The organism is Coprococcus sp. HPP0074 (genome assembly GCF_964238105.1).
Taxonomy (GTDB): domain Bacteria; phylum Bacillota; class Clostridia; order Lachnospirales; family Lachnospiraceae; genus Faecalimonas; species Faecalimonas umbilicata.
On the sequence record NZ_CAXSKS010000002.1, the window covers coordinates 196676 to 254346 of the forward strand.

A 57671-nucleotide genomic window follows, 5' to 3' on the forward strand; every position below is an offset into this window, starting at 1 on the left:
AGTTCACTGTCCTGGTACATCGTCTCTGACTTCGCCTTCACAGAAATCACTGCCAGTCCACTCTTTTCAGAAGCCGCTGCCGTACTGAAAAGTATGACCGACAGCAGGCAAAGAACTACGATGCTGATCAGTTTCTTTTTAACGCGTTCCCGCTTGCGCGCGCGCTTTATCTGCCTCATAAATTTTGTACCCCCTAAACTTTTGTAACACTTTTTCTCTTTTCAGTATACACAATTTCCCACCAGACTGCAATCGTATTTCCCGCACATTTCATACGCCTTTTCGAAGCAAAAAATACCTTCCATTCCAGACAGCTTTCCGTCCAAAATGAAAGGTATTCTAATTATTCTTCGTTTACTTTTTCTACTTGAATAATTGCAGATTTCTGCATTGGGATACGACAGTTTCTGTTATTTCCAAACTCTACGATCACATCATCGTCTGTGATATCGATCAGTACACCGTAAAATCCACTTGTTGTCAATACTGTATCTCCTACTTCCATAGAAGCAACCATCGCCTGAATTCTCTTCTGCTCTTTTCTCTGCGGGCGGAACAGAAAGAACCACATACCTCCGATCAGTACTGCATACACTAAGATAATGGAAAACATTCCACCAGCTCCACCTGACGCTAATAAACCATTCATACTAAATTCCTCCTACTTCTCAATTAAGCACTATTGCTATGATACACAATTTCTGCTGAGACATCAAGTTATTTTTAGAAATTTTATGATTTGTTTATATCTGTCCGCGTGTGAATCCTTCCAGTTTCTGCTTCTTGTACTCCTTATATCTTCCTTCCTCGATCGCTGTGCGGATTTCTTCCATCATATTGTTATAGAAATACAGATTATGCAGCACGCACAGACGCATACCAAGCATCTCTTTTGCTTTCAGCAAATGGCGGATATAGGCTCTGCTGTATTTGCGGCAGGCCGGACACTGACAACCTTCCTCGATCGGTCTGTCATCCAGCTCATATTTTGCATTGAACAGATTCATCTTTCCATGATTCGTGTAAACATGCCCATGTCTTCCATTTCTACTTGGGTAAACACAATCAAAGAAATCAACACCTCTGTCAACCGCCTCAAGAATATTTGCCGGCGTTCCAACTCCCATCAGATAAGTCGGCTTGTCCTGTGGAAGATATGGAACTGTCGCGTCAATGATCCGATACATGTCTTCATGGGATTCTCCCACTGCCAGTCCTCCGAGCGCATAACCATCCAGATCAAGTTCCGCAATCCGTTTCGCATGTTCGATGCGGATATCTTCATAAATACCACCTTGATTGATTCCAAACAGCATCTGCTGCTTGTTGATCGTATCTTCCAGGCTATTCAGCCTTGCCATCTCTTTTTTACAGCGCTCCAACCAGCGCACCGTGCGATCTACCGAGTGCTGGATATAGTTGCGGTCTGCCACACTGGACGGACATTCATCAAACGCCATCGCAATCGTAGATGCTAAATTGGACTGGATCTGCATACTCTCCTCTGGTCCCATGAAAATTTTCTTTCCATCGATGTGGGAGTGGAAGTATACGCCTTCCTCTTTGATCTTTCGCAATCCTGCAAGAGAAAAGACCTGAAATCCACCTGAATCTGTCAGAATCGGCTTATCCCACACCATAAATTTATGCAGTCCCCCAAGTTTTTTTACTACTTCATCTCCCGGACGCACATGTAGATGATAGGTATTAGAAAGCTCTACCTGCGTCTTAATTCCTTGAAGATCTTCTGTGGAGACAGCACCTTTGATCGCTGCTGCTGTTCCCACATTCATAAATACCGGCGTCTCGATCACACCATGTACTGTTTTCAGTCTTCCTCTTTTGGCAAGACCATCTCTTTTTATTAATTGATACATTCTTTTTCTCCTCTGACTTAATAATGACAAATAACCGGAACTCCTGCACTGATCAAGTTCAGCAGCTGCCCTGCCTTATCAATCGGCATATTGATACATCCATGAGAACCGGCACTCTGATACAGACTGCCCCCAAATGCCGGCTGCCAGTCCGCATCGTGGAATCCGACTCCACTCCAGGTAAACTGCATCCAGTATCTTACTTCTTGTTTATAGATTGGTTCTCCTGTCTCCGGATCGTTCTCTCCGACAAGAATAGACGGACTTTCTTTATAAAGTACATCGTAGACCCCTTCTGGTGTTATCCTGTCCGGCGTCGGAAGTCCTGATACGATATCTGTCTCCAACACTACATTTCCATTCTGGATATACCACATATGCTGAGTAGATAAATCCACTTCTGCATACGTATTGCCCCAGTCTGTCGCACCAAATGACGCAGCACGTTTTTCATAGATAGGCTCTCTCTGTACCGGCTTTCCTCCGGCAATATCTGCCTTCAACTGCTCAATCTCTGCCGGCTCATCAATACTCCATCCGTATGTACCGCCAGATACAGTCGCAGCTTTGCCGGTTGGTGTCGTAAAACTTCTCGTCTTTCCTACTGTATCATATCTGGATGCGAGATCTCTTACATATGCAGAAATCCCATCCGTCGTAAATGTGACATTCATATTCTCGTCGACTGTAATCCACTCTGCAAGCTTTGCCTTGTCAATTCCTTCCGGAGTCGCTCCCATCTGATAAGTGACCGTTCCTCCGAGGTACGAATTCATCTTATCTCTCGCCGCCACAACTTCAGGTGAATCTTCAGTAAATTTTGGCTTAAGGTAGCACCCTTCCTTTTCCAGATCCACCTCATGCTGGAATCCACTGATCTTCTCCTTGATCTTCTGGCGGAAGATTTCCTGATCCAACTGTGTGCCCTCTACCTCTTTTGTAATCACGAATGTATTCCCGTCAAATGTCGGCTTCGCAGATACTGACGGTGTCTGATTCTCCGGCTTCATGCACTGAAGTCCACTGATCAATGCATCTAATGCCGCCTCATCGTACTGGACATCCACTTTCGCCTCTGCGCTTCCCTTTTGGAACAATGCCCGAATCCACAGAAACGCATTCTGATCTTTTACAATCTTCTCCAGTTCTTTCCCAGGAAGATATTCCAGAGAAATATCCTCTCCACTGATCACTTCTGTTCCGCCATCATTTTCCTTCAAGGTAAGTGTATAACCTTGTACCTGCTTCTCCATATAAGACTCTGCTTCTTTTACCGTCTTACCTGAAAAATCATTTCCGTTGATGGTTGTATTAAAATAAAAATGCTTTGTAAAATAGAAAGCAAATCCAAGGTAAACAAGCACTGCCGCTCCAAGAATCCCTCCTGCGATAAACAATACCTTCTTCTTCATCTGCTCTTTCTTCTCGCTGCTTTTGCCATTTTTCTGATGATTCTGCTTTGCTGAATGGCTTCCTGATGAGTTCTTCGCGTTCTGTTTCAGCTGCATCTCAGAAGATCTTCTGCTCTCCTCCCTGTGTTGGGAATTCTTTTTGACAGATTCTTCCTGATGATTTTTCTTCTGCTCATGCTGCTTCTGTCCATGCTGCTTCTGTAGTTCTTTCCGCGCAAGATTCTTTGCCTTTTGTGTCCGTAACTCTTTTGGAAGTTCAGCCGTAAACTGCGCCTTCTGAAGATCAGATCTTTGGGCACGCGGCCGCGGATTCTTTCTTTTCTTTTCTTTCTTCTCTATCTCTTCTATATTCTCCTCATCCGGACCATCATCCAGACGATAGGAGAAGTATTCGATGTCATCTACACGCCCGTCTGCATGTCTGTTCCCAGATCCCTGGCGTCTTCTCTTATCATTCGTGCCGCCCATATAGTATCTATTTCCTTTCTCTAAACAATATCTAGTAAACATTATAATACGTCCCTTTCTAAAAGTACAGTATAAAATAAGCATTGCCACTTTTTTTAACTTCCTATATAATAATGACAAAAGTTTGTAATATTTTTGTCACGAAAGGAGTTTTTATATATGGCTGGTTCCTATTTTGGAAATTCATTCCGCATCACAACCTGGGGAGAATCCCACGGTCCGGCAATCGGTGTCGTCATCGATGGATGTCCTGCCGGACTTGCACTCTCCGCGAAAGAAATCCAGTGCTTTCTCGACCGCAGAAAGCCTGGTCAAAGCCGCTACACGACACAGCGAAACGAATCGGATCAAGTAGAAATCCTCTCCGGTGTATTTGAAGGACGTACGACCGGAACACCAATTTCATTAATTGTTCGCAATCAAGATCAACGCTCCAAAGATTACGGAAATATCGTTTCCTGCTACCGTCCCGGACATGCCGACTTTACTTTTGACAGCAAGTATGGATTCCGTGACTATCGCGGAGGTGGTCGTTCTTCCGGGCGTGAGACGATCGGCCGTGTCGCTGCCGGTGCTATTGCCTCCAAACTGCTCGCAGAAATGGGGATTACTATCATGGCTTACACCAAGTCGATCGGACCTGTTACCGTTCCTACATCTGAATATCATCTGACTGAGATTATGGAAAATGCTCTGTATATGCCTAATAATACATATGCCGGACAGGCAAAAATATACTTAAAAGAATGTATGGAAAAACAGGATTCTTCCGGAGGAGTCGTTGAATGTACCGTTCACGGAATGCCTGCCGGAATCGGTGAGCCTGTTTTTGAAAAGCTCGATGCCGCTCTCGCCAAAGCCGTTATGTCCATCGGTGCTGTCAAAGGTGTGGAGATTGGTGACGGTTTTCAGGCAGCCACTTCTCATGGAAGTATCAACAACGATGCCTTCACCTGCGAAAACGGCTCCATCTCAAAGCTGACAAATCATTCCGGCGGAATCCTCGGAGGAATGAGCGACGGCTCAGACATTGTCCTGCGCGCTGCGTTTAAACCGACACCTTCTATTTCACAAGTACAGCAGACTGTGACAACTACATCTGAGAATATCGATCTTTCCATTCACGGACGCCATGATCCGATCATCGTTCCGCGTGCAGTCGTTGTCGTAGAGTCCATGGTGGCACTCACACTGATCGATCTGTTATTTGCCAACATGAGTTCCAGACTGGATAAGATTCTTTCCTTTTACAAAAGATAAGATCCAAAAGAATCTATAAGCCATTTTTAATAATATTTTTCGTTCGCGTATGATATTCTTTCAGACAATATTATACGCGAACGTTTTGTCTGTCTTTAGTTTAACAAATTTTTTTTACTTTTCTTTTCATTCTTTCTTAATCTTTTCTGAAATTCTTTTCTAAGCCCTATCACCTGCATAACCTATCAAGGCGGATAACCTTCAACAAAGTCTGTTTTTCTTCATTTTCTGATTGACTATTACCTGAAATAGAGTATAATAATATAGGCACATTTGTTTAGAAATAGTAAACTTTTTGTTTATTTATAATAGTACTTATACGTATGGAAAGGATGTCCGTATATATGAATATAGGCAATAAACTCAGGGAATTGCGCATGGAGAAAGGACTTACGCAGGAAGAACTTGCCGATCGGGCAGAACTTTCGAAGGGATTTATCTCCCAGATAGAAAGAGATCTTACCTCCCCTTCGATTGCAACGCTGGTCGATCTACTGCAATGTCTCGGGACAAATCTGAAAGATTTCTTCTCCGATGACTCCGATGATCAGATCGTATTTCCTAAAGAAGATTTCTTTGAAAAAACAGACGCGGAACTTCTCAACACCATCGAATGGATCATCCCGAATGCACAGAAGAATATGATGGAACCAATCCGTGTCACCTTACTCCCCGGAGGCTCCACTTACCCAGACAGACCCCACGAGGGAGAGGAATTCGGATATGTCCTTCAAGGAGTGATCCATATCCATCTCGGGCAGCGGGTATACACGGCCAAAAAGGGAGAGACTTTCTATTTTACCCCGAACTGTGAACATTCGATCAGTGCAGGAAAAAAGACTGGTGCAAAATTTATCTGGGTAAGCACACCACCCAGTTTTTAATTATTTCTAATTGTTTTCATGTACAAAACATCTATTTAACAAAACGAAGGAGGAGTGAGCATATGGCTAACAAATTAATTGATATTGTAAATGTATCAAAATCCTACGGGGACAATCTCGTCCTCGATGAACTCAACTTATATATCAGGGAGAATGAATTTCTGACACTGCTCGGACCGAGCGGATGCGGGAAGACAACTCTACTCCGCATCCTGGGCGGATTTGAGAGCTGTGATTCCGGACACATTATTTTCGACGGAAAAAATATCAATAATGTCCCGCCAAATAAGCGACAGCTAAACACAGTCTTCCAGAAATATGCTCTGTTTTCCCACATGTCCATTGCAGAAAATATTGCATTTGGACTGAAGATCAAAGGGAAATCAAAAGCATATATCAATGACAAAATCCGCTATGCGCTAAAGCTTGTCAACCTCGATGGTTACGAGAACCGTACTCCGGACTCTTTAAGCGGCGGACAGCAGCAGCGGATCGCTATCGCCCGCGCGATCGTCAATGAGCCAAAAGTGCTCCTGCTCGACGAACCTTTAGGCGCTCTCGACTTGAAATTGAGACAGGATATGCAGTATGAGCTGATCCGTCTGAAAAACGAACTCGGAATTACATTTATCTATGTTACCCACGACCAGGAGGAAGCGCTCACAATGTCCGACACCATCGTCGTGATGAATCAGGGATATATCCAGCAGATCGGTACGCCGGAAGATATCTACAACGAACCGGAAAATGCATTTGTCGCTGACTTCATTGGGGAAAGCAATATTCTTCCGGCTGTCATGGTCGAAGATAAACTGGTAAAAATTCTCGGCGTCAATTTCCCATGTGTTGATGTGGGATTTGGAAAAAACAAACCTGTCGATGCTGTGATCCGCCCGGAAGATATTGATCTTGTAAAACCAGAAGAAGGACTTCTCGAGGGAGTCGTGACACACCTGATCTTTAAAGGCGTTCACTATGAGATGGAAGTTTCCGCAAATAACTTTGACTGGCTTGTACATAGTACAGACATGGTTCCGGTCGGCACGACTGTTGGAATCAAAGTAGACCCATTTGATATCCAGATTATGAAAAAGCCAGAATCTGAAGATGAGGAGGCGGTTCCAGTTGAAGAGTAAAAAATTACTTGCCGGACCGTACTTATTCTGGTCGGTATCTTTTATCATCATCCCGCTTCTGATGATCTTCTATTATGGGCTGACAGATCAGGATGGTGCCTTTACCTTTGCAAACCTTGCAAAGATTACAACACCGGAGAACTTAAAAGCGCTCGGACTTGCGCTTCTTTTGTCTCTGATCAGTACTTTAATCTGCCTTGTCATGGCATATCCACTGGCGATGATCCTCGCCTCCATGAATGTCAACCAGACAAGCTTTATTGTATTGATCTTCATCCTTCCGATGTGGATGAATTTTTTGCTCCGCACGCTCGCATGGCAGACTTTATTAGAAAAGAATGGTGTGATCAACAGTATTCTGTCGTTTTTCCACCTGCCGCAGCTTGCGATCATCAACACACCTTATGCGATCATTCTTGGTATGGTCTATAACTTTTTGCCATTTATGGTACTTCCGATCTACAACGTGCTCGTAAAGATTGACAAAGATGTGATCAATGCCGCACGAGATCTCGGCGCAAACAACCGTCAGACCTTCTTTAAAATCATACTGCCATTGACCGTTCCGGGAATCATCAGCGGAATTACCATGGTATTTGTTCCGGCGCTCACAACCTTCGTCATCTCCGATCTTCTTGGTGGAAGTAAAATCCTTCTGATTGGAAATGTCATCGAGCAGGAATTTAAACAAGGAAGCAACTGGCATGTCGGCTCCGGACTTTCACTCGTGCTGATGATCTTCATTATTTTAAGTATGGCTCTCATCGCCAAATATGATAAAGACGGGGAGGGAACTGCATTTTGATTAAAAATACATTACAGAAAATCTACCTGGGGCTTATTTTCATTTTACTTTATGCCCCAATCATTACCCTTGTCGTGCTGTCTTTCAACAATTCCAAGACACGCGCCAAATGGGGGGGCTTTACCGGAAAATGGTACGTTGCCCTTTTTCAGAATGAGCAGATTATGAATGCGCTCTACACAACATTGATCATCGCCCTTCTTTCGGCGCTGATTGCCACACTCATCGGAACCGCCGCCGCGATCGGCATTCAGGCAATGCGAAAAAGAGTCCGTACAGCGATGATGGCTGTCACCAATATCCCGATGCTAAATGCAGATATCGTGACTGGAATTTCCTTAATGCTCTTATTTATCGCATTCCGCTTTTCACTTGGATTTGCAACGATCCTCATGGCACACATTACGTTCAACATTCCTTATGTCATCTTAAGTGTCATGCCAAAATTAAAGCAGACAAACCGTCGGACTTATGAAGCTGCACTGGATCTTGGAGCCTCTCCAATCTATGCATTTTTCAAAGTAGTTTTCCCGGATATCCTTCCGGGTGTCTTCTCGGGATTTCTGCTTGCCTTTACGATGTCCCTTGATGATTTTGTCATCACTCACTTTACAAAAGGACCAGGCGTGGACACACTGTCCACAAAAATTTACAGTGAAGTTCGAAAAGGGATCAAACCGGAGATGTATGCGCTTTCGACCTTGTTGTTTGTATCCGTGCTAATCTTGCTGATTCTCGTCAATGTTTCTCCTTCTTCCAAAGAAGGTAGCACCAGAAAATATGTCAGCAAAAAAAGTAAAGCTGCCCGCTTTGTATTCCGGCGCCTCGTTCCTGCAGTTATGGCAATCGTGATCATCGCCGGAGGATTTTTCTACGGTTCAAAGAGATCCGTCAGTGGTGATAATCAGGTAATTGTCTACAACTGGGGAGAATACCTTGACCCGGAAGTAATCACTATGTTTGAGGAAGAAACCGGCATCTCGGTTGTCTATGAAGAATACGAAACAAACGAAATCATGTATCCAAAAGTGCAGTCCGGCGCCATCGCCTACGATGTTGTCTGCCCATCCGACTATATGATCCAGCGCATGATCGAGAATGACTTGCTCGCAGAAATTAATTTTGATCATATTCCAAATATAAAAAACATTGGCACACAGTATATGGAGCAATCCCGCCAGTTTGATGCAGAAAATAAATATTCTGTTCCGTACTGCTGGGGTACTGTCGGAATCCTCTATAACAAAAAAATGGTTAAGGAACCGATCGACAGCTGGTCTGTCCTCTGGGACGAAACATACAAAGACAATATTTTGATGCAGGACAGTGTCCGCGATGCATTTGCTGTTGCTCTGAAATACCTTGGATATTCTTTAAACTCCACAGACCTAGATGAGCTTGAAGCTGCAAAAGCACTGTTGATCGAACAGAAACCGCTTGTGCAGGCATATGTAATTGACCAGGTCCGCGATAAGATGATCGGAAATGAAGCCGCCATTGGTGTTATCTATTCCGGAGAGGCTATTTATACCCAGCTGGAAAATCCGGATCTGGAATATGTGATTCCAAAAGAGGGCTCCAACGTATGGATCGACTCCTGGGTCATTCCAAAAAATGCAAAGCACAAAGAAAATGCAGAGGCATTTATCAACTTCCTCTGCCGTCCAGACATCGCCAAGATGAACTTTGACTACATCACTTACTCAACACCTAACATAGAAGCAAGAAAACTGATCAAAGATCCTGCAATCCGCAACAGCACTATCGCATTTCCGGATGCTTCTGAATTAGAACGGTGTGAGACATTCCAGTTCCTCGGCGACGAGAACGATGTGCTATACAATGAATTATGGAGGGAGATTAAATCAAAATAATGAAACGGACATTTACCTATCCGATCCATCATGAAATGGCCGGCATGACGATCCAGTCTTTCCTAAAGCAACAGCAGTATTCCAGTCAGGTGATCACGCATTTAAAGCGGACACCTGACGGCATCTGCCGAAACGGTGTCTGGGCACGGGTACACGAAGTGCTGCAAAGTGGAGATCTTCTTACGATTTCCATCGTGGAAGAAACTTCCTCAGAGCACATCGTTCCCGTGCCTCTTCCATTTCCAATCGTATACGAAGACAAAGATCTGCTTGTGATCAATAAACCTTCCGGCATGCCGATTCATCCTTCTCAGGGAAATTATGAGAATACGCTCGCCAATGCTGCTGCTTACTACTTTGCTTCTCAGAACATTCCTTTCACCTACCGCTGTATCAACCGCTTAGACCGGGATACTACCGGGCTTCTGATCATTGCCAAACATATGTACAGCGCTTCTCTTTTGTCCAATATGGTCGCCAGACGAGAGATTCATCGAGAATATCTTGCCGCTGCCACCGGTCTTGTCGAAGAGTCTGGGATGATTGAAGCACCGATTGGGCGGGCAAACGGTTCTACCATCGAGCGCTGTGTCGACTTTGCGCACGGTGATTATGCCTGCACCCATTTTCACCGGCTTGCTTATCAAAATGGGTATTCTCTCGTTTCTCTCAAACTAGAGACCGGGCGCACCCACCAGATCCGTGTTCATATGAAATATATTGGGCATCCGCTTCCGGGAGATTTTCTCTACCATCCAGAGGATCACTGTATAGACCGTCAGGCACTGCACTCTTACCGACTCTCCTTTATCCATCCAATCACAAAACAGTCACTGACCTTCACAGCACCTCTGCCAGAAGATATGCAGGCAATTTTTCAAAAGACCACAACGTAAAAATGAGCGTGACGTAAAATAGATTTCTTATGAAATCCCTTATTTTACGCCACGCTCATTTGCTATAGTTCTATCTTTTTTACATATTCCATCTAAGTGGAAAGATCGTCCGTCGTCAGAAAATCAATCTCCTGATTGGTCCACTCTTGCTTTTCCCAGCTTTCATTGTATGTCCAGACGTTGATACTGATTCCCTTGTCTTTTGCATAGGCTACCATATCGCTGCTGATTCTGGATGCTGCAATCCCACTGTGGGACAATTCTGCCATTTGGTCGATTGTTTCCTGCGTCCCTTCCTCCACCAGATATTTGATACGGATAATCTCAGAACATTCCCGGATCTTCTTTAGCTGATCCAGACTGCCGCTTAGACATACCACGGAATCTTCCATCCCAAGTTCCTGTATTTTTTGCACAAGCGAAATAATATCTTCTACAGAGGTAAACTTAAGATCTAATACAGCATTTGCACCACTTTGTTGACATACTTCCAAAAATTCCTCCATGGTCGGCACCCTTGCATATGGATATGCCCAACTGTTGCTGCCACTGTCAATTGTCAACATCTGGATCTCATCTAAGGTCATCTCCGCAATCACTCCGGTTCCATCGGTCATGCGATCTACAGTTGGATCGTGCATACATACAAATGCCCCATCTGCAGTCCGGTGAATATCTGCCTCAATTCCCCATGCACCACTCTGCGCTGCCAGTTCATAGGCAGGAAGCGTATTTTCCGGTGCCTCAGAACTGTACCCACGATGTGCAATGACCTTTGTTCCACTATTTTTTACTGCAAGTTCTGTCGTCTGTTCCAATGCCTGTTCTATATTCCCTCCAAGCAGCGGTACTGCTTTTTCCACTGTAGTTTCCGGAAGTATCCTTGCCTTCAAGTCTAACGTATAGCTTCTACTATACACAAAGATCCCTGCAGCCACACAGAGGATTGCCCCGGCGGTACATCCGAGAAATATCTTCTGCCTCCGCACCTTTCTGCGCCGCAGTTCCTTCATTCGTTTGAGCTTCTGCTCTCTCAATGTATATTCTGACATGACTGTCACCTGCTATACTTGAAAACATCCGCCGCCGACAAATTCTCGAAGAAGCGAGTTTTTCGGAATATTTTCGCTTCCGACACCGACAAAATACTCGAGGAACTTCAGAAGTCTTTTTGCTTCTGTATACTCTTCACACTCTTTGTCGATACCAAATAAAATCGGCTCTGCATACTGCTTTAACACTGCCAGTTCATAAATCAGCGCAGAGTTAAACATAACATCTGCATCTTCCTGATAAGGGAAAATATTTTCCTCCTCCCCGCGTCTGACAGAAGGCCACATCCGGATTGTCTGTTGGGCAGAAGTTCCCCGCGTTCTCGCATCTCTTACCAGTCTGCGGATCAGACGACCGTCTGTCGTAGGAATCCGGTTGTGCTCATCGATATTTAACTGTGTCAATGCACTGATGTAAATTTTAAATTTATTTTCTGCTGCCAGCTTATAAGTCATCGCATCATTCAGACAGTGGATTCCTTCGATGACAAGGACATCATTTGCCCCAAGCTTTTTCGGCTTTGAAATATATTCTCGCTTTCCAGTCTTAAAATTAAATGTCGGAAGCTGTACTTCCTTTCCTTCCAGAAGATCTGTCATGTCTTGATTAAATTTCTCTAGATCAATCGCCTCCAGACATTCAAAATTGTAGTTACCGTTCTCATCCTTCGGCGTCAGTTCCCGGTCTACAAAATAATTGTCAACCGCGATCGGATGCGGCACAAGCCCATTGACTCTGAGCTGTACAGACAGTCTGTGGGAAAAAGTAGTCTTTCCCGAAGAGGACGGCCCTGCGATCAAAATAAAACGCACTTCCGGTCTGGCTGCGATCTGCGCTGCAATCGAGGCAATCTTACTTTCCTGAAGCGCCTCCTGCACAAGCATCTCCTCAAGGATATCCCCCTTTGTGATAATGTCATTCAGCTCTCCGACCGTCTCAATTCCCTGCATATCTCCCCATCTTGTAGATTCCTTCAACACCTGGAATAATTTATTCTGAGGTACAAACGGCGGCACCTCTTTTGGCGCTGACGCTACCGGCATTTGGATAACAAATCCTTCATCATATAAATGCAGTTCAAAATATTTCAAGTATCTTGTGCTCGGAAGCATATACCCATAGTAGTAATCTTCGAACTCATTCAAACTGTACAGATTCACTTTCGATCCTCTCCGATACTCAAAAAGCTTCTCTTTATCCACCATCCCGTACTGGTGAAAAAGCGCTGTGGCATCCGGTGTCGATACACTTCTCTTTTTAATCGGTATGTCTGCTTCTACGATATCCCGCATACGGATTGTCACCCGGTTTAAGAAATCCTGATTGACGACAACATTCCCCTCTACTTTGCAATAATACCCTTTGCTTACAGAATAGAGGATTCTCACTTTATCTATATTTTCATGCCCTGCCACGTTATAAACAGCCTTCACAAGCAAAAGGCTCATACTCCTTCTGTAAGTCTGGTTTCCAATTGCCTCACCGGTTGTGACAAACTTTAATACACAGTCTTTCTTTAACTTTTTCCCAAGCTCCTGAAGACGGTTGTCTACAAAAACAAGCACAATATCATTTTCATACTCTGCCTGAAAATCTTCTGAAATCTTCTCATAAGTTGTCCCCGCTTCATACTGGCGGAGTACCTTCCCAACCTGAACGGTATATCTCTGTTGTTCCACCTGTTTCCCTTCTTTCTTCTCTGTCATCTTACATTCTATGCTACACAACAGAAAACGGATGACTGATCGGAGCACACTTGATATCCAGTTTTTCAAATCTTTCTTCCAAAAACTTTCTCATGTCCTCTATAAAAATATGTTCCATTCCATAATGCCCGGCATCCATGATCGTAAGTCCCTTCGCCTCAGCATCTATTCCAGAATGATGATCAATATCTCCGGTAATCAGCACCTCTGCTTTCTTTCTGATCGCCTCCCCGATTACACTCTTCCCAGATCCTGGGCAGACCGCCACTCTCTGAATTTTTCTGTCCAAATCCCCAAACACTTTTATGTTCGAAAGGGCAAACCGCTCTTTGACAAGTTCACAGCATTCCCTCACAGTCATCGCACTTGCAAACTGCCCGGATTTGCCGATTCCTTTCTCCGGTTCTTTTGGCTCAGTCTGTTCCAACACCTCTATGGACTGTAAGCCTAGACGGTTGGCCGCAAGATCTGCCATCCGCAGTACATCATAGTTCGTATGCATCGCATAATAGGAAATATCGTGCTGCAGCAATTGTACAACACGATTTCCAATAAAATCCTGATCTGAAATTTTCTTTAACCCCTTAAAAATCAATGGATGATGCGTAATGAGTAAATCTGCCTTCACCCGAACCGCTTCCTGGATTACTTCCTCGGTCACATCCAGCGCAAGATAAACGCTTTTCACCTCTTTGTTGGCTCGTCCGACAAGAAGCCCTACATTATCCCACTCACATGCATACGAAACCGGATATACTTCTTCGATTTTCTCTGTCAATTCCTTACAAAGCATCGCTCTTTCCTCCCGTTTCTTCTATTTCTTTTGCTTTCCCCCAGATTCCCACTGTCCTAAGATTCCTTCTACACATGCAGTCTCCTTCTGCAGTGCTTCTCTTCTCTGGCAAATATGATCACCACTTTTATCGTCCAATTCTCTTAATACCTTTCGCTTCATATCCAGCTCTCTATGAAGAAAGCTTTGGAGTACCGGATGCCTCTGAGAAAGAAGTTCTTTTCCATAACATGCCTCTTCTTTCGTCAGTGTATACGGACTTCCCGGACACACTTTCATGATCGGATAAAATTTGCCTTCCTCCAGCACCATGTCTTCAGCAAGTATTTCATACCCCTGCTCTGCCAAATATTCCCGGACTTTATAAAGTTCCGACTGGGGCTGTAAGATCAGCGCTTTCAAACTTCTTGCTGTCGCACTGCTCTCCTCCAAGATCTTGATCGTCAATGCTCCGCCCATTCCGGCAATAATCGCACAATCTGCCTCTTCTGCCTTTAGCTCTTTCATCCCGTCAGACCTTCTTGTATCGATCTTTTCAGAAAGCTCTGCCGCCTGAATATGTGCTCTTGCGCGGTCAAGCGGTCCGATATTGATATCCATCGCAACTGCTCTCGGACATCTTCCCTCCTGCACAAGTGCGATTGGAATATACCCGTGGTCTGTTCCGATGTCTGCTACAACCATCCCATCATCCACGAGATCTGCCACAGCACGCAGCCGTTCTGATAATTCTGTCATCACTTTTCCTTCCTCTCTAGTCAAGATAATCTCTCAACTTCCGGCTTCTGCTTGGATGACGAAGCTTTCTCAGCGCTTTTGCCTCAATCTGACGAATTCTCTCTCTTGTGACATCAAATTCTTTTCCAACTTCTTCCAGTGTTCTTGCACGTCCATCATTCATACCAAAACGAAGTCTTAACACTTTCTGCTCTCTGTCTGTCAGTGTACTGAGCACTTCATCCAGCTGTTCCTTCAAAAGGGTTGCTGCGGCAGCCTCTGCCGGAACCGGAACATTATCATCCTGAATGAAATCGCCAAGATGACTGTCTTCTTCCTCACCAATCGGTGTTTCCAAAGATACCGGCTCCTGGGAAATCTTAAGAATTTCTCTGACTCTGTCCACCGGCATATCAAGTTCTTTTGCAATCTCCTCCGGAAGCGGTTCTCTTCCAAGTTCCTGAAGCAGTTGTCTGGATACACGGATCAGTTTATTGATCGTCTCTACCATGTGCACCGGGATACGAATCGTTCTCGCCTGATCTGCAATGGCTCTTGTGATTGCCTGACGGATCCACCATGTCGCATAAGTACTGAATTTAAATCCTTTATTGTAGTCAAATTTCTCTACTGCCTTGATCAGACCGAGATTTCCTTCCTGAATCAAATCCAGGAACAGCATTCCTCTTCCAACGTATCTCTTTGCAATGCTGACAACAAGACGGAGGTTTGCCTCTGCAAGACGCTTTTTCGCATCTTCATCGCCTTCTTCCATTCTTCTTGCAAGTTCGATTTCTTCCTCTGCACTTAACAGCGGTACTTTTCCGATTTCTTTCAGATACATCCGGACCGGATCTTCAATGCTGATTCCATCCGGCACTGAGAGGTCGATTTTCTCCATATCCACCTCATCTTCCTCTGTGAGCATGATCTCGATATCATCGTCGTCCTCATCGCCCTCTCCGATTCTAAGCACATCGATATTGCTCGCCTCAAGCGCCTCAAACACCTTATCCATCTGCTCAGAATCCAGTTCCATATCTGAAAAGAAATCATTGATCTCCTGTAATTCCAGAATGCTTTTCTTCTTTTTCCCAAGTGCAATGAGTTCTTTTACTTTCTCAATCAGTTTTAATGTATTTTCTTCCATTCGTGTCTATCCTCCATAATCTGTTTCTATTTTATCCTTAATTGATGGAAATATGCAGTTTTTGCAGATCCTGCACCGCTCTTTTACTCTCCATCAACCGCTGTAATCCCACAATATCGGTCGGTTCTAAATTTCTTGTCGCCGTCTCGATGCTGTTCTCTTTCACACGGATGATTGTCTCTTTGAGTGCTTTCTCCTGCTCACTTTTGGTCGTCAGTTCCCTGATCTTCGTATGGAACAAAGCTGCCACCTCCCGGTGCTCCTCCTCATCTGTGAAGTGGTTCATAATTTTTGCCGGATTGACTTCTCCTTTCTCATACTGCTCATAGAGCAGTAAAGCAACGGTCCGGTAAAGCTCCGTAGTAAAATCTTCCGGCATAATGTATTTCCGGATCATTCCAAACAGAGATTCATCTTCGATCATCCATGTAAGCAGAATCTTTTGCGACTGAAGCATGCCATCTTCTTTTTGCTGTTCTTTTGCATGTGTCGTCCGCGGTCTTGCCACCGGTGACGCCATCCCCGACTGCACCGCCGCTTTCGCCACTAATTTCCGCAGACTATCATATCCGATATGGTAAGCTTCTGCCACGGCATCGATATAGTTGTTGCGTTCAATTTCCTCTTCGAACTGCGCCAGCCTCTTTGCCGCCTCATAGTAGAACTCTGTCTTTCCTTCCGGAGTATGCATATCATACTGTCGCTCCAAAATCTCCAGGCTGAACATAAATCCATTGCGTGCCTTTCCAATCCGCTGTTCAAATGCTTCTGCACCAAGATTTTTAATAAATTCATCGGGATCTTTATATGGGTCCATACGGATCACTTTTGCACTGATCCCGGCTTCCTTTAAGATCGGCACTGCCCTAAGAGCTGCTTTCGTACCAGCCTCATCACTGTCGTAAGTCAGATAGACTTCACTGACATACCGCTTGATCAGAGAGGCATGTCCCGCTGTCAGCGCTGTTCCAAGCGAGGCAACCGCATTGGTAAATCCTGCCTGGTGAAGTGAGATCACATCCATATAGCCCTCGCAGATCAGAAAATATGGTTTTCGCGATGTGCGCGCCCGATGCAATCCATAAAGATTCCGGCTCTTATCAAAGATCAGTGTCTCCGGCGAGTTGAGATATTTCGGTTTCCCATCCCCCATGACTCTCCCGCCAAAACCGATGACACGGTTGTTCGCATCCATGATTGGAAACATGACACGGTTCCAAAATTTATCATAGATTCCGTGTTTCTCATCCGTATTGATCAGTCCCGCCTGCCGGATCAGATCGTCTGAATATCCCTTTTCCCTGAGAAATTTATACAGATCATCGCTGTATTTATTGGAATATCCAAGTCCGAACTGTGTGATCGTTGTATCGGTAAGCCCTCTGTCTGTCAGATAACGGTAAGCATGTTCTCCGTTTTTCCCTTTTAACTGTGAGTAAAAATACCGTGCCGCAAGCTTATTCATCTCCAGAAGTGTATTCTTTAGGTTCGCTTTCTCTTTTGCTTCCTTAGAGTATTCCATTTCCGGAAGTTCCACTCCCGCGCGCTCCGCAAGCATTTTTAATGCTTCCACAAACGAGTAATTCTCATATTCCATAATAAATGTAAAGACATTGCCCCCTGCCCCACAGCCGAAGCAGTAGTACATCTGTTTATCCCTGCTCACAGAAAACGACGGGGACTTCTCACTGTGAAATGGACAAAGTCCAAAATAAGAACTTCCCTTTTTCTGCAATTTCACATAGCTGGAAATCACATCTACAATATCATTTTTCATGCGGACTTCTTCCACGATGTCTTCTGAATAATACATGATTTCCCCCTTTCCAAAACTGTCTCAAAATCCTTACGTTATAAATATTCGACAAAACTTTCTCATTTCCTTTAAATTTTCCAAGATTCTGGAATAAAAATTTCCTGATACTGCTTTACGGCATATAAATCAGTCATACCCGCAATAAAATCACAGACATTTTGCTCTTTCTTGCCTTCTCCTCGTTCGATTCTGTCTCTATATTTTTCCGGTAGTTCTGAAATATGCTCTATGTAATACATATAGAGCTGCTCCACAAGGTGTACTGCTTTCTTCTCCTCTGCTTTTGCTCTGGAATTCTGATAGACTTCCGCAAACATAAACTTCCGAAGCTCCGCAGTTGCCTCCCCAATCTCCGGCGACATCCTAATCTCCGGGCAGTCCATACTCTGCGTGATCACGTCATGGATCATTGCATTCATCCTCTGTCTCGGTGAGGCTCCGAGTGTCTTGCGAAGCTCCTTTGGGATTCTCTCCTCTGTCAGAATTCCTCCGCGGATCGCATCGTCTGTATCGTGTGCAATGTAGGCTATTTTATCTGACAATCTGACAATCTGGCCCTCCAGAGTGGATGGTCGTCCTGCAGTCTTATGATTTAAGATGCCATCCCTCACTTCCTTTGTAAGATTAAGGCCTTGTCCCTGATTTTCCAACACTTCCACGACCCGGACACTCTGCTCATTGTGTCGGAATCCGTTCGGGCACACGCGGTTCAGCGCCCGCTCTCCGGCATGTCCATACGGCGTGTGTCCAAGATCATGTCCAAGCGCGATCGCCTCCGTCAGGTCTTCATTGAGCCGCAGTGCCTTGGCGATCGTCCGGGCATTCTGTGATACTTCCAACGTATGTGTCAGCCTCGTCCGGTAATGATCTCCTTTCGGCATCAAAAATACCTGCGTTTTCTGCTTTAGTCGCCGAAACGCCTTACAATGTAAGATCCGATCCCGGTCTCTTTGATATACTGGACGGATATCGCATGGAATCTCCTCTCTGTCACGGCCTTTGGAGTTTACACTCATCGCTGCATAAGGACTTAAATATTCTAGTTCTCTTTGTTCCATCTGCTCCCTGATCGTCATCTGTCCACCTTCTTATCTGCTTTCTAATCTTTTCTCGATTGCTTCGATCACTGCCTCCAGCACTTTGATCCTCGCATAGTATTTACAGTTTCCTTCCACGATCACCCAAGGTGCTTCCGGCGTAGATGTACGGATCAGCATCTCATTAACCGCCTCCTCATAGGCATCCCATTTGTCTCTGTTGCGCCAGTCTTCCTCTGTGATCTTCCACTGTTTTTCCGGATTTTTCTGCCGCTCTTCAAACCGCTTTCTCTGTTCCTCTTTGTCAATCTGCATCCAAAACTTCAGTACGATCGCACCGGACTGTACAAACTGTGCCTCCATGTCATTGATCTCTTTGAATGCTCTCTGCCACTCCTTCTTCGTACAGAACCCTTCAATCCGCTCTACCATCACCCTTCCATACCATGTCCGATCATATACCGCCACATGTCCTTTCTTCGGCACATTCTTCCAGAACCGCCAGAGATAATGGTGCGCCTTCTCATAGTCATTTGGTGCAGCGGTCGTATTCACTGTAAATCCTCTCGGATCCATTTTTTCCGTCAGGCGTTTGATCGCCCCTCCTTTTCCTCCGGCATCCCATCCTTCAAATCCGATGATCACTGGAATCTGTCTACGGTACAGTTCCCCGTGCAACTTCTTGATTTTCTTTTGCAGTTTCTTTTTCTTCTTATGGTATTCTTTCTCCGTATAGCTTTTTGTCAGATCCACTTTCGCAAGCACCGATTCCTCTAACTCTCGGTTTTCCCACGTTTCTGTCTCTTCCGTCTCTTGTGAAATTTCTCGCCCGGCTTCCGCCTTCTTCTCGGCAACCGCTTCCTTGAGCGCTTCGATCACAGTCGTGTAGATCTTAACCGTTGCGAATCTGCGGTCTGTCGCCTCCACGATCGTCCACGGTGCGTAGTCTGTATCCGTTCTCTGCAGCGCCTCCTCGATCATTCGGACATAGCTATCGTACTTTTCATTTTTCTCCCAATCTTCCCGTGACACCCTCCATGCAGTCTCCTTTGACTCCAGAAGTTTCTCAAACCGCTTTTTCTGTTCTTTCTGATCGATTGCGAGAAACAATTTAATCATCACAGTTCCACTGGCGGTCAGCTGTTCTTCAAAAGAACAGATTGCCGCATAGGAATCTTCCACCTCCTCCTTCTCTGTGTTTCCCGAAAAACGATCCGCAAGTACTCTCCGGTACCAACTCGTATCGTAAATCGCAATCTTTCCATTTTCCGGTGTCTTGATCCAGAACCTTCGAAGGAATGGATATTTCTGTTCTTCCTCTGTCTCTCCAGTGATTGCATGAACACGGAACCCTCTTGGATCCAGCGCCTGTATGAGTTTTCCAATCTGGACGCCCTTCCCCGACGCTCCGAATCCTTCCAGTACGATCATCACAGGAATCTTATATGCATGGCATTCCCTCTGTAACCTGCCAAGTTCCAGTTCCAGTGCTTCCATCTTCTCGCGGTAGGATTGTTTTTCCAGTTTCTTTGTCAAATCAATTTTCTCCAACATACAAGCTTCCTCCTCATACTGTTATTTATTTGTACTGTGCAGACAGATTATTCAGAAAAAGAAGCGAAAAGGAACTATACATCTCTGTACAATTCCTTTCTCTTTCACTCCTCTCTTCCCATCATCTGCCACGAGCCTTTATCACAGTTTTTTGTTCTGTAATATGATAAAAAGGCATTTACAGCTACCTGTAAATGCCTGACATGCAGGAGATGGGACTTGAACCCACACGATCGCATTGATCACAAGATCCTTAGTCTTGCTCGTCTGCCAGTTCCGACACTCCTGCATCTCGCATATGTATTCACTTTTGAGCAATCTCATACGCTCCGAACGTACCCCGGTCACTTGAAACAGCAATGCAGGAGATGGGACTTGAACCCACACGATCGCATTGATCACAAGATCCTTAGTCTTGCTCGTCTGCCAATTCCGACACTCCTGCATGTCAACTTCTCTATGTCCGTCGTACAAACGATATATTACCATCCATCAGAACAAATGTCAACACTTTTTTCAATTTTTTATTCAATTTAAGTAATTTCTCCTTTTCCTCTGATGTACATCCAGCTTTCCCTCCTTTTTGCAGACTTTGCTCCAAACACTCGATTACGAAAATAGTCGCAAAAATTTTTTTATTTTTCATCCTCCTCTTTACAACAAAACAATGTTATGTTAATATCTACTCATAGCAAAACAATGTTTTATTAAAATCTTTTTAGTAACACATTATTTTATTAAAATTTTGATATAACTGATTCTAACAGGAGGTGCTATATGGACATTTCTCAAAAAGAGCTTTCAAAAAAAGACCTTTTAAAAACAACCGGAATTTCCTACGGACAGCTCTATCGCTGGAAACGGGAAGGCCTGATTCCAGAAGAATGGTTCGTGAAAAGACCCAGTCCGACCGGTCAGGAGACTTTCTTTCCAAAAGAACAGATTTTAAAACGAGTGCAGGCAATCCAGACTTTGAAAGACCGCTACTCTCTCGAGGAACTTGCAAAGCTTCTCTCCCCGGAAATTACAAACCGTGTTTTCACAGAAGAGGAACTAGAATGTTTCACAGAGATTGATATCCGTGTTGCAGCAGATTTCATGGACGTTCTTAACAAAGATACCTTTACCTTTATCGAAGTACTCGTGATGATCACCCTTTGCAGGTGGAAGGAACAAAATCTGATCCAGGAACATGAACTATACGATCTGATTCCAAATGTAGCCACGACTGCCGCAAATATCACAGAGATTAAGACCTTTTTTCTGCTTCTTGCGGTAAATGAAGCACATTATGGTCTGTTTCTTCTCAATCCTTCCCCGGAAGGATCACTCTTGCTTGACGAGCGGATCAAAGTCGTCTGCCAGATTTCTCTCCAGGAACTCTGCCATGAGATCAAACTCAAATACAAAGACACCTTTTCTTTTACATTCGATGAAGAGACTGTCAAAAACAGTTAAATTTTTTATCACTTTTCAACAGCATTTTTCAAGCAGTATTTAACGCTGCTCAAAGAAGGAGGAAATTTTTATGAAGACGGATACTAAAATCAGCGGTTCCGGAAAAATCGGACAGGGAGAATATAACTTGATCAAGATCAGCGGCAGCGGCGCAATTGAAGGTCCAGTAACCTTTGAAACTTTCAAAGTCAGCGGCTCCTGTAAAGTATGTCCGGATGCGACACTGGAAGGAAATGAGATGCACATCAGCGGATCCATTCATTCTCAAAGTGAAATTAAGGTAAATACACTGCATGTCAGCGGTTCTCTTCATTCTGAAAACGATATGAAAGTCCGTTCTCTCAAAGCCAGTGGTTCCTGCCACCTGCAGGGGAAAATTTATGCAGATGAAATTTATGTTTCTGGTTCTTTGAAAAACTCAGAAGAAGTCAATGCTGATATCGTCGAGATTCGTGGCATGGCAACTTTAAATGACTTGTTCGGAGAACAGATTACTTTTATTCCCGAAAACTGCAACAGCTTTAACTTCTTTCGTTTTGCAAAACATCGGAAACTCAGCAACGTAAAAAATATTGAGTGTACAACCCTGGAAGCCGGATGTCTGCAGTGTGACACGATCAGCGCTGAAAATATTCTCCTGACAGACGGCTGTGTCGTAAATCATATCCAGTGCGATGGTACGCTTTCCTATGACAGCACTTGTCAGATTGGCACTGTGGAAGGAAACTGTGCACAGAAATTATTATCCTAATCCAGTATCACACCCGCTATCTCTACAGAAAAACTTTTTATCCCAACGCTTGACAAAAGCCAAAACAAGCCTTACAGGAAAGCAATTTCTTCCTCTGCAAGGCTTGTTTTTACTTACTTTTCTCTACAATGTATTCAATTCTTCTGCTACCTGATGCAGATTTTCCCGGATTGAAATTTTCTGTGGACAGACTTTCTCACATTTTCCGCATCGGATACAATGATCTGCCTTCGCTTTTTCATCCATTCCAGACCATTTTTTCTTCGTCTGTTCTGTATTTTGGTATACTGCCTGATCGTTCCAGATTCTGAAATTTCCCGGAATATCTACTCCCGCCGGACATGGCATACAGTAAGCACAACCGGTGCATCCGTTCTTCACACGCGATTTCAAAGTATCCGCTGTGTTCTCGATCAACTTCTGTTCCTTCTCTGATAACGGCTCAAATGTCTCAAAAATACTAAGATTATCTTCCACTTGTCCCATCGTACTCATACCGCTTAAGATGACTTTTACATTTGGAAGTGTTCCGACAAATCGAAGCGCCCACGATGCAATACTCGCCTGTGCCCGCTCCTTTGTCAACTGTTCTTCAATCTCTGTCGGAAGAGATGCAAGCATTCCTCCTTTGACCGGTTCCATAACAATGACCGGAATGCCTTTCTCCTCTGCCAAATGATATCCTTTCATTCCAGCCTGGATTTCTGTATCCATATAATTGAGCTGAATCTGACAAAAATCCCATGGATAATAATTTAGAATCTCCTCAAATACTTCATAATCATCATGGAAGGAAAATCCAAGATAACGGATCTTTCCTGCCGCACGCATTTCTTCCAGATATGGTACGATCCCAAGCGCTTTTACCTTCTCAAATTTTGCACGGTCAAGCGCATGAAGCAGATAAAAATCTACATAATCTTTGTGCAGACGTTCCATCTGTTCCTCAAAAACCTTTTTCGCATCCTCCAGTGTATCCAGCTTCCAGATTGGCAGCTTTGTCGCAAGATAGTAAGAATCACGGTCATATTTTTCCAGCACTCTCCCCACGAAAGGTTCACTGTCCCCATTGTGATACGGATATGCTGTATCAATGTAATTGACACCCGCTGCGATTGCCCGGTCGATCATGTTCTCTGCTTCTGCCTCGTCAATCTTCTGATCCGCTGTCAATGGAAATCTCATACATCCAAATCCAAGAAGTGACGTTTGGATCCCCAATTTTTCAAATGCTCTTTTTTCCATAAAAATCCCTTCCTTTTCTACTGCTGTATATCATTACTGTTACTCTTTTGCCCTGACTGCCCAGCGCATTTTAGTAGAACGAGCGCGGCTGTTCCTTGTGCACTCCTCCGCTGAAGGACGGATGACATCCTGAGCGATCTCGCTGTAAATCCCTGCTCGCTTCAGCTCTTTGAAAGCCTTCTTTACGATCCGGTCTTCCCCTGAATGAAATGTAAGGATCGCCACCCTTCCGCCCGGTGCCAGTGCCGCCGGCAATTTCTCCATAAATGCATAGAGTACCTCAAACTCACTGTTCACATCAATCCGAAGCGCCTGAAATGTTCTCTGGCACGATTTCTTTACCGCTTCTTTCTGCTCCCGCTCCGGCAGGAAAGATAACGCCTCTTCAATCGCTTTCTGAAGTTGGATCGTCGTCTCCACCGGCTCTCCTTTTCTTAACTTTTCCATCACTGTGGCCGCAATCTCCTCTGCATAAGGCTCATCGGAATTTTCCCACAACATTCCTGCCAGTTCTTCTTCTGTCACCTCTTTGAGACGCTCCGCAGCCGATACCCCTTTCTGTGGATTCAGCCGAAGGTCAAGCGGTCCTTCCTTCTTATAGGTAAATCCTCTCTCCGGATTGTCAATCTGCATAGAAGACACTCCAAGATCTGCGAGGACGAAATCAAACGGACCTGCTTCTCTGGCAATCTGATCAATGTCCGCAAAATTCATCTGCCGGATGGTCAAAATCTCTTCTCCATATCCCGCTTTCTCCAATCGCTCTTTTGTCTTGACTGACTCAATCGGATCTACATCAAGCGCATATAGATGCCCCTGTCCCTGCAGACACTTTAACATTTCCTTTGTATGTCCACCATATCCCAGTGTGGCATCCAGTCCTTTCTGCCCCGGCTGGATCTGGAGAAAATCCAAGATCTCCTTCACACAGATAGAAATGTGCATCCCGACCGGAGTCCCTCCTTTTTGAATGACTTTCTCGATCGTCTCCGGATATTTCTCCGGCTGAAGCTCCTTATATTTCTCCTGATAGCTGCGCGGATGTGTCCCTTTATATCGAACGCGGCGCTTATGTTGCTTTTGTTCTGTCTGATTCTTCGGCACAGTAGTCTCTGCCTGAATCTCCTCCAGAGATTCTCTGTCATTTCTATCCTGGTCTTTCATATCCTACCTTCTCTTCCTTTTTTGTTTTTCCAATAGCAGCTGCAACGCAATCTTTTTACTGGATTTCTAACACCTGATAATCTTTCGCTTCGACAGCCTCTTTTAAAATATCAGACGACACATCTCCACTCAAAGTCACAACTGCAGTCCCTGTTTCATGACTTACAACCGCTTCCTCTACTCCCTGGATCGCCTCCAGCGTCTTTTTCACTGTCGCCTCACAATGTCCGCACATCATTCCTTCGATTTTCATTGTTTTCTGCATGGTCAATTCCTCCTCTTTTCTCTGTTTTTTATGTCTGTTTCTCTTTTTATCTTTTCTGGCATCTTCCAAATGGAACAAATTCAGCCGGAGCGCATTCGTCACGACGCAGAAGCTGGAAAGACTCATTGCCGCCGCTCCGAACATCGGATTTAGCTTCCATCCAAACAGCGGATACCATACACCTGCTGCGAGAGGAATTCCGATCACATTATAGAAAAATGCCCAGAATAGATTCTCATGAATATTTCTCAATGTGGATCTGCTAAGCCGGATTGCTGCCGGAACATCACTCAGTCTGCTCTTCATCAGCACCACATCTGCTGCATCAATCGCCACATCTGTTCCTGCACCGATCGCCATTCCGATATCCGCTCTCGTAAGCGCCGGAGCATCATTGATCCCATCTCCTACCATAGCAACTTTTCCATTCTTTTTCAATGCCCGAATGGTACTTTCTTTTCCTTCCGGCAAAACTCCTGCAATGACTTCATCCACACCGGCCTGTTTCCCGATCGCCTTGGCAGTCCGTTCATTGTCTCCAGTCAGCATGACAACATGGATTCCCATGTTCTGTAATTCCCGAATTGCCTGCGGGCTGTCTTCCTTGATTACATCTGCTACCGCGATCACTCCTGCTAACTTTCCTTCTTTTGCAAAGAATAACGGCGTTTTTCCTTCCTCTGCAAACGCTTCTGCCGTCTGTTTTATCTGTACCGGCACGTCTGCCTGCTCTCGGATAAAATTCAGATTCCCTCCGGCAAGGGGCACTCCTTCCCATATTCCAGTCAATCCATTCCCCGGCACTGCCTGAAATTCTTTGACCGAAACCGTTTCCACTGTACCCTCTTCCTGTGCTCTCTGCACGATCGCATGTGCCAGTGGATGTTCGCTTTTTTGTTCCAGTGCATAGGCAATCTGAAGAAGTTCTTTCTCTGTCATCCCATCTGCCGGAAGAAGATCTGTCACCTCTGGTTTTCCACTTGTGATTGTTCCAGTCTTGTCCAGTGCGACAATTTCTGTTTTCCCGGTCTCTTCCAGAGAAACTGCCGTTTTAAACAAAATTCCATGTTTTGCACCCATTCCGTTTCCGACCATGATCGCCACCGGAGTCGCAAGGCCAAGCGCACATGGGCAGCTGATGACAAGCACTGCGATTCCTCTTGCCAGTGCAAAGCCAACACTCTGTCCTGCCAAAAGCCATACAACGACAGTGATCGCCGCAACCGCCATGACGATCGGGACAAACACGCCCGACACTTTATCTGCTACTTTGGCGATTGGAGCCTTTGTCGCTGCCGCATCACTGACCATCTGAATGATCTGGGAAAGCGTCGTATCTTCGCCGACTCTTGTGGCCTCACATTTCAGGAAACCAGACTGATTCATCGTCGCAGCAGACACCAAATCTCCTTCTTTTTTATCTGCCGGGATGCTTTCTCCTGTGAGCGCTGCCTCATTCACCGCACTGTTCCCTTCAAGCACGATCCCATCTACCGGTATATTTTCACCGGGTCTTACAAGAAATACATCTCCCTTTTTTACTTGTTCAATGGAAACCGTTTCTTCTGTTCCGTTGCGCAGCACAACTGCATGTTTCGGTGCAAGGCGCATCAACCCTTTGAGTGCGTCTGTAGTCTTCCCTTTGGATCTGGCCTCAAGCATCTTTCCGACTGTGATGAGCGCCAGGATCATTGTTGCTGACTCAAAGTAAAATTCATGCATGTACCCCATCACCTGCTCCATATCTCCACGAAGCTGTGCTTCTGTCATCGCAAAGAGTGCATAGGTACTATACACAAATGAAGCACCGGAGCCGAGTGCCACAAGTGTGTCCATATTCGGAGCCAGATGCCACAATCCTTTGAATCCACTGACAAAAAACTTCTGATTGACAATCATGACCGCAATCGTAAGCAGCATCTGGAGCAATCCCATCGCCACATGATTCTCTGCCAGTATTTTCGGAACCGGCCATCCCCACATCATATGCCCCATCGAAAAGTACATCAGCACTACAAGAAATCCTAAGGATGCAATCAACCTTCTCTTTAAAACAGGAGTTTCCCTGTCTTTCAGCAGTTCTTCCTCCTTGTTTTTCGCTATCCCATTTGCTCCCTCTTTGCCATCTTGCTGTTTCCCGTTCTTTGTTGCTGCGCCATATCCTGCTGTCTCCACCGCCGCAATCACAGCAGCCGGATCTGCACTTCCTTCCACTCCCATGGAGTTTGTCAAAAGACTCACCGAACACGCTGTTACTCCGGGTACGTTCGCCACTGCCTTCTCTACCCGCGCACTGCACGCTGCACAGCTCATTCCTGTGACCGTGTATTGTTCCATTCTCTGCCCTCCTACTTCATAAGCTTCTGCAGTACCCCTACAAGCTCATCAATCGTCTCTTCTTTTCCTTCTCTGATATCTTCCGCCACACAACTGCGGATATGATTTGCAAGAAGCACTTTATTGAAACTATTCAGCGCTGCGTTGACTGCCGATACTTGAATCAAAATATCTGTACAGTAGACATCTTCCTCTACCATTCGCTTGATTCCCCGTACCTGTCCTTCAATTCTGCTTAACCGATTGACCAGGTCACGATATTCCTTCTCTGCACGTTCTTTCTTTTTATGACAACATTGTTTTTGTTCTTCCATCATCATCTCTCCTTTTCCAATCAAATATACACTTCTATCCGCTGTATTTTTCACTTTTCCTATCATTTTCTTTTATTGACTAAGAATGGTTAGAAGTATCTTTACACTCGCATTATATACCCTTGCCGGGTATATTGCAAGTATTTTTTTGATTTCTTGTCTGAAAGAATTTAATGCCCATTTTCTCTGCTGATACAACAGCTGAGGTACAACAAAAAGAGCGATTGCTTTTCACATTCTCATGCTTTGCAATCGCTCATAATACTTTTCTATTTTGCTTTTTCATTACCGCTTAATTGTTTTCTTACAACAAATATAACGAGGAAAAATCCTGCCATCGAAATTATAACAGTAACTCTGAAAATATTGTTCACACCTGCTTGTACATTATTTGCACTCATTCCATAAACAACTCCGTTGATTGCTGCCGCAAATAAAGTGGAGAGTGAATTTACAAAAGTAACCAATGCCGTTCCGACTCCAAGATCTTTTTGCGGAAGTACTGATTGCGCTACCGGTGTCACAGACACAGAGCGGAAACTTTCTGCGATTCCGGTAATTCCAATGCAAATCAGATACACAATAAATGGTGTGGACGCAGTTGTAAAACCAAGCGGAATAAACGGAAGTGCTGCAAGTCCTGTGGCAATCGCCATCGCTTTCCAGTTATTTGCCGCTTTCTTTCCAATCCACACACCGGCAATTGTTGGAAGTACCATCGTCAGAATTGTTCTCGGAAGCTGAAGAGAACCTGCTGCCGCAGCAGACACTCCCATAACATCCTATACAGCCAACGGCACATAAGCGCTCATCGCTGTCTGATAAAAATAGCATACAAATCCAACCGCCAAAAGTGTTGTAAATTTTCTGTTTTTAAATAAATACATTGGTACGATCGGTTCTGCTGCCTTATTTTCCATTTTTACAAAAATAATTCCTGCAACGACTGTGACTGCAAACCCTGCCAAAACTTTCAGATTTCCCCATCCGATCAGCGGACCATAATTCATTGCCAGACAGAATCCGCTAAGTAAAACGGCCAGACAAACAATTCCCGAAAAGTCAATCTCAACTTTATCTTTCTTCTTGTTTGGCAGAGAAGTTCCAATCAATACAACCCCAATTAAAAGCGGAATCGCCGGAACCATCAAGGCAAATCTTAAAAAACCTGCATCTGCAAGTCCCCCTAATAAGATTCCCCCTCCAAAACTTCCTACCGCAATAGCGCTTGCGAGATATCCCATTGCTTTTGGAACATCTTTTGACTCATTGATCTCCCGCATCAGAATATACGGTGCTGCGGTAAATGCTCCCTGTGCAGCTCCAAGCAGCAGACGGAAGATTGCAAATGGAAGAATCGAGTGTACAAGACTCATGCCGATTCCGCATGCAGCACAAATGATTCCTGAAATCACTACAATATTTCTTCTCCCGAATAAATCACCAAGTTTTCCTCCGATCGGCGTCATAATCGCCAACCCCAGCGATGCAAAAATTGTCAACAGAGAATAATACTGTGATGCATGCATTTCTGCCAATATTGGTCCCTGAATGACAAAAAAAACAACTCCAAAAACAGTAACCGAAAACATCAGACACACGCATCCAATGATTACCGCATTTTTCTTTCCCTTCGTAAGAGGGATCATTACCTTTTCTTCCGACATGCGTTTTTTCTCCTTTACTGATTGTTCTTCAACCACTCACTTGCACAATATGCAAACGCACCTGCTCCAAACAGAAGTGCCTCTTCATTAAATTGTACTTCCGGACTATGGCTTACTCCTGCTTCGCGATCTGCAAATCCTCCTGCCAGGAACATATAAACACCCGGTACACGCTCTGTAATCTCTGCAAAATCGTCAGAAGCACTTGATTTTACTCCTGGAACAGAATATTTATTCGGTACCGGTACCTGATCTAAATATCCCAGCATTTCATCTGCCAATTTCTGATTACAGATTAGCGGAGGAACTTCTGACAGCATTTCTATTTCCGCTTCTACATGGAACATTTCCGCAGTTTTATTCACAATTTCTTTCATTCTTGTCACCAGAAGCTTTCTCATCTCTCTGGACATTGTGCGAATGCTTCCTTCCATCACTGCCGTATCCGGAATAATATTAAAAACAGTTCCTGCCTGCATATGACCAATTGTCAATGTACACGTTTCTGCCGGATCACACTCCAGCGCCACAACTTCCTGAAGAGCCTCATAAATCTTCACTGCAGCATTCAAAGGATCTTTTGCCAGATGTGGATATGCACCGTGTGCCCCTGCACCGGCAATCTTAATTCGGAATCCATCACAGGATGCCATTGTCGCACCATCTTTATTGAAGAAATACCCTCCCGGAGGTCCCCCCGGTCCAATGTGGAAGGACAATGCAGCGTCCACTTCTGGATTTTGCAAAACGCCTGCGGCAATCATATCTTTTCCGCCTTTAAAAATTTCTTCCGCAGGTTCAAACACAATTTTTACTCTTCCTTCCAACTCCTCTTCCTGCTCTTTTAACATTCGTGCAGCTGTCAACAGCATCGCCGAATTAAGATCATGTCCGCAAGTATGTGCTTCTGTCCCTGTCGGACAAGCAAACGGAAGTCCACTCCGTTCTTCCATCGGCAATGCATCCATGTCCGCTTTCAAAAGAATGACTTTCCCTTTTGTCTTTTTGCCAACCATCGCCACAACACCATGTCCACATTCCTGCGGTTCCATTCCATATTCTCTTAATTTCTCCATGATGTACTTCTTTGTTCTTGGCAACTCCAGCCCCACTTCGGCATTTTGATGAAGATACCTTCGGTTTTCCACCGTTTCTTCCTGTAATTCTGCTGCTCTCTTAAAAAAATCCATATCCTGACCTCCTCATTTTTATTATATCTTTTTAGAAGATATAAAGAATATTTATAGAATACTTATGGAATACTTTGTATGTTGAATTGTATCAGTATTTTCTATATAAGTCAATATTTTTTGTTGATTTTTACATCTGTATTCTTCTCTCATTTTTCAAAACAGTCTTGCACTCCAATTTCCTATCTTGTAAAATAAAGCATAGGACATTTCCTTTTCTAGGAGATGTAACTTTTTACATCACCTCATTTTTACACTTCAAAAACGAAAGGATTTCCATGATGAACAAGCGAAAAATTATTATTATCACAAGTAAGTTTCTGCACGTTTTCGTACAGCACATAATTGATGAACTTCCTCTCGACTGCGATGTGGAAATCGTAGAATACAAGTGCTTTCAAGATATCAAACAGATCTATCAACAATATGAATCTACCTCTGATGGTTTTATGTTAAGCGGAAAAGCAGCGCTTGCCGCTTTGGAAAAAGCACTTCCTGATCATAGGAAACCCGCGGTTTCTTTCGGTTCCGATCTGGTTTCTATGTATCGACTGCTGTTAAAACATTTTGTGGAACAAAGAACTCTCCGCACAGACCGGGTAATTTTTGATTTTCTTCTCCCAATTCAGGAAAACGCTACCGTTTCATATTTTCTCCATGATATGGATTTTCCAAGTACCAATACTGCAGTAGACAACTGGCTTGCAACTCTGGACATTGGCAGGCTCTCCTCCATCGAAGAAGAAACTTCCCAGAAAATAATCCGACTATGGGAACAAAATCAGTTTGATCTTCTAATCTGCCAATACAGCAGCATTATTCCGGTTCTAGAACAGCATAACATCCCTTATATCTATTGCTATCCGGAAAAAGAAGTCTTTCAATCACTGGTAGAAACACTTCTTGCACAAATTGAACTGTCTTTCTTCCGCGAAAACCTCCCTGCTGCAATTACCATCTCTGGAACTTCCTCAGAGATTGGTGAAAAAGACCGCGCTCAGTTAAAGACTGCGTTGTATGCTTTAAAAGCTGAACTTGCGCTGGATATGATTTTTCAGGAAACACCAACCGGCTTCCAGTTATTTACAAGTGCCAAATATATTAACTACTTAACTGACCACTTTCAGACTTCCTTTCTGAGCGTCCGATTAAAAGAGGACTACGGCTTCCCGGTATCAGTCGGATATGGAATCGGGAAAAATATCACAGAAGCCCGCAGTCACGCGGAGGCCGCCTTAAAGGAATCGTTCTATGCCAAAGGCAGTTTTGTCATTGATGAAAATGGGAATCTAATCGGCCCCCTTAACCGCAGCCACTGCGTTACAATCCAGAAAACCATGTCCGAGCAGCTATACCGGATTGCCGAACAATGTAAATTATCTACTCTGACCATTCAAAAATTAAATACCATCCTTCAAATTACCGGGACAAATAAGATGACCTCTCAGGATCTCTCAGAACACCTCGGTGTCACCTTAAGAAATGCCAACCGTATTTTAAATCAGTTGGAAAAAGGAGGTGCTGCCACTATGGTATACAGTCATTCTTCCACCTCCAAAGGACGACCTGTAAAAGTTTATGAACTTCATTTTAACTCTGAAACATTATGATTTCATACAAAAATAAGGACACCTAATGGTGTCCTTACATTTTTATCGTATTCATTCATTTTTGAATCCTGACCGGTTCTTTTTTGAAAGACTTAAAACAGTTTATTTCCCTGCTTCCTTATCTTTCGGCAAGATCACATTCAGCAAGATTGCAGCAATCGTTGTCACAACAACCGGAGATTTTCCAAATACTGTTGTGACCCATGCTGGAAGCTGTGCCAGCGCATCCGAACACTGTGTGATTCCCATACCGAGTGCAACCGAAAGTCCTACGATCGAAGTATTGCGATAGGTCAGCGGCTGCTGTACCACTAACTTGATTCCGGTCATGGCGATGGACGCAAATACCGAAATGGTCGCTCCTCCAAGTACACACTGCGGAATCGTTGTAAGAAGCGCCGAGAACTTTGGAACAAATCCTGCCAGCAGGATAATCCCTGCTGCAAGTCCTAACACTACACGGTTTACTACCTTCGTTGTTGCCACGATTCCAACATTCTGGCTGAACGTCGCAGTTGGCAACCCTCCAAAGAAAGAACCTAAAATATTCGTAATTCCATATCCAATGATTCCCCCTGAAAGCTCCTTGTCTGTAGGTTCTCTGTCCAATCCTCCCCCACTTGTGGCAGAAAGATCTCCGATGGCCTGCACTGAGTTAATAATGAAAAGAATCACCAGAGTCATAACTGCCGACGTTTCAAATTTCATTCCAAAATACATCGGTCTTGGAATCTGAAAAATCCCTGCACCCTGCACTGCTGAAAAATCAATCATACCAAAAAATCCAGATATGATATATCCGACAATCATTCCGATCAGAATGGATGCCAGCTTCAGGATTCCTTTTGCAAAATGATTAAGTGCTACAACCACAGCCAGTGTAAGAAATGCCACAAGCCAGTTCTGCCATGCCCCATAGTTTGGGGAAGACTGTCCGCCCGCCATGTATTTCACTGCAGTCGGATAGAGCGACAGACCGATTGTAAAGACAACCGTTCCGGTGATCAAAGGCGGGAACAACTTCCTTAATTTTGTCACAAAGATTCCAACAAAGATCGCCACAACTCCTCCGATCAACTGTGCTCCAAGAATCGTAGCAATATCAAAATTACCAACGATCGCCTGCATACTTGGCAGATAAGCAAAACTCACCCCCATAATCACCGGAAGTCCTGAACCGATTCTGCCTCCAAGCGGGAACAGCTGAATCAGTGTGGAAACCGCCGCGATGAACAATGCTGCCTGGACAAAGATTACTTTGTCACCCTCATTTAGCCCTGCCATCTCTGCAATCACGATGGCTGGTGTCACACACCCTACGATCATCGCTACTACGTGCTGAAGTGCAAGCGGAAACGCCTGTGTCAATTTAGGAACACCGTTCAGCTCAAATACAGATGCGTACTTCTTTTCTGTTTTCATTTGTAGTTTTCTCCTTCCATTCGCTTACAAACGTGCTTTTCAAACCTTCTTACGACAGGTTTTGACAGGCAAAATAGCTCTGATTTTTTCACCCATACAGCAACTTAGAGCGTACCCGGATATCCGGACGCGCTCCGTAAGCATGAATGCTGTTTCTTTTTTATCTTCATTATAAAAAATACGCCATGCAGTTGTCAATGTTCCTTTTTCATATTTTACATATTTTCAGATCCATTATCCTTTGGATCTTTCATCTGTATTTTTCTGTTTTGCATTCTGAAGTGCGCTAAGTAGTTCCTCATACACTTTGGCAAACAACTCCGGACTATCTTTGTATGTATAATTATTTGTAAAAACGCTTCCCAGCAGTCTGTCATGAGCTGTTTCATCCACTTTCCTTAACATCTGCCACAATGCAGCATCTTCTGCACCACGCCGCTGTGCCTCCAGACGCATTCCCATCCTTGGTCCTTCCTCCCCAGGATAGATGAGGAAAGAATCTCCACACGGAAAATTCGTGCCGATTCCCGTATGGTTCGGGCAACTCGTTCCCTCATAGGGATTCATCTCCCCTGGAAATTGATTCAGTCCCCAGTGAAGGAATCCGGAAATCCGATTTTTTGCGCATCCCCAGAACAGCATTCTGCCTTTGAGCAATGCAAAATCGAGAAATCTGTTCAGCCAATGTCCTTCCGGTCCACAGCAGACATACGTCCATACAGTTTCTCCAAGACGGATCAATGTGTCAAACTCTTCCTTTTTCTTCTCATATCCGGCAGTACCCGGAACCCAGATATCAATTCCACCTCTGAATTCTGCCGAATCCACTGCTTCAATGATCCGGATCCCCGGAATATATTTTCTTAAAATTCCGGCTGCAAGATAATACTGTCTCTTGCGTGCTTCCAATACTTCCTGCGTCTGATAATGAATGTCTGGTTCATCGTGGATATGGAACAATACTCGTTTCTCCCATCCATGTTTTGTCAGATAGTTTGCAAGACTTTTTACAAAGGTCACAGTCAGTTCATACCCTTCCAGTGTCTCAAATGGAACCTCTTTCGCCATCGCACATGTAAAATGTTCTGTATACATATCCGGCATGCCATCCGACTTTTTCCCTCGATCAAGCAGCACTCCAAGTTCCATATACTGCATTCCCGCTTCAAAAAATGCTTCAATCTCTGATGTCAGATATTCAAAATCAAACTGATACGGCTTTCTTGCAGTCACACACTTCTCATTCAACTGAATAAAAAACACATTCTGGTGCATCCGCCGCATCGTCTGAATATATTTTCGAAGCATTTGCAAATACTCTTCCGAGCCTTTTTCCACCCCATGGAAACGGCAGATTGCCTCCTCGGAAAACCAGTTCGTGACCCAAAATGTATTTTCCGGTATCCTCACATCATAGATCTGCACAGTGACTCGAAGCTGATAGATTCCTTCTGCCATCTTTGCCGTCATCACAACAGAATATTCTCCTGCTTCCAGCTCTTTCTCCGGACAGATGCAAAAGTAAACTGCCGCTCTTCTGTCATTTTCACTTTTCCTCGCCGGAATCTTCCCGGTCTGCTGTTCTTTCAGGCAATCATAGACGAAAAACGGCGCCTTTCTTGTCGCGTATGCCGGTGTTTCTTTCTGCTCCTCCACAAGTACCATCGCTCCGCCTTGATTTTCTCCATCTCCGGTATTGTATTCCACCGGCACTGCAATCATTTCATACCACTCTGCATAAAATCCATCACCTTCGAAATCCATCTGGATCTCATCACCTGTCGTATCCAGCAAAAGCTGAATTCCCTGCTTTCCATTTTTCGGCATTACCACCCGGATAGACTCCGGCAGTGTCTCTGAAACACTGTCCGGATATAAAAATTCTTCCTTTTCTGTCAGGACACCCTGATATTTCTTACCCATGTTTTTCCCTTTCCTGTTCCTTATCTGTCTCAATTTTTTGCCTTTTACTGAACAGGCACAAACGTCCACTCATCGTTTGCATCCTCGTTTTTCTCATAACTCCACTGGACAATCGGTGCACCTTCTTCCAAAGAAGCATTTTCTACACACAATGCTTTTCCACTAAGCGCCGACATCAGTTTCCATGTCCCGCTCTCTGTTGGAACCAGATACCATCTCTGATTAGTTCCTCCATGATAAGGATATGCCACGACCGGATTCCCATTTGATGTCACTCCGGAATCCGCAGTCAGATCCACATAGGTTCCATCTGCCATATTCTGTATACTCCATGTCTGATCTGCATTCTGTGTCAACGTCCACTTGGTACTGTCACTTCCACTCTCTGCCGAAGATTGTCTCAACTGAATTCCTTTCTGATCGCCGGAAAGATCCAGCACTTTTTTGCTTTCCTGATTGACGATCTGATAGGTTCCACTTTCCGGAAGCCCTGCAAAATCACTGTCATAGTAAGTTCTTACATAATCTACGAGAAATTCTCCCGGAAGATACTGTTCCTCTGGCGCACCTAGATGTCCCTCCAGACTGAGCACCATGTGGCGGGAAAGTTCTACAAAAGAATCCTCTCTGCTTGTCTTCTCCCATGCAAGCTGTCCGTCAAAATAGAACCGCATCTTTCCCTCTCTCCGCTCAAGTGCATAAGTATGATAGTCTGCACTGATATCTTCCAGGCCAGTCTTCCACCCATTTGTACCTCTCTGCAGATGGAGAGACGGACTCTGGTTCCACGTATGAATCGTACTTGTCATTTTTGTATAATCAAATGTTTCCATAATATCAATTTCCGGATTCGGATTCAGCTCAAAGCTCAATGGGGAAGACTGCATCCAGATTGCACTGAGTACATTCGCCTTTTTGTCTAATGCTTTCGCACGTACTTCTACATAGCTTGCAGTTCCCGGAACATCGAATTTTGATTCCACCGCTCCTGCCGTATAAGCCTTTCCGTTATAGTCCTGCTTTTTCGCTGTGAGTACAAGATTTCCATCTCGCACAGATACATTTTCCGGACAAAACGCAAGATCTGTTGTGACATCATACCAGATTCCGTTTGTCCATTTGTTCTCATCCAGACAGTCTCCATCAAACTCATCGGAAGAAGCCGGAAGCAACGTCCAGTTTCCTCCTTCCGGCGGCGCTGCCTGTACTTCTGCTCCTCCAAATCCATATGCAATTCCACAAGCTCCCACAGCGATCGCTGCAATTTTCTTGAATTCACTTCTTTTCTTATACATATGACGTCCCCTTTCTCATACGAAAATACTAGAACTATTATCCTTTCACACCAGATGCGACAATACTTTGTTTTAACTGTTTTGAGAACAAAATCGAAAGCAGGATCACTGGCGTTATCGTCACGACCGCAAGTCCCATCAGCGCATTTTGTTTTGTCGCCACGTTGTTAGAAATATTATACAGTGCCACGTTTAATGTCCAAAGTTTCTGATCTTCTGTGACCAGCCATGCCCAAAAGAAATCATTCCAGTTTCCAATAAAGGTCTGCAGCGCAATGAGCGAAATGATCGGCTTAGACAGTGGCATACAGATTCTTGTATAGAGGTAGAAGCTTCCCGCGCCGTCAAGCTCTGCCGCCTCAAAATAACTTCCCGGAATCTGATCAAAAAATCCTTTGTACAGGTACACATAAAATCCATACGGGTACAAGAACGGAAGGAGCAACGCTGCATAGTTGTTATAAGCTCCCATTTCTCTATACATGATCAACTGCGGAAGCATAATGCTTGCAAATGGCACCATCATTCCACCGAGGAAAAATAACAGTACGAACTGTCCTGCTCTCTTGGAAAGTTTCCTGCTGATGACAAATGCACATACCGAACACAGGATCACCTGCGAAACCATTGCGAATCCGATGACGATGATACTGTTGAATACAAATGTCATAAATCCAAAGTTTTGTACTGCTTCACTTTCTGGATAAATATATGCCGGCATCTGTAAGTAGTATTTAAAGCTCTCCAGATTCAGAAAATTTTTCACTTTGTCTCCAACGCTTACAAGCTCTCCGGTTGTCTGATATTTTTCGTCCATAATCTTTGCGACTTTCTCAGAGAACTTTGTCCCAAATCCTTCCGGTGCTTTTTCAGACACTCCGTTCATATCAAATTCATAGCCAATGGAATCACATGCCCGGATGTAGCGATCCCCGTGGAGAAGTACTTTTGTCTTGATCGCAGTTCCTTTATAAATTCCATAATCCTTTTCCATCTGCAGTTTCATCTGGTGTGCTCTCGAGTAAAATACCGTCTCTCCGTCTTTCACTCCGTACACTTTAATTTCCATAATAGAATCTTCCTGCATCTTCTGGCTGACTCCAAACATGGTCACAATATTATCCTGCAGCATTTTGTCCTTTAATTCCTTCTCGTCTCCTTTGACCTCAGAATAATCTAACACGACCGATAAGCTATTTGCTGCATCCGGAAGCAGTTTCGGCGGTATCTCGTATATTTTTTTGTTATCTTTCATCGCGCTGGAAACTGCAAAAATCATCGGATACAACATCGCTGCCGCAAAGATCAGTGACACGACTACTGCAACAATTTTCAGCCCGCGCTCAGATTTTCCAAGCTTCATTTTTGTTCTATGCTTTGTTTTCTTCATCTTCTCTGCCTCCTACTCCTTCTCCATTTTTTCAAAACGCATCTGGATCATCGTCATTGCTGCGATCACGAGCAACAGGATCACAGAAGCCGCAGAACCTCTGCCATAATTCAGATCTTGATTGAATGCATTGTAAATGAAGATTCCCTGTGTAGTCGATGCCCCACTTGGACCTCCTGAAGCATACATATAAGGTACATCCAAAAGCTGCATCGTAGTGATCACACACATGATCAGCTGGATAAATACCATAAAGGAAATGTTCGGTAATATAATATGTATGATTCTTCCAAATCCGGTACATCCATCAAGCGCCGCCGACTCCATAATATCCGTGGAAACTCCCTGGATTGCTGACAGGTAAAGCAACACTGTCAATCCACCTCCGAGCACTCCCGGAAAGATGATACAAAATTTGACCAGATTTGGATCACTGAGCCATGTCTGCGGCTGACCTCCAAAAAACTTCACGATCTGGTTTGCCACACCGTAGTCCGGATGCCAGATCCATTTCCATATAATTACGTTTACAGAAGTCGGAATCAATGCCGGGAGAATATAAAGTGTCGTCAGACATTTCTTCAACCGCACCAACTCATTTAAAAGAAGCGCCTGGATCAGTGGGATCAAAAAGCACATACACAGCTGTAATGCGAGCAGAATAAATGTATTCTTCCAGGAATCCCAGTATCCCTGCATCTGGAAAATATCTACATAATTCTGGAAACCAACAAATTTCCCTGGCTGGTTGATTGGATCGTAGTTAAATAATGAAATGAAAAATGCACTGAAAATCGGATAATATTTCAGCCATACTGTGCACGCCATCGGAATGAACAAAATACACCAAGGCGTCACTTTTTTTCGAAACTGATAACTGCCTGCTCTGTTTTTTTTCTGCGGACTTTTTTTCATCAGTATTACCTCCCTTGTGTTTTCTCCCTAAAAGTATATCGTTATTTTGTCTAAAATAGAATGTCTGAACCTAACGACGATGTCACCGTTCTTAAAGTCTTCCCGCACCTTTTTTCCTGCCCGCTGTCAAATTCGTCCATATCTTAAAAAATGTGACGTTTTTCGTTAGTTCTGGTTCGTTTCTTTTTCCCTGCAAATCTGTTATGATAAATCCATCAACAAAACGAAGTCAAAGGAGGACTTGATTATGAAGAAGAAACTGATCGCTTCTGTTCTCTGCCTTTCTATGGCTGCCGCTTCTCTTGCAGGCTGCGGCGGATCTGATGGAAATAAAGCAGATACATCCGGAAGCAAAGACAAAGAAAGCAGCAAAGGGAAGGTTGAGCTTACTATCTGGGACACAAGCCGTAACAAAGATGACTGGTACACTTCTATGGAGAAAAAATTTCTTGAGGAACACCCGGATATCACTTTGAATAAAGTTGTCAAAGAAGGTGATCCTGGAAATGAATTTTATCAGGCAGTCGCATCTGGAACTGCACCGGATCTGGTAAACTGTTCCTTTACAATGATGGACTCCTATATGTCCGCCGGAATCTTAGAGCCTCTGAACAAATATACAGATGAGTGGGATGAATGGGGTGACTTTACAAAAGAATATGTCGATATGTTCACAAAAGACGGAAATGTCTACGGCATTCCTAACCTTGTAGCACCAATGCTTTTTGCTTATAATAAGACTTTATTTGAAGAAGCTGGAATCAACGAACCACCAAAAACATGGGATGAAGCTCTTGAGGCAGCTAAGAAGATCAACGATCCAGACAATCAGGTAACCGGATATGCAACACTTGCCGCTGAATGGACGGAATGGTTCTTCCAGTATTATGTATGGCAGGCAGGCGGAGATCTCACAAAGGAAAATGAAGACGGAACTGCCGAACTTACTTTCACAGATCCAGCTGTCATCCAGGCTGCTGAATATTATCAAAAATTAAAGAGTGAAGGAGTTCTCCAGAGCGATCTTACTTTAAAATTCAATGACCTTGTGAAAAACTTTGGTATGGGAAAAATCGGTATGATGCCGTTTGCAGGAGACTGGGTGTCTGAGGCGATCACAAATGGAATCGATCCAGATGATATCGGACTTTGCCTTCCACCAGTAGGACCTTCCGGCGAACAGACAACTGCAATCGCAGGAGACTGCTATGTGATCAATGCAAAAACAGATCAGGCAAAAAAAGATGCTGCATGGGAATACATCAGCTATATGACTGGAAAAGAATACCGCTCTTCTTACTTTGAAAACCTTGCAACTAAAGGTGCTCCAAACCCGGTGATCATTCCTAGAGATGACATGAGTATTACAGACTTCTATGAATTCCCGGAAGAATACGCAGAAGTGCTTGAATCTGCAAAATCCATCGGACGTCTGGAATTCTACGGAAAAGCAGACTTTGGAACTTATGTTGACAAAGCTGTACAAAAGATTCTGACAGATCCAAGTGCAGACCCGGAAAAAGAATTCTCAGAAGCACAGAGCCTCTGTGAAAAAGAAGCATTGGAAAAATTCAACGAAGCAAATAAAAAATAATCAAAAAAGTCCTGTCAAACAGTAACCACCGTTTGGCAGGACTTTTTTCTTTGGAAAAATCCACACACACTCTTTTTTCTGCAACTATGCTGTTTCTAGCGTTCTCTGCACTCTCTTGGTGTCATCCCGGTAAAGTGCTTAAATGCTTTGCTAAAAGACCTCGGATTGTCATATCCGACCATCCCGCATATCTCAATGATCTTATATTCCGAATCTCTCAACAATTCCTGCGCCTTCTGCATGCGCACCTCCGTCAAATATTCCACAAAATTTTCTCCAGTTTTTTCTTTGAACAGACGGCTCAAATAGTTTGGGTGCATATAAAACTGCTCTGCGAGCATATTCAGGCTGATATTTTCATTGTAATGCTGTCGGATAAAGCTCTGCATTTCAGAGATGACTCCGCCTCCTACATTTTGATGATCTGCCTGTCCGATACATTCCATGATCCATTCCAGATAAGATTCCATATAGCGAAGCACCTCCTGTCCCTCTGCACAGAGCAGTAACTGTTTTAGCGCCTCATTTAAGCGATCATGCAGACTGGACTCCTCCATCCCGATTTCCTTTAAATATCCATTGACTTCTATGACGATCCGGATACATATGGTCTGCAGTTTCAGCACATCCATCTGCTTTTCCTTCTCGAGCTCTTTTAACATCTTCTCCATCCATTTTGCCGCATCGCTGCGCTCTTCCGGTGTATGTAACTTCTGTAAAAAGGCTGTGATCAGTTTTGGCACCTCCACCGCCTCCTCCGCGTAGAGCGTCTCAATATTTTTATAGAAGATAATATTTTTCTTCGTGTCTGCCAGAAGGTATCTCATTGCGCTCTCTGTCTCTTTCCAGGCCTCTGAAAGTCCGTAAATCCCTTTCTTTTCCTTGCTGACCGCAAGCGCCCAGTGCTTTTCTTCACTGCATACCTGCTCTGACACTGACACAAAATAATTCAGCTGCTCTTTTGTTTGAAACGGAATCACTGCAAAAAGCGATCGGTTCCCACTATCTAGTACAATGGTCTCCGGGATCACCGCCAGAATCCGATCCTTCATCAATTTTTTCTGTACTTGAACCTCATCGGTATCTGCTGTCCTCTCTGTCATAAAAATGGATACCCCATACCAGTTTTCCAATTCTGGAAGTCCATATTTCTCTATATCAGCACTGGCATATCCTCTCGCGATTGACAACAGCAAACCTTCCATCTGTCTTGTATGATCAAGCCTTTCTTCCACTAGTTTATTGAGCTTTGTCCGCATCCTATCAAGGAACTGTTCGACTTCCCGCAGATTCACCGGTTTCGTCAGATACTCCACTGCGCCATAACGCATTGCTTCCTTTGCATAATCAAAATCACTGTATCCGCTTAAGATTACACACTGTGTATCAAACTTCTGTTCTCTGATTTCTCTTAACAGATCAATCCCCGACTTCTCCGGCATCCGGATATCCGTAAACACTACATCAATATGCATTTTTCTGAGGATCAAAAGCGCTTCGTCTACGCTTGTAGCAATTGCCGCCACTTCAAATCCATGTTCCTTCCACTTCACAAACTGTGCCATTCCGCGGCACACAATCTCTTCATCATCTACAATCAGAACCTGATAGATCATCTTCCTTCTCCTCTCCGGACAGATTTTTCATATTTTCAGAATATTTTCGGATCGGAAGGATGATTTCTACCTCTGTTCCCTCTCCCTGTCTGCTTTCCATCTGGATTCCATACTCTTCTCCATAGAACAGACGGATCCTCTGATTGACATTTGCCATTCCGATATTTTTACCAGACTGAATCTCCTCATCAATCTGTTTCTGCAATTGTTTCTGTTCTTCTTCTGTCATTCCTTTTCCGTTATCTTTCACTACAATTTTTAATTTTTCTTCCCAATTTGTCACAAGGATTTCAATCTGACATCCTTTTGCTGCATCATTAAATCCATGGACCACTGCATTTTCCATGATCGGCTGAAGCATAAACTGTGGAATATAACAATCTCTTACATCCGGTTCTATGCTGACACTTAATTCGATCTTATCCTGATGACGGAAATTGATTACTTCCAGATATACATTCGCATGTTCCAATCCTTCTGACAGCGGGATTGTATTTCCGCCTGTGCGCATTCCCATCCGGCAGAGTTTGCTAAACTGCTCAATCATCCTCGTCACTCTGCTCTCTCCGTTTGCCTCATACATCGCCTCCCAACGAATAATGTCAAGTGTATTGTACAAAAAATGGGGATTGATCTGCATCAGCATCGCATCTAACTGCGCATTTTTCCAGCTAAGCTGAAGCTTCTGCCGTCGGATCTCAGACAGGTATACCTGTTCGATCAACTGGTTTGTCCTGTCTGCCATATCATTAAACCGTTCTCCCAGCACAGTGATCTCATCATTTCCACTGATTGGATAACGCACCGTCCACTTTCCCTTTCCCGCTTTATCCATCACCTTGATCAATTGACGGATGGGATCAGAAATACTGCATGTGACATAATAAGAAACGGCAAAGCATGCAAGTACCACACAGATCAACACAAAAATACAGACATTTCTCGTCTGATAAGTCCCCTCCAGGAGTCTGTCCATATTTCCCAGATACACAACAGACATATCTGTCCCCGGTATGTTTTCATAGGCAAACAGGACATCTCTTTCCTCGATTCTTTTTCTCACGGAATCTTTCTGTTTCTCTTTCATATCCTCAAAAATCGTCTTATCCTTCGGAAAAGACGGCGCATAGATACTTGGGGCAAACCCCTGAACCACGCTGTCCTTTCCGGTAAGAAACATGTTGCCTTCCGGACCTCCCTCATATCCATCTGCTGCCGCTTCAAAAGCTTCTATATTGATATTAATAAAAAGAACCCCTAGAAATTCTCTCGTATATGGATCATAAACAGCAACCCCCAGTGTCACTATACTTCCAAATCCATACACACTCTGCTCGTTTTCATAAAACGTCTCACTTTGTCCTGCATCCTCAAACCAAACCGGATATCCATGTTTTTCCTGCGGCTCCTGATAATATGTCTTATTATAAAACTCTGTCAGATTCCTTATCGTTCCTCCCCTGCGATATCCATTTTCCTCCATCATATGATACTGTCTCCCGGGTGTCACAAACTGTACATTTTTGATATGTTTTCTCTGACGGCTCATAGTATACAACTTCTCCTCGATCAGCGCAATGTTGTCTTCTTTTCCCTTCTCACCGTTCTGATCCGCCTCGGCATTTTCCACAGCAGCCTGCAAGACTCTTGCATCATCATAAAACTGAAGCGCAACATCTTCATATTCCCGCATAATATCTTCCATCTTCAAACAGATGTTTTGCACCTGCATCGCCGCATTCTGCTTCAGATTCCAGATAATCTCTTTTGAATACTTGTCAAAACTAAAAAAAGTGATAAATGCCGCTGCCCCAAGCAACAATCCGAGAAAAGAAAGATTCAGCCGCTTAAAAATACTTTCCTTTCTCAAGATTCTTTTAATAAATTCATTCCATTTCAAGCAGATGTGCTTCCACTGTTTCATGGCATATCCTCTCTATTGATCCGCCCACCGGATAATCTGCTCCCGCTCCTCTTTGACAGAAGAACCGTGGATCGGAAGTCCTTCTTTGATCTCTGCCCCGGCTGCAAGCCGTTTGATATCTTTCTCACTTCTTCCCATCTTGCTTCCTTCATTTGTGCAGAATGGATAAATCGTCTTTCCTGTAAAATCATTGTTCTCCAAAAAAGTCCAGACTGGCATCGGCATTGTTCCGCACCAGTTTGGGTAGCCAATATATATTGTATCATAGGCAGAAATGGATTTTTCTTCCTTAAGCTTCGGTCTTGCATCCTCAGACAATTCCTTTTTGGAAACTTCTACACATGCTCTATACGCAAAAGGATATCCTGTCTCTGACTCAATTTCAAACAACTCTGCATGCTTATGTGCTGCGATCATCTCCGCTGCGATTTCAGTATTTCCCTTGTCCAGATTGACAATGCTCCCGTTAGAATAATTCTCTCCTTTATGTGAAAAATATGCAACCAGTATTTTTTGTTCTCTCATCTTTCTGCTTCCTCTCCTATTGTTGTATAAAAAATTATTTTCTTTTATCTATTTTACTACAAAACAGCAGGTGCGAGTCAATAGAGAAAGTAAAATTTATGAAATTTCCGTGAATCGGCCACTAACATCTTGTTTCTTTTTCATAAATTGTTATAATGAAAGAATAGTCTTTACTTTTCGAAAAAGGAGGAGTTCTCTATGAAAACAACTACAACCTGGGAAACGATTGTTGATACTTTGATTCAGGAACTTGAACATGACGGATATAAAAAAGGAGAAAAAATGCCAAGCGAAAGCAAGATGGCGGTCCGCTTTGATACAACCCGCACAGAAGTCCGGAAAGCATATCTTCACTTAGAAGAAAAAGGCTACATCCACTCTCTGCAAGGCTACGGAAGCTTTTTCTCTGGAAAGAAAGAAAAGATCCGACTGCTCTTAAATGACAGTCAGAGTTTTCTTGAAAAGATGGATTCCATCGGAATCCACTACCGCACAGAAAATGTCGGTTTTGAGCTGATCAAGGACAATCTGATTGTCTCTGAGATGTTTCAGCTTTCTGAAAAAGAAATGGATTTTCATGATATTTATAAACTGACTCTTCTTCGCTTCGTCGACGATGAACCGGTCGCAATCCGCGTCAGCTATCTTCCGGATTATGCATTTCCAGATCTGGCACAGCGGGGACTTTCCATCACATCCCTTCGCGATTACATGCACGAGTGTGGTTACAATGATTTCACCGACGAGAATTATGAATTTTCTGTCTCTGCTCTTGATAAAAAGGAGCGCGCCCTCTTTGATATCAAAGGCTTTGCCTCCTGCCTTGTCATGAGTTCTAAATGCGTAGATCAGTCAACCGGACGTATACTGGAGATTGCGAGGACTATCTACCGAAGCGATAAATTTGTATTTACTCTATAAAAATCTTTTCGCCACTATACATATTTTTCTATATACAAACAGTGCGTCTGCAAAATCAAACAAGATTTTACAGGCGCACTTAGCATTTTTTCACAATTTTTCATCTCTACGAAGCATGAAACCCTCCAAGAAGAATACTCTTTGAAATTTTCTTTCTTCTTATATTCTTACCAAGCTATGTGAGGAAACTCCATGCATTCTTTTGGAACCGCCAGCAATAGCACCACAAAGATTGCCAGTAATACAACACCATATATCCTCAGCCTTCTTCGTTCATACCGAAACCGCTGTCCTTCCTCATATCCGGAATACCAGAATAGAATCACAGCCATCACTCCTGCTCCCTGAAAAATCACCATCAGATCTCCGAGGCACCTCAATGTAAATGCAATTATGACCACAGCCGCAATTCCTAGAAGAAGCAGAATTTTCTTTCCACGGGACATCTCTTTCTTTGGATGGCGTTTCATGTACTTCTCTCTGATCCAACCTGAAAAAAATCCCCAAAAATATCCAATCCACAACAATACCCAAAAATAGAATGTGATACTTCTATGAAATGCATTTGCCATATCCACACTGAGAAACTTTGTCATATCTAAAAACAATGTCTCCAGAAACGAGGCACATGATAACCAAAATCCTGATAACATCCATCGTTTTGCCTCCATCATCCAAACCTCAAGCTGGTTGCATTTTCTCCGGTCTAATTTGTGTCTGCTTATTTGAATACACAAATACAAGAAATAGACTCCCGATACAAGAAGCGGTACTAAATACAGCAAACGGATACTATACACCGTCCATGCCAGCAATCTGTCTGTAAAAAACATTCCAATTCCGACAAGTAACAGCCAGATCCACCTCTCCCTTTCTTCTTTTTCCTGATTTTGCATCGTATCCTTCCTCTCTTTTCTGCTACAAATATCATTCTAGATTTTTCATCTGCCATTTCCTTTTATCATAGCAGAAAAAAGAGGAAATTTCATTCTTTTTCAAAATTTTTTCCTACCGAATACATAAAAATATCCTGTTGTATAATCACATCTATGTACAACTGTAAGAAGTATCCCCTCGCAATGTTTCTTTCAACTTTCGTACCTTCTCCTCGATGCTGTTTATCACTTTCAAAAATTCTTCATCCCCTTTTCCCGTCGGATCTTCCAATCCCCAGTCTTCTGTATACTGCCCCGGAACACACGGACATGTTACGTTACATCCCATAGTGATCACTACGTTCGGTTTTGGAATGTCTGACAACAGTTTATTGTACTGTGTCTCTTCCATATCAATCCCATATATCTGTTTCATAAGCCTGACTGCATCCGGATTGATCTGTTTTTTTAATTTTGTACCCGCAGAATAACTTTCAAATACGTCAGATGCCAGCAGTTTCCCAAGTGCTTCTGCCATCTGGCTCCGACAGGAATTGTGTACACATACAAATGCCACTTTTGGTTTGCTCTCATAGGTTTGCTTATTCATTTTCTTCTCCTTCTCTTATAAAAATACAGACTGAAACAAATTAAACAAGTATCCCACCATCACGATTCCAGTCGTACAGATTGTTGCAAATGCTGCCAGTAATTTTGGTTTGACTGCTTTTCGCAGCATGATCATAGACGGCAGACTTAACGTTGTCACAGCCATCATAAAACTTAAAATTGTTCCAAGCTGTGCTCCCTTTGAAAGAAGCGCTTCTGCTACCGGTATCGTTCCAAAAATATCTGCATACATCGGAACTCCCACCAGAACTGCCAAAATCACTCCAAACGGATTGTCATTTCCGAGAATTTTTTCAATCCATTGTTCCGGAATCCAGTTGTGGATCACAGCTCCGATCCCGACTCCGACCAAAATATATGGAAACACCTTCCGAAAGGTCGTTTCTACTTGTGTCTTTGCATACAGTAGTCGATCCTTTTTTGTCAGTTTCGGCGCTTCTATCTCTATGCCAGATGCATTTCTAATAAATTCCTCTACATATTTTTCCATATGTAATTTTTCAATGATCGTTCCTCCGAGCACCGCCACAATGATTCCCAGCACTACATATACAACAGCCACCTTTCCTCCAAAGATGCTCATAAGAAGAACAAGACTCCCGAGATCGACCATCGGGGAAGAAATCAAGAAAGAAAATGTCACACCAAGAGGCAGCCCTGCGCTTGTGAATCCCATAAATAGCGGAATCGAAGAGCAGGAGCAAAACGGAGTGACAGTTCCTAAAAGTGCAGCGACCATATTTGCCCCGATTCCATGAAAACGCCCCAAAATTTTTTTGCTTCTTTCCGGTGGAAAATAACTTTGAATATAGGAAATGACAAAAATCAGCAGACACAGCAAGATCGCAATTTTGATCAGATCATACAGAAAGAATAAGATGCTTCCACCTGCCCTTGATGAAAGGTCAAGACCTGCCACCGCAAGTCCATTCCCAATCAGTTCCCTGAGCCACTGCATGCCAAGTACTTGATTTTGAATAAATTCCCATATTTCTTTCACAAATTCCATATAGCCCTCTCCCATTCATACATTTAAATATATCGATATATTCTCAAAAAAATGTGTCACTTGCAGCACAAACGAAGTTTCTGCTGCATTGACCACCTTTATTTTATTTTAAAAATCGTATAATTTCATCTTTTTTAGCCATTCGCCCAGACACAACTAACTTCCCGTCAATCATGAGCGAAGGAGCCGACATGACTCCGAGCTTTACAATTTCCAATAGATCTTCCACTTTTTCTACTTCTGCGTCACATCCGGTCTCCGCTACGGCTTCCCGCACATGTTCATACAATTTATCACAAGTTTCACATCCTGCACCAATCACTTTAATCTTCATGCGCTTTCTCCTTTAATTTCTCAACTTCATTTCAGTTCCTACGTGTTCCTGCCATGCTGAAAGGATCTTCTTGATAATCATCGGTCCTATTTTGGAAATAAACACTAACTGTGACTTTTCAAATGCCTCCGATTCTTTATAATCTATCAGTGTTCCTACTACATCCACCTGCGTCCACCCGGTTTCCGTCAAATTGCAAAATCCTTTCACGCGATGGACATCTGGTGCGATCACAGTTAAAAATTCATTCAGCTTTTGCCGATCAATTTGCCCGTCATACTCCATAAATATAGATTTTGGTTTTGTTTCTACGGAATTCGTCGTCTCTTCACCTTCTGCCCACTCATAGATCAGCAGATCTTTCTTTAAAAAAGAATCATCTATCTGCCCGTTAGCACTTGTCTTCATTTCGCAGACCGGATTGATTTCTCTGATTTTCTCCTCGACCTTCTCAATCTGTTTTTCACCGACAAGATCTGTCTTTGTGATCACTGCCAGGTGACAGTGTTTTAACTGGCGAAAAGCAGTCTCTTCCTCTTTGACCTGTTCTAGAAAATTTACCGCATCCACAAAACAGATGACTCCTCTGAAATCATATTCTTTTCCAGATACAATCTTAGCTGCCTCCAAAATCTCCTGCACATTCGAAGGATCCCCCCATCCGGAACTCTCCACGAACAAATACTCAAAATCCTGTGCCGCCATCTCAGCCAACGCCTGCACAAAATTCAGCTTCAGGCAGGAACAGAAGATCGATCCTCGGTTTATCTCCACCATCTGAATCTCGTCATTTCGTAAAATGGTTCCGTCGATTCCCAGCTTCCCAAATTCATTCTGGATAATCCCAATCCGATGTCCTTTCAATATCTCCAAAAGCTTTAACAGCACTGTTGTTTTCCCTGATCCTAAAAATCCTGTCAAAACATATAATTTCGTGTCTGCTCTATACATAATCTCCCTCCTTGTATGATACAAAATCTTTTTCGCTTGTGATCCGGCTTTCTGCCTCCTGTCATCTGTCCTTTTCGCAGTCACAATCCACGATGTTTGAAAACCCATCGGGGATCATCAGTTTCCCGACTGTTTTGTATATCTCGTTCATCTTCTCTCTATTTAAAGAATAATGTGTCCACTTTCCTTCTTTTCTCGGAACGACCAGCTCCATATCTGTCAGGAGCTTCATATCATGCGATAATGTTGGTTGTGTGATCTGAAATTCCTCTAGAATCTTACACGCACAAAGCTCACCGTTGGACAGCATATTGATGATCTTCAGACGTTTCGGATCCGAAAATACTTTGAAAATCTTTGCATATTCTATGTAATCTATTCCCATGCACTCCCTCCTCTCATCACACATTGATTATTTTCTATGTTTACAGAATACATCTTATATAGAAATTTGTCAATATGTCATCATTAAAATACATGCTTTTAAATAAAAACAGGATAAAAGCTTGCACAACTATGCGCCGTCTTTTATCCTATTTCCATATATATTCTTTGATATTAATAAAATTTACTTTAATATTTTATTGCTGCAAATAAGACTGTTCAAAAAGCAACTCTTGTGCATTGACCTCTGTACCGTCTATTGGCAATTTCTCATACAATCCATTTGGCTTCATCTTCCTTGCCTTTTTATTATCCGACAGCATCGTAATAAACATCTCTTCTATCCGGACCTTTAACTCTTCTGACTCTATCGGTATTGCAACTTCCACACGTTTCACCGTATTTCTAGTCATAAAATCTGCCGATGCAATATATATTTTTCTTCTTTCCTCTATGCCAAATATATATATTCTAGAATGTTCCAGATAACGTCCAACAATGCTTCTTATCTCGATATTTTCTGTGTATCCCGGAATCCCTGCTGCCAGACAGCAAATCCCACGAACGACCATATCAATTTTTACTCCTGCCTGAGATGCTTCGATTAACTTATCAATAATCTTTTTATCTGTCAAAGAATTCATTTTGAATCCAATATATGCCTTCTCATTTTGTCTGGCATGAGCAATTTCTTCGTCTATCATTTCCAGCACTCGATTTTGAAGACATTTCGGTGCCACAAGAAGTTTTTCTGACTGTTCTACGACTTCTCCCATCACCAACGCCTGAAATACTTGTCTTGCATTTTCACCAATCTGCGGATTCGCTGTCATAACCATCAAATCCGTATAAAGTTCTGCTGTTTTCTCATTATAGTTTCCTGTTCCAACCTGCGTCAGATACTGAATTTCATCATGATGCTTTCGTGTCACCAGACACAATTTCGAGTGTACTTTATACCCAGGTAATCCATAAATCACATTACACCCTGCATATTCCAGTCTTCTCGACCACTCTATATTATTTTCTTCATCAAAGCGCGCACGAAGTTCTACCAATACGGTCACTTCTTTTCCATTTTCTGCTGCTTCCACCAATGTTTCTACAATTTTTGAATTTTTGGCGACCCTGTACAATGTGATTTTAATCGATAATACTTCCGGATCATTTGCTGCTTCTCTTAAAAATTCGATATATGGCCGGATACTTTCAAATGGAAACGATAACATTCTGTCTTTCTCCAAGATCTGCTCTATGATGCTTTTTTTCATATCGAATATTGCGCTTGGCTGCGGCACTCGTTTCTGAAAAAACAATTCTTCCTTTTTGCGAAGCGCATCCTGAATTTGAAATACATATTTAAAATCCAATGGCGAAGCGCTGTAAAATACCCTTTTCTTTTGCAAACCGAGATTTTCACATAATGTATCTACAACTTTTTCATCTACATTTCGTGTCATACTCATCGTCAGTGGACTTAGTTTTTTCCTTCTACTGATCAATTCTGACATAATATCACGATAATCTAAATCATCGTCATACAAATCCGCCGCATCAATATCCGCACTTCTTGTAATTTTCAAAAGAGTTTTTGACTTCACAATATAATGTGGATATACTTTTTCTACGAAATGCAAAATCAATTCTTCTGTAAGCATGTAGGTTCCTTCTCGAAACGGACTCTTAATCAAGCGTGGAAACACATTGTTGCTGCAAGGAATAATTCCTACCTTATCCTTTTTATTCTTTTTTCCAAGCAGTACAGCCACATAAATATCATTATTTTTCAGGAACGGAAAAGGTGCGTTCTTTGATATTAACATCGGTGAAATCAATGGAGCTATTTCTGAATCAAAATATCGTTCCAAATAATCGGATTCTTTTTTCGACAACATATTGAAATCTACAATGCTAATATTTTCTGCTTTCAGTTCATTCCTCAGAAGTGTATATGTATAGTCTTTTCTTTGGAGTAGTTTTTTCATATCATCCAATACAGCTTTTAACTGTTCTTCCGCTGTCATATTTGTTTTATTATCTTTCAAGGTCGGCTGCAATGCCATCTGATCTGCCAGACTTCCAACGCGTACTCTTATAAATTCATCCAGATTGCTCTGAAATATCGATAAAAATGTCAGGCGCTCACATAATGGCACAGACTTATCCTCTGCCTCCTCCAATACTCTTTCATTGAACTTCAGCCATGATAACTCTCTATTTACATATGGTAGACTTACATTCTTCCTCATCACTTTTTCTCCTATTCTTTTCCTTATTTTTTCTTTTGTGGTGCAATGATCCTCTTGCATAAATATCCTTCTCTTACACCGTAATTGCTGACTACAATTTCATCGGCAGCAAACAAACGGAAGATATGCTGCAGGATCATGATCCCTGGAATGATCGTGTGAATACGATTCGGCTCCAGCTTTAAAATAAGATCGATCGCTCTCCTGTCCGCTTGATACAGCTGAGAACATAACTGATCCAACTGCTTTCTGGAAACCGTATGACATTCTGGCGGAAGATCATATAATTTCTTTGCGATCCGCAAAACTGCCCTTGCAGTTCCACCAACACAAACTAGCGGGGAACACTTTTTATAGGTAAACATCTTTTGCTTTCCAATTTCAGCAGATATCGATTTTTTTAATCTTTTCAGCGACCCCTCCCCAGGCACGATATGTTTCACACACTCTTTATACAGACTCAGGGAACCAACAGGAAAACTTGCAGCATCCAGTACCTCTCCGTTTTCAAAGGGAACAACTTCTGTGCTTGCTCCACCAATATCGATAAATGCACCGCTTGATAACTTTACATCCTGCATGGCCCCTGTATACCCAAAAAATGCTTCTTCTTTTCCACTGATCACTTCCACATCGTATCCTGTCCTCGCTTTAATTGCCGATACAGCCTCCGCAGTATTTTGAATGTTCCGAAGAGATGCCGTCGCAAATACTGCAACATGATTGATATTTAATGATTCTAGAATTTCTCTAAATTCTAAAAGGCCGGTATATGCACATTCAATTCCTTCCGGAGATAATTTTTTATTTTCTACATACCCTGCCAATCCTGCCATAATTTTTTCCTTGAAAAGAATACGGAACACTGTTCCGTCAACCTCATAGACAGTGATCCTCATGGAATTCGAGCCAATATCCATAATCGCCTGTTTCATCTATATTTCTCCTTCTATAATAAAATTTTTCTACAAATGAGAACATACAGGTATTGCAAATCACAATACTTTTCTTTCATTGACTGTAAACTTAAAATGCATCCCCAGCATCTCCGAAGCTCTCCTGCACATCAACATTCGTTCTGTGAAAATTTCAAAATAGTCTAAAATAGAACATGTTTCTTCATCCAATTCTAAATTCAAATGTATCTCTTTTTTCTCAGGGTTCGCTGCAAGTTCTGTTGAAAGCACACCATAGTTCACCCGGTCATGAATGTCAAAACTTGATTTCTTTTTATTCCGTACGCGGTTTCTGCGTACATCGGTTTTGTCTGCCAAAATAATTGCTGCTGACACTGCATTTACCGCAGTTCCAGTTTCTTCATCATGGTTTCCAATTGCAGAAATCACAACTGAAATATCTTCTGCATCCATTCCAAGACTCCTTAGGATCTGCATTGCCATAATTGCTCCACTGTGTGCGTGATCCGAGCGATTCACACAATTCCCTATATCATGCATAAATCCTGCAATTTTACACAATTCTATCTCTCTTTTTGAGTAGCCCAATACTTCTAACAGCTCTGCTGCCCGTTCAGCTACAATCACAGCATGTCTCTGCGAATGATCTGTATAGCCAAGAACCCCCAGTATTTCATTTCCCATTGTAATATACTGATTAATTTCTTTGTTTTCCCTTATGTCCCGATACGTTAAATTCAATTTTTTGCCTCTGTCTTTCTACATTCTTTGTATTGCATCCATAGCTAATTCTGACCGTTCACATTCTTCTGCATTGAATGTGATTTGATAACAGAATGGACTTTTCTTCATATGCTCCGACGCATAACTCAATCCATTTGTCTGCTCATCCAGATATGTATTTACAAAGGATCTTCCTCGGATAAAATTCATCGCCTCTGTTTCAATTAATCCTCTTGCAAATAACTCATCGATTTTCGCATGCAATTCTTCTTCATTTTTATACCGCTCTTCTTCATCAGAATCGATCAACTGTTCTAAATTATCAATAATCGGGCGCATTAATGGTGAGATTTTCTCTTGTTCTGTTCCCGGAAGATAACCGATATCGTCATCAATGCTTCCTGCAGGAAATACTGACCGACATTTCTTGGGGACACACCGTACGGTTTACTTTTTTTATATTGCAATGGAACCACTTTTGTTCCATCAAAACGTCCAAGCTGTACTTTTTTCGTAGATTGATCTGCTTTTAAGATCAGAAACTGATTCATCTCCGGCATGACTTGATGACGAATCCCATCTTCTCCCATTTGATAAATATATTCCGGTTTGATTCCTTTCTTTTTGAGCTCTTTAAAATGCTCTTCCTCTACATAAACTTCCATCCTTCCACTATACTGTTCTTCTTTCTTTGCTATTCTGTCTGTTGTATAATCCTGAGCTGTGATAGAAAGCATCTGCGCCTTGATTCTAAGAAGCATATCTTTTGTGACCAAAATAGTCTGTTCTTCCGGATAATCTTTTTGAAGTCCCAAACATACCTTTAATATCCGACTGTCCATCTTATCTTCAGGCATATCCGGTGGAAGTTGCATATCAACATAATTTTTTTCTATCCGGATGATTCCTCCCTGCTCCGTATCTACACCCGCTACAAGATTGCCTTGTACCCGAAGATTTTCCAAGTGGCGAATCGCTTCTCTGGCATTTCTCCCCTTTTCCTTCTCAGAATTTTTTAATCCATCAAGTTCTTCCAATACTGCCATTGGAATCACTACTTCATTATCTTCAAAATTCAAAATTGCCTCGGGTGCATGAATCAAAATGTTCGTATCCATTACATATATTTTTCTCATAGTTATCTTCCTCATATAATCAATGACTCTCACATCTATCTTGTTATGCACATTCGATTTTCTGATTATATTGTGCACACTGTAACAAAAAATTATAATCACACTCTAACACTTCAGACATCTCTGAAAACAAATAGCACTCCGCTTCTTTCAACCATCTTGCATCACCGAGCGAAATGTGATTTTTTTGCCGTTTTCTTCGATACATCTTGATCAACTGAATCAACATTACCGCATCATCTTCCCGGACAGCCTGATTTTGTATATCCATTCTTTTTTGTGGATTTCTGTAACAGATCAGTTGTTCTTCCGGTTCTATACAAAAGATTTTTTCTAATTCTTTCTTTGTCTTTAGCGGTCGTACATGCATCTCTATTTTATCTATCGGAATATATACTACTTTCACGTTACTTTGAATCGGTTTCAGCCTGTAATAATATTTTTTCATTTTATTCATTTCTATTTGACAAATATCTTCTACTTCACATACTCCCTCTGGACAATGTACTACTTTTTCACCTATATGATATGTTTTCAATCTTAGCACCTCCAAAAAGGCTCTGTTCCATACAGAAACAGAGCCATCAAAAAACTATTCCTTAGACTTGAACCATAAAACAGCTTTTCTTTCTACATCTCCCATTAAATTTGTTCGTACCAAAGCTGTTTCACACATATACCTATCTCCTTCCAACAATCACTCTCTCTTTTTTCAAAATATCACACCGTTTCTATCTTTATCTACCTTACTAATGTAAATTTTAGATAAATATTTTGTAAAGTTCATTTTGGGCAATCAAATAGGCGCCCATTTCTGAACGCCTTACCATACTCTATATCTACAACTATTGATATCATTTTTTATTTCTTTATTTCAGATTACTAACCTTGCTTATAAATATAATCCACTTAAAAAAAGCTTCTAAGCTTTCTACATCGTTTTTTGTAGCAGTACAATAGTTTCACAGAACATATTTTATCGCAAGGCTTTTAAAAATGGAATAGATTTTACCAAACGACAGTTTTCAAAAAACTTATCTGTCAAAAATTAATTTCTCCCACGGTTCATATCCTGCCATGTAGCCGAATTCTTCCTCATTTCTGAATCCTTCAAGAAATTTTTCTTTTACACCATCTAATATAGCTTCATCAATATCTCTGAACTTCATATGCTTATATAAACCGGACTTTCTAAAATCATACATAGTACCCACATTATCAAGAAGATGTTTTACCACCTTATATGTTCCCTCTACATCTTTCCCTGCACATACAATATCAAGCATTGGCGAATACTCATTATATTTTCCCATTTCCAATGTATGTGCAACTGCCTGTACCTTCCCTGACAAAAATCTCGCATAACCGATATCATTTTCCCGCAATGCCAGTCCAGCCATTGTGGAAAGAACATGTTGCATGATTAATCTGCTGTTTTGGCTGCCTTGATACTTCTTAGGTTGACGGCTAGATACGCATTAGAGATGTCTCCATCCAAATGCTGTTCTAGCAAGGGATTTTTCCCTTGAACCCATCATTTATGATATATGGTGGCGCTTTTCGCCCCCAAATAGTGAAAGTGGGGGCACTTTCTGCCCCCACTCAGGAAATGTTGCTAAAATACTGTTTAGATTTATCATACATACAAAATGGAAGTTATCTATTTCTCCTCTTCGTTAAGACCTAGTTCATTGCATATTACTTGCTATCCCTGATACCTTATTCTTTCTACCAGCGTTTCCTTTTTCAGATTACTGCTTAAAACGCAGGAAAGTACAATCTGCAACAGACCGACCAAAAAAATCATAATAAAAATTGGTACGATTGGAACATGATAGATATTCATTCCAAATATTCCATTATGTTTTGCATAGGAAAAAAGTGCATAGCCGAGCGGCAGACCAATGATCAAAGCTACGCATATGGTACCAACCGTAAACATCATTCCCTGTAACTGCAGACATAAATTTAATTGTTTATTTGTCATACCCACAGCCTGTAATACACCATATTCCTGCTTTTTTGTCGTAATATTCATGATTATGGTGTTTGCCATATTCATAAAACCGATGAGTCCTACAACCGCCATAAACAGATAACAGCCAAGCTTCATCATGCGAGCTGTGAATTCTGCAGATTGTAACTGTGCATGATAGGTATCCATTTTTATATGCGAAGTATTAGAAATCAAAGTATTCAGACTCTGTTCCACAGATGCAACATCTTTTTTATCACAGTCCACCCACAGATAGCCATAGGCTGTTCCCCTCGGATTCATGGAACGGTATACACCTTCCGGAATGACAAGATAAGTGTCCGCGCTTACAAAGGATCCTGCAATCTTTCCCTGATAGGTATAGGTTTCACTTCCATTCTCAAAGTCAAATGCAATGGATTCACCCGGAGCATATCCATCTTGTTCCATCCACATCAACCAACCAAAGAAAATTTCACCATTCTTTACCGCCTGATCATAGTCCATAGAGCCAATATCCCCGT

General features: G+C 42.8%; 51 protein-coding genes, 2 tRNA genes and 1 pseudogene (2 of these 54 running past the window's edge). 11 read left to right on the forward strand and 43 right to left on the reverse strand.

Going from position 1 to position 57671, the window contains the following annotated elements; translation table 11 throughout:
* The 4 genes from ACESPO_RS03580 to ACESPO_RS03595 all read right to left on the reverse strand — a co-directional run.
* Positions 1–179, reverse strand: partial view of a polysaccharide deacetylase family protein gene (locus ACESPO_RS03580; RefSeq protein ID WP_499788464.1) — the start only. Its footprint begins 1159 nt before the window's first position; the window shows 179 of its 1338 coding nt (coding positions 1–179); the start codon lies at positions 177–179; the stop codon falls past the left edge of the window.
* Positions 180–343: 164 nt separating this feature from the next.
* Positions 344–649, reverse strand: coding sequence for a preprotein translocase subunit YajC (gene yajC, locus ACESPO_RS03585; RefSeq protein WP_008976120.1), 306 nt, complete (start codon positions 647–649; stop codon positions 344–346).
* A gap of 94 nt (positions 650–743) precedes the next feature.
* Positions 744–1877 (reverse strand): tRNA guanosine(34) transglycosylase Tgt, encoded by a 1134-nt coding sequence (tgt, locus tag ACESPO_RS03590; RefSeq protein ID WP_008976121.1) that lies wholly within the window; start codon positions 1875–1877, stop codon positions 744–746.
* Between the two features lie 17 nt (positions 1878–1894).
* The gene (locus ACESPO_RS03595; RefSeq protein WP_499788465.1) at positions 1895–3757 is read right to left on the reverse strand and encodes a L,D-transpeptidase family protein; all 1863 of its coding nucleotides are present in this window, start codon (positions 3755–3757) and stop codon (positions 1895–1897) included.
* A 159-nt stretch (positions 3758–3916) separates the two neighbouring features.
* On the opposite strand from ACESPO_RS03595, the gene aroC reads away from it, so the two are divergent.
* The 6 genes from aroC (at position 3917) to ACESPO_RS03625 (ending at position 10612) form a co-directional block, all read left to right on the forward strand.
* On the forward strand, positions 3917–5017 hold the full coding sequence (gene aroC, locus ACESPO_RS03600; RefSeq protein WP_499788466.1) for a chorismate synthase: 1101 nt from the start codon (positions 3917–3919) through the stop codon (positions 5015–5017).
* Between the two features lie 344 nt (positions 5018–5361).
* The gene (locus ACESPO_RS03605) at positions 5362–5901 is read left to right on the forward strand and encodes a helix-turn-helix domain-containing protein (RefSeq protein ID WP_499788467.1); all 540 of its coding nucleotides are present in this window, start codon (positions 5362–5364) and stop codon (positions 5899–5901) included.
* Between the two features lie 62 nt (positions 5902–5963).
* Positions 5964–7037, forward strand: coding sequence for an ABC transporter ATP-binding protein (locus tag ACESPO_RS03610; RefSeq protein ID WP_008976125.1), 1074 nt, complete (start codon positions 5964–5966; stop codon positions 7035–7037).
* Positions 7009–7842: an ABC transporter permease gene (locus ACESPO_RS03615; RefSeq protein WP_008976126.1), complete on the forward strand. Its 834-nt coding sequence runs from the start codon at positions 7009–7011 to the stop codon at positions 7840–7842. Before ACESPO_RS03610 ends, ACESPO_RS03615 begins: the two co-directional genes overlap by 29 nt.
* A complete protein-coding gene (locus ACESPO_RS03620; protein WP_120090760.1) occupies positions 7839–9716 on the forward strand; it encodes an extracellular solute-binding protein in 1878 nt (625 codons plus the stop codon). The genes ACESPO_RS03615 and ACESPO_RS03620 overlap by 4 nt, the downstream gene beginning before the upstream one ends.
* Complete coding sequence (locus ACESPO_RS03625; protein WP_499788468.1) at positions 9716–10612, forward strand: RluA family pseudouridine synthase; 897 nt, start codon at positions 9716–9718, stop codon at positions 10610–10612. The genes ACESPO_RS03620 and ACESPO_RS03625 overlap by 1 nt, the downstream gene beginning before the upstream one ends.
* A gap of 92 nt (positions 10613–10704) precedes the next feature.
* Here the strand turns inward: ACESPO_RS03625 and ACESPO_RS03630 are convergent, their stop codons facing one another.
* The 11 genes from ACESPO_RS03630 to ACESPO_RS03680 form a co-directional block, all read right to left on the reverse strand.
* A complete protein-coding gene (locus ACESPO_RS03630) occupies positions 10705–11664 on the reverse strand; it encodes a glycerophosphodiester phosphodiesterase (RefSeq protein ID WP_499788469.1) in 960 nt (319 codons plus the stop codon).
* Positions 11665–11676: 12 nt separating this feature from the next.
* Complete coding sequence (locus ACESPO_RS03635; RefSeq protein WP_165852499.1) at positions 11677–13371, reverse strand: nucleoside kinase; 1695 nt, start codon at positions 13369–13371, stop codon at positions 11677–11679.
* Between the two features lie 13 nt (positions 13372–13384).
* Positions 13385–14164, reverse strand: a complete 780-nt coding sequence (locus tag ACESPO_RS03640; protein WP_499788470.1) for a Nif3-like dinuclear metal center hexameric protein — start codon at positions 14162–14164, stop codon at positions 13385–13387.
* 21 nt (positions 14165–14185) lie between these two features.
* Positions 14186–14902, reverse strand: coding sequence for a tRNA (adenine(22)-N(1))-methyltransferase (locus tag ACESPO_RS03645; protein ID WP_008976132.1), 717 nt, complete (start codon positions 14900–14902; stop codon positions 14186–14188).
* A 16-nt stretch (positions 14903–14918) separates the two neighbouring features.
* On the reverse strand, positions 14919–16031 hold the full coding sequence (gene rpoD / locus ACESPO_RS03650; RefSeq protein ID WP_008976133.1) for an RNA polymerase sigma factor RpoD: 1113 nt from the start codon (positions 16029–16031) through the stop codon (positions 14919–14921).
* A 37-nt stretch (positions 16032–16068) separates the two neighbouring features.
* On the reverse strand, positions 16069–17844 hold the full coding sequence (gene dnaG / locus ACESPO_RS03655; RefSeq protein ID WP_499788471.1) for a DNA primase: 1776 nt from the start codon (positions 17842–17844) through the stop codon (positions 16069–16071).
* Positions 17845–17915: 71 nt separating this feature from the next.
* The gene (locus ACESPO_RS03660; protein ID WP_016439203.1) at positions 17916–18923 is read right to left on the reverse strand and encodes a deoxyguanosinetriphosphate triphosphohydrolase; all 1008 of its coding nucleotides are present in this window, start codon (positions 18921–18923) and stop codon (positions 17916–17918) included.
* Between the two features lie 12 nt (positions 18924–18935).
* Positions 18936–20438 carry a polyphosphate:AMP phosphotransferase gene (gene pap / locus ACESPO_RS03665; protein ID WP_117576287.1) on the reverse strand — a complete coding sequence of 501 codons (1503 nt, stop codon included), beginning with the start codon at positions 20436–20438 and terminating at the stop codon, positions 18936–18938.
* A 204-nt stretch (positions 20439–20642) separates the two neighbouring features.
* Positions 20643–20727, reverse strand: a tRNA-Leu gene (locus ACESPO_RS03670).
* Positions 20728–20798: 71 nt separating this feature from the next.
* Positions 20799–20883: transfer RNA gene (locus ACESPO_RS03675), tRNA-Leu, on the reverse strand.
* Between the two features lie 12 nt (positions 20884–20895).
* Positions 20896–21084 carry a hypothetical protein gene (locus ACESPO_RS03680; protein WP_039861367.1) on the reverse strand — a complete coding sequence of 63 codons (189 nt, stop codon included), beginning with the start codon at positions 21082–21084 and terminating at the stop codon, positions 20896–20898.
* A 131-nt stretch (positions 21085–21215) separates the two neighbouring features.
* Between ACESPO_RS03680 and ACESPO_RS03685 the strand changes: the two genes are divergently transcribed.
* Positions 21216–21896 (forward strand): DUF4004 family protein, encoded by a 681-nt coding sequence (locus ACESPO_RS03685; RefSeq protein WP_117576288.1) that lies wholly within the window; start codon positions 21216–21218, stop codon positions 21894–21896.
* A 70-nt stretch (positions 21897–21966) separates the two neighbouring features.
* Positions 21967–22647 carry a hypothetical protein gene (locus ACESPO_RS03690; RefSeq protein WP_016440211.1) on the forward strand — a complete coding sequence of 227 codons (681 nt, stop codon included), beginning with the start codon at positions 21967–21969 and terminating at the stop codon, positions 22645–22647.
* A gap of 123 nt (positions 22648–22770) precedes the next feature.
* Here ACESPO_RS03690 and ACESPO_RS03695 read toward each other — a convergent pair whose 3' ends face one another.
* From ACESPO_RS03695 to ACESPO_RS03725, 7 genes are all read right to left on the reverse strand, one after another.
* A complete protein-coding gene (locus ACESPO_RS03695) occupies positions 22771–23892 on the reverse strand; it encodes an aldo/keto reductase (RefSeq protein WP_117576290.1) in 1122 nt (373 codons plus the stop codon).
* A 39-nt stretch (positions 23893–23931) separates the two neighbouring features.
* On the reverse strand, positions 23932–25056 hold the full coding sequence (rsmH, locus tag ACESPO_RS03700) for a 16S rRNA (cytosine(1402)-N(4))-methyltransferase RsmH (RefSeq protein WP_117576291.1): 1125 nt from the start codon (positions 25054–25056) through the stop codon (positions 23932–23934).
* 55 nt (positions 25057–25111) lie between these two features.
* On the reverse strand, positions 25112–27658 hold the full coding sequence (locus tag ACESPO_RS03705) for a heavy metal translocating P-type ATPase (RefSeq protein ID WP_499788472.1): 2547 nt from the start codon (positions 27656–27658) through the stop codon (positions 25112–25114).
* An 11-nt stretch (positions 27659–27669) separates the two neighbouring features.
* A complete protein-coding gene (locus tag ACESPO_RS03710; protein ID WP_016439208.1) occupies positions 27670–27972 on the reverse strand; it encodes a metal-sensing transcriptional repressor in 303 nt (100 codons plus the stop codon).
* Positions 27973–28241: 269 nt separating this feature from the next.
* Positions 28242–28748 (reverse strand): MFS transporter, encoded by a 507-nt coding sequence (locus tag ACESPO_RS03715; RefSeq protein ID WP_499788473.1) that lies wholly within the window; start codon positions 28746–28748, stop codon positions 28242–28244.
* A gap of 6 nt (positions 28749–28754) precedes the next feature.
* Positions 28755–29639, reverse strand: a complete 885-nt coding sequence (locus tag ACESPO_RS03720) for an MFS transporter (RefSeq protein ID WP_499788474.1) — start codon at positions 29637–29639, stop codon at positions 28755–28757.
* Positions 29640–29653: 14 nt separating this feature from the next.
* Entirely contained in the window at positions 29654–30829 is a 1176-nt protein-coding gene (locus tag ACESPO_RS03725) for a M20 family metallopeptidase (protein ID WP_016440204.1), read from the reverse strand.
* 281 nt (positions 30830–31110) lie between these two features.
* Between ACESPO_RS03725 and ACESPO_RS03730 the strand changes: the two genes are divergently transcribed.
* A complete protein-coding gene (locus ACESPO_RS03730; protein ID WP_270196268.1) occupies positions 31111–32439 on the forward strand; it encodes a lipocalin/fatty acid-binding family protein in 1329 nt (442 codons plus the stop codon).
* Positions 32440–32541: 102 nt separating this feature from the next.
* On the opposite strand, the gene ACESPO_RS03735 is transcribed toward ACESPO_RS03730, so the two are convergent.
* The 5 genes from ACESPO_RS03735 to ACESPO_RS03755 form a co-directional block, all read right to left on the reverse strand.
* On the reverse strand, positions 32542–33861 hold the full coding sequence (locus ACESPO_RS03735) for a uracil-xanthine permease family protein (protein ID WP_009262726.1): 1320 nt from the start codon (positions 33859–33861) through the stop codon (positions 32542–32544).
* 234 nt (positions 33862–34095) lie between these two features.
* Complete coding sequence (locus ACESPO_RS03740) at positions 34096–35784, reverse strand: DUF4091 domain-containing protein (protein ID WP_499788476.1); 1689 nt, start codon at positions 35782–35784, stop codon at positions 34096–34098.
* Between the two features lie 44 nt (positions 35785–35828).
* Positions 35829–37079, reverse strand: a complete 1251-nt coding sequence (locus ACESPO_RS03745; RefSeq protein ID WP_009262728.1) for an RICIN domain-containing protein — start codon at positions 37077–37079, stop codon at positions 35829–35831.
* Positions 37080–37116: 37 nt separating this feature from the next.
* A complete protein-coding gene (locus ACESPO_RS03750) occupies positions 37117–38469 on the reverse strand; it encodes a carbohydrate ABC transporter permease (protein ID WP_499788478.1) in 1353 nt (450 codons plus the stop codon).
* Between the two features lie 12 nt (positions 38470–38481).
* Positions 38482–39384, reverse strand: a complete 903-nt coding sequence (locus ACESPO_RS03755; RefSeq protein ID WP_016439216.1) for a carbohydrate ABC transporter permease — start codon at positions 39382–39384, stop codon at positions 38482–38484.
* A 247-nt stretch (positions 39385–39631) separates the two neighbouring features.
* On the opposite strand from ACESPO_RS03755, the gene ACESPO_RS03760 reads away from it, so the two are divergent.
* Positions 39632–40978, forward strand: a complete 1347-nt coding sequence (locus ACESPO_RS03760; RefSeq protein ID WP_009262731.1) for a sugar ABC transporter substrate-binding protein — start codon at positions 39632–39634, stop codon at positions 40976–40978.
* A gap of 95 nt (positions 40979–41073) precedes the next feature.
* Here ACESPO_RS03760 and ACESPO_RS03765 read toward each other — a convergent pair whose 3' ends face one another.
* The 3 genes from ACESPO_RS03765 to ACESPO_RS03775 are packed head-to-tail and all read right to left on the reverse strand — an operon-like array spanning position 41074 to position 45043.
* Positions 41074–42594 carry a response regulator gene (locus ACESPO_RS03765; RefSeq protein ID WP_016439217.1) on the reverse strand — a complete coding sequence of 507 codons (1521 nt, stop codon included), beginning with the start codon at positions 42592–42594 and terminating at the stop codon, positions 41074–41076.
* The gene (locus ACESPO_RS03770; RefSeq protein ID WP_016440198.1) at positions 42566–44518 is read right to left on the reverse strand and encodes a cache domain-containing sensor histidine kinase; all 1953 of its coding nucleotides are present in this window, start codon (positions 44516–44518) and stop codon (positions 42566–42568) included. Before ACESPO_RS03770 ends, ACESPO_RS03765 begins: the two co-directional genes overlap by 29 nt.
* Positions 44519–44530: 12 nt before the next feature.
* Positions 44531–45043 (reverse strand): flavodoxin, encoded by a 513-nt coding sequence (locus ACESPO_RS03775; RefSeq protein ID WP_336304780.1) that lies wholly within the window; start codon positions 45041–45043, stop codon positions 44531–44533.
* Positions 45044–45241: 198 nt separating this feature from the next.
* Between ACESPO_RS03775 and ACESPO_RS03780 the strand changes: the two genes are divergently transcribed.
* Entirely contained in the window at positions 45242–45964 is a 723-nt protein-coding gene (locus ACESPO_RS03780) for a GntR family transcriptional regulator (protein ID WP_009262735.1), read from the forward strand.
* A 167-nt stretch (positions 45965–46131) separates the two neighbouring features.
* Here the strand turns inward: ACESPO_RS03780 and ACESPO_RS03785 are convergent, their stop codons facing one another.
* From ACESPO_RS03785 to ACESPO_RS03845, 13 genes and pseudogenes are all read right to left on the reverse strand, one after another.
* Complete coding sequence (locus ACESPO_RS03785; protein ID WP_499788480.1) at positions 46132–46860, reverse strand: hypothetical protein; 729 nt, start codon at positions 46858–46860, stop codon at positions 46132–46134.
* A gap of 151 nt (positions 46861–47011) precedes the next feature.
* Complete coding sequence (locus ACESPO_RS03790; protein ID WP_499788481.1) at positions 47012–47449, reverse strand: arsenate reductase ArsC; 438 nt, start codon at positions 47447–47449, stop codon at positions 47012–47014.
* A 15-nt stretch (positions 47450–47464) separates the two neighbouring features.
* Positions 47465–48478 (reverse strand): permease, encoded by a 1014-nt coding sequence (locus ACESPO_RS03795; protein WP_009262738.1) that lies wholly within the window; start codon positions 48476–48478, stop codon positions 47465–47467.
* Positions 48479–48581: 103 nt separating this feature from the next.
* Positions 48582–48812: a thioredoxin family protein gene (locus ACESPO_RS03800; protein ID WP_008976156.1), complete on the reverse strand. Its 231-nt coding sequence runs from the start codon at positions 48810–48812 to the stop codon at positions 48582–48584.
* Between the two features lie 12 nt (positions 48813–48824).
* Positions 48825–49763 (reverse strand): CobW family GTP-binding protein, encoded by a 939-nt coding sequence (locus tag ACESPO_RS03805; protein WP_009262739.1) that lies wholly within the window; start codon positions 49761–49763, stop codon positions 48825–48827.
* Positions 49764–49824: 61 nt separating this feature from the next.
* On the reverse strand, positions 49825–50148 hold the full coding sequence (locus ACESPO_RS03810) for an ArsR/SmtB family transcription factor (protein ID WP_008976158.1): 324 nt from the start codon (positions 50146–50148) through the stop codon (positions 49825–49827).
* A 196-nt stretch (positions 50149–50344) separates the two neighbouring features.
* The gene (gene ppk1, locus ACESPO_RS03815) at positions 50345–52396 is read right to left on the reverse strand and encodes a polyphosphate kinase 1 (RefSeq protein WP_499788484.1); all 2052 of its coding nucleotides are present in this window, start codon (positions 52394–52396) and stop codon (positions 50345–50347) included.
* Between the two features lie 23 nt (positions 52397–52419).
* The gene (locus ACESPO_RS03820; protein ID WP_499788485.1) at positions 52420–53331 is read right to left on the reverse strand and encodes a Ppx/GppA phosphatase family protein; all 912 of its coding nucleotides are present in this window, start codon (positions 53329–53331) and stop codon (positions 52420–52422) included.
* Between the two features lie 60 nt (positions 53332–53391).
* A complete protein-coding gene (locus ACESPO_RS03825) occupies positions 53392–54054 on the reverse strand; it encodes an HD domain-containing protein (RefSeq protein ID WP_499788486.1) in 663 nt (220 codons plus the stop codon).
* Between the two features lie 18 nt (positions 54055–54072).
* Positions 54073–55172 (reverse strand): annotated as a pseudogene (locus ACESPO_RS03830) (PhoH family protein).
* Between the two features lie 43 nt (positions 55173–55215).
* Positions 55216–55710, reverse strand: coding sequence for a CarD family transcriptional regulator (locus ACESPO_RS03835; RefSeq protein ID WP_117501373.1), 495 nt, complete (start codon positions 55708–55710; stop codon positions 55216–55218).
* Positions 55711–56206: 496 nt separating this feature from the next.
* Positions 56207–56593 (reverse strand): hypothetical protein, encoded by a 387-nt coding sequence (locus ACESPO_RS03840; RefSeq protein WP_412402384.1) that lies wholly within the window; start codon positions 56591–56593, stop codon positions 56207–56209.
* Between the two features lie 284 nt (positions 56594–56877).
* A protein-coding gene (locus tag ACESPO_RS03845; RefSeq protein WP_499788489.1) for an ABC transporter permease crosses the window boundary here: on the reverse strand, positions 56878–57671 show its 3' portion. The gene runs 1651 nt beyond the window's last position; the window shows 794 of its 2445 coding nt (coding positions 1652–2445); its start codon lies off the right edge, out of view; its stop codon occupies positions 56878–56880.

Excerpts from the sequence above, each read along its gene's own strand:
- dnaG (WP_499788471.1), bottom strand. The coding sequence starts at position 17,844 with ATGTATTATTCAGAAGACATCGTGGAAGAAGTCCGCATGAAAAATGAT.
- ACESPO_RS03780 (WP_009262735.1), top strand. The coding sequence starts at position 45,242 with ATGAAAACAACTACAACCTGGGAAACGATTGTTGATACTTTGATTCAG.
- ppk1 (WP_499788484.1), bottom strand. The coding sequence starts at position 52,396 with ATGAGGAAGAATGTAAGTCTACCATATGTAAATAGAGAGTTATCATGG.
- ACESPO_RS03810 (WP_008976158.1), bottom strand. The coding sequence starts at position 50,148 with ATGGGAATAGATTACATAGAATATGCAAAGATTTTCAAAGTATTTTCG.
- ACESPO_RS03645 (WP_008976132.1), bottom strand. The coding sequence starts at position 14,902 with ATGACAGAATTATCAGAACGGCTGCGTGCTGTGGCAGATCTCGTGGAT.
- pap (WP_117576287.1), bottom strand. The coding sequence starts at position 20,438 with ATGTTGGAGAAAATTGATTTGACAAAGAAACTGGAAAAACAATCCTAC.
- ACESPO_RS03790 (WP_499788481.1), bottom strand. The coding sequence starts at position 47,449 with ATGAATAAGCAAACCTATGAGAGCAAACCAAAAGTGGCATTTGTATGT.
- ACESPO_RS03755 (WP_016439216.1), bottom strand. The coding sequence starts at position 39,384 with ATGAAAAAAAGTCCGCAGAAAAAAAACAGAGCAGGCAGTTATCAGTTT.
- ACESPO_RS03680 (WP_039861367.1), bottom strand. The coding sequence starts at position 21,084 with ATGAAAAATAAAAAAATTTTTGCGACTATTTTCGTAATCGAGTGTTTG.
- ACESPO_RS03630 (WP_499788469.1), bottom strand. The coding sequence starts at position 11,664 with ATGTCAGAATATACATTGAGAGAGCAGAAGCTCAAACGAATGAAGGAA.
- ACESPO_RS03795 (WP_009262738.1), bottom strand. The coding sequence starts at position 48,478 with ATGGAATTTGTGAAAGAAATATGGGAATTTATTCAAAATCAAGTACTT.
- ACESPO_RS03745 (WP_009262728.1), bottom strand. The coding sequence starts at position 37,079 with ATGTATAAGAAAAGAAGTGAATTCAAGAAAATTGCAGCGATCGCTGTG.
- yajC (WP_008976120.1), bottom strand. The coding sequence starts at position 649 with ATGAATGGTTTATTAGCGTCAGGTGGAGCTGGTGGAATGTTTTCCATT.
- ACESPO_RS03820 (WP_499788485.1), bottom strand. The coding sequence starts at position 53,331 with ATGAAACAGGCGATTATGGATATTGGCTCGAATTCCATGAGGATCACT.
- ACESPO_RS03840 (WP_412402384.1), bottom strand. The coding sequence starts at position 56,593 with ATGCAACATGTTCTTTCCACAATGGCTGGACTGGCATTGCGGGAAAAT.
- ACESPO_RS03615 (WP_008976126.1), top strand. The coding sequence starts at position 7,009 with ATGAGGAGGCGGTTCCAGTTGAAGAGTAAAAAATTACTTGCCGGACCG.
- ACESPO_RS03735 (WP_009262726.1), bottom strand. The coding sequence starts at position 33,861 with ATGAAAACAGAAAAGAAGTACGCATCTGTATTTGAGCTGAACGGTGTT.
- ACESPO_RS03685 (WP_117576288.1), top strand. The coding sequence starts at position 21,216 with ATGGACATTTCTCAAAAAGAGCTTTCAAAAAAAGACCTTTTAAAAACA.
- ACESPO_RS03705 (WP_499788472.1), bottom strand. The coding sequence starts at position 27,658 with ATGGAACAATACACGGTCACAGGAATGAGCTGTGCAGCGTGCAGTGCG.
- ACESPO_RS03805 (WP_009262739.1), bottom strand. The coding sequence starts at position 49,763 with ATGTATAGAGCAGACACGAAATTATATGTTTTGACAGGATTTTTAGGA.
- ACESPO_RS03750 (WP_499788478.1), bottom strand. The coding sequence starts at position 38,469 with ATGAAGAAAACAAAGCATAGAACAAAAATGAAGCTTGGAAAATCTGAG.
- ACESPO_RS03625 (WP_499788468.1), top strand. The coding sequence starts at position 9,716 with ATGAAACGGACATTTACCTATCCGATCCATCATGAAATGGCCGGCATG.
- ACESPO_RS03800 (WP_008976156.1), bottom strand. The coding sequence starts at position 48,812 with ATGAAGATTAAAGTGATTGGTGCAGGATGTGAAACTTGTGATAAATTG.
- ACESPO_RS03715 (WP_499788473.1), bottom strand. The coding sequence starts at position 28,748 with ATGGGAGTGTCTGCTGCGGCAGCAGGTTCTCTTCAGCTTCCGAGAACA.
- ACESPO_RS03595 (WP_499788465.1), bottom strand. The coding sequence starts at position 3,757 with ATGGGCGGCACGAATGATAAGAGAAGACGCCAGGGATCTGGGAACAGA.
- ACESPO_RS03770 (WP_016440198.1), bottom strand. The coding sequence starts at position 44,518 with ATGAAACAGTGGAAGCACATCTGCTTGAAATGGAATGAATTTATTAAA.
- rpoD (WP_008976133.1), bottom strand. The coding sequence starts at position 16,031 with ATGGAAGAAAATACATTAAAACTGATTGAGAAAGTAAAAGAACTCATT.
- ACESPO_RS03635 (WP_165852499.1), bottom strand. The coding sequence starts at position 13,371 with ATGACAGAGAAGAAAGAAGGGAAACAGGTGGAACAACAGAGATATACC.
- ACESPO_RS03720 (WP_499788474.1), bottom strand. The coding sequence starts at position 29,639 with ATGTCGGAAGAAAAGGTAATGATCCCTCTTACGAAGGGAAAGAAAAAT.
- tgt (WP_008976121.1), bottom strand. The coding sequence starts at position 1,877 with ATGTATCAATTAATAAAAAGAGATGGTCTTGCCAAAAGAGGAAGACTG.
- ACESPO_RS03695 (WP_117576290.1), bottom strand. The coding sequence starts at position 23,892 with ATGGAAAAAAGAGCATTTGAAAAATTGGGGATCCAAACGTCACTTCTT.
- aroC (WP_499788466.1), top strand. The coding sequence starts at position 3,917 with ATGGCTGGTTCCTATTTTGGAAATTCATTCCGCATCACAACCTGGGGA.
- ACESPO_RS03610 (WP_008976125.1), top strand. The coding sequence starts at position 5,964 with ATGGCTAACAAATTAATTGATATTGTAAATGTATCAAAATCCTACGGG.
- rsmH (WP_117576291.1), bottom strand. The coding sequence starts at position 25,056 with ATGAAAGACCAGGATAGAAATGACAGAGAATCTCTGGAGGAGATTCAG.
- ACESPO_RS03710 (WP_016439208.1), bottom strand. The coding sequence starts at position 27,972 with ATGGAAGAACAAAAACAATGTTGTCATAAAAAGAAAGAACGTGCAGAG.
- ACESPO_RS03740 (WP_499788476.1), bottom strand. The coding sequence starts at position 35,784 with ATGGGTAAGAAATATCAGGGTGTCCTGACAGAAAAGGAAGAATTTTTA.
- ACESPO_RS03730 (WP_270196268.1), top strand. The coding sequence starts at position 31,111 with ATGAACAAGCGAAAAATTATTATTATCACAAGTAAGTTTCTGCACGTT.
- ACESPO_RS03605 (WP_499788467.1), top strand. The coding sequence starts at position 5,362 with ATGAATATAGGCAATAAACTCAGGGAATTGCGCATGGAGAAAGGACTT.
- ACESPO_RS03660 (WP_016439203.1), bottom strand. The coding sequence starts at position 18,923 with ATGACGATCAGGGAGCAGATGGAACAAAGAGAACTAGAATATTTAAGT.
- ACESPO_RS03760 (WP_009262731.1), top strand. The coding sequence starts at position 39,632 with ATGAAGAAGAAACTGATCGCTTCTGTTCTCTGCCTTTCTATGGCTGCC.
- ACESPO_RS03775 (WP_336304780.1), bottom strand. The coding sequence starts at position 45,043 with ATGAGAGAACAAAAAATACTGGTTGCATATTTTTCACATAAAGGAGAG.
- ACESPO_RS03725 (WP_016440204.1), bottom strand. The coding sequence starts at position 30,829 with ATGGATTTTTTTAAGAGAGCAGCAGAATTACAGGAAGAAACGGTGGAA.
- ACESPO_RS03765 (WP_016439217.1), bottom strand. The coding sequence starts at position 42,594 with ATGATCTATCAGGTTCTGATTGTAGATGATGAAGAGATTGTGTGCCGC.
- ACESPO_RS03640 (WP_499788470.1), bottom strand. The coding sequence starts at position 14,164 with ATGCTTTGTAAGGAATTGACAGAGAAAATCGAAGAAGTATATCCGGTT.
- ACESPO_RS03690 (WP_016440211.1), top strand. The coding sequence starts at position 21,967 with ATGAAGACGGATACTAAAATCAGCGGTTCCGGAAAAATCGGACAGGGA.
- ACESPO_RS03785 (WP_499788480.1), bottom strand. The coding sequence starts at position 46,860 with ATGCAAAATCAGGAAAAAGAAGAAAGGGAGAGGTGGATCTGGCTGTTA.